63 protein-coding genes are annotated in these 53,873 nt (G+C 48.3%); 30 read left to right on the top strand and 33 right to left on the bottom strand.

Annotated features, from left to right (window positions below; all coding sequences use genetic code 11):
- Window positions 1-164: 164 nt before the first annotated feature.
- Window positions 165-545, bottom strand: coding sequence for a TraK family protein (locus KHS78_RS21125; RefSeq protein WP_211830978.1), 381 nt, complete (start codon window positions 543-545; stop codon window positions 165-167).
- A 369-nt stretch (window positions 546-914) separates the two neighbouring features.
- Here KHS78_RS21125 and KHS78_RS21130 point away from each other — a divergent pair, with 369 nt between their 5' ends.
- From KHS78_RS21130 to KHS78_RS21160, 7 genes are read left to right on the top strand one after another with little or no spacing between them, the layout of a single operon-like run.
- On the top strand, window positions 915-1,283 hold the full coding sequence (locus tag KHS78_RS21130; RefSeq protein WP_211830979.1) for a plasmid mobilization protein: 369 nt from the start codon (window positions 915-917) through the stop codon (window positions 1,281-1,283).
- On the top strand, window positions 1,280-3,148 hold the full coding sequence (gene traI, locus KHS78_RS21135; RefSeq protein WP_211830980.1) for a TraI/MobA(P) family conjugative relaxase: 1,869 nt from the start codon (window positions 1,280-1,282) through the stop codon (window positions 3,146-3,148). The genes KHS78_RS21130 and traI overlap by 4 nt, the downstream gene beginning before the upstream one ends.
- Window positions 3,149-3,150: 2 nt before the next feature.
- On the top strand, window positions 3,151-5,229 hold the full coding sequence (locus KHS78_RS21140) for a type IV secretory system conjugative DNA transfer family protein (protein ID WP_211830981.1): 2,079 nt from the start codon (window positions 3,151-3,153) through the stop codon (window positions 5,227-5,229).
- On the top strand, window positions 5,226-5,756 hold the full coding sequence (gene traF / locus KHS78_RS21145) for a conjugative transfer signal peptidase TraF (protein WP_211830982.1): 531 nt from the start codon (window positions 5,226-5,228) through the stop codon (window positions 5,754-5,756). Before KHS78_RS21140 ends, traF begins: the two co-directional genes overlap by 4 nt.
- A gap of 5 nt (window positions 5,757-5,761) precedes the next feature.
- Entirely contained in the window at window positions 5,762-7,954 is a 2,193-nt protein-coding gene (locus KHS78_RS21150; protein WP_211830984.1) for a DNA topoisomerase 3, read from the top strand.
- Between the two features lie 37 nt (window positions 7,955-7,991).
- Window positions 7,992-8,165 (top strand): conjugal transfer protein TraD, encoded by a 174-nt coding sequence (locus KHS78_RS21155; protein WP_211830986.1) that lies wholly within the window; start codon window positions 7,992-7,994, stop codon window positions 8,163-8,165.
- A gap of 19 nt (window positions 8,166-8,184) precedes the next feature.
- Entirely contained in the window at window positions 8,185-11,775 is a 3,591-nt protein-coding gene (locus tag KHS78_RS21160) for a zincin-like metallopeptidase domain-containing protein (RefSeq protein WP_211830987.1), read from the top strand.
- Window positions 11,776-11,822: 47 nt separating this feature from the next.
- On the opposite strand, the gene KHS78_RS21165 is transcribed toward KHS78_RS21160, so the two are convergent.
- The 4 genes from KHS78_RS21165 to KHS78_RS21180 all read right to left on the bottom strand — a co-directional run bounded on the left by KHS78_RS21165 (window position 11,823) and on the right by KHS78_RS21180 (window position 15,644).
- The gene (locus tag KHS78_RS21165; protein WP_211830989.1) at window positions 11,823-12,563 is read right to left on the bottom strand and encodes an N-6 DNA methylase; all 741 of its coding nucleotides are present in this window, start codon (window positions 12,561-12,563) and stop codon (window positions 11,823-11,825) included.
- A gap of 173 nt (window positions 12,564-12,736) precedes the next feature.
- Complete coding sequence (locus KHS78_RS21170) at window positions 12,737-13,462, bottom strand: vWA domain-containing protein (protein WP_211830992.1); 726 nt, start codon at window positions 13,460-13,462, stop codon at window positions 12,737-12,739.
- The gene (locus tag KHS78_RS22380) at window positions 13,455-14,687 is read right to left on the bottom strand and encodes a J domain-containing protein (RefSeq protein ID WP_246506755.1); all 1,233 of its coding nucleotides are present in this window, start codon (window positions 14,685-14,687) and stop codon (window positions 13,455-13,457) included. The genes KHS78_RS21170 and KHS78_RS22380 overlap by 8 nt, the downstream gene beginning before the upstream one ends.
- A 75-nt stretch (window positions 14,688-14,762) precedes the next feature.
- A complete protein-coding gene (locus KHS78_RS21180; RefSeq protein WP_246506756.1) occupies window positions 14,763-15,644 on the bottom strand; it encodes a DNA cytosine methyltransferase in 882 nt (293 codons plus the stop codon).
- Between the two features lie 126 nt (window positions 15,645-15,770).
- Between KHS78_RS21180 and KHS78_RS21185 the strand changes: the two genes are divergently transcribed.
- From KHS78_RS21185 to KHS78_RS21250, 14 genes are all read left to right on the top strand, one after another.
- Complete coding sequence (locus KHS78_RS21185; RefSeq protein ID WP_211830994.1) at window positions 15,771-16,178, top strand: antirestriction protein; 408 nt, start codon at window positions 15,771-15,773, stop codon at window positions 16,176-16,178.
- Between the two features lie 195 nt (window positions 16,179-16,373).
- Window positions 16,374-16,634, top strand: coding sequence for a hypothetical protein (locus KHS78_RS21190; RefSeq protein WP_211830996.1), 261 nt, complete (start codon window positions 16,374-16,376; stop codon window positions 16,632-16,634).
- A complete protein-coding gene (locus KHS78_RS21195; protein ID WP_211830998.1) occupies window positions 16,631-16,894 on the top strand; it encodes a hypothetical protein in 264 nt (87 codons plus the stop codon). The genes KHS78_RS21190 and KHS78_RS21195 overlap by 4 nt, the downstream gene beginning before the upstream one ends.
- Window positions 16,895-16,921: 27 nt before the next feature.
- On the top strand, window positions 16,922-17,428 hold the full coding sequence (locus tag KHS78_RS21200; protein WP_211831000.1) for a hypothetical protein: 507 nt from the start codon (window positions 16,922-16,924) through the stop codon (window positions 17,426-17,428).
- A 1-nt stretch (window position 17,429) separates the two neighbouring features.
- Window positions 17,430-18,263, top strand: a complete 834-nt coding sequence (locus KHS78_RS21205) for a hypothetical protein (RefSeq protein ID WP_211831001.1) — start codon at window positions 17,430-17,432, stop codon at window positions 18,261-18,263.
- A gap of 1 nt (window position 18,264) precedes the next feature.
- Window positions 18,265-18,705 (top strand): hypothetical protein, encoded by a 441-nt coding sequence (locus KHS78_RS21210; RefSeq protein ID WP_211831003.1) that lies wholly within the window; start codon window positions 18,265-18,267, stop codon window positions 18,703-18,705.
- Window positions 18,702-19,031, top strand: coding sequence for a hypothetical protein (locus KHS78_RS21215; protein WP_211831005.1), 330 nt, complete (start codon window positions 18,702-18,704; stop codon window positions 19,029-19,031). Before KHS78_RS21210 ends, KHS78_RS21215 begins: the two co-directional genes overlap by 4 nt.
- A gap of 58 nt (window positions 19,032-19,089) precedes the next feature.
- On the top strand, window positions 19,090-19,332 hold the full coding sequence (locus KHS78_RS21220) for a hypothetical protein (RefSeq protein WP_211831007.1): 243 nt from the start codon (window positions 19,090-19,092) through the stop codon (window positions 19,330-19,332).
- 47 nt (window positions 19,333-19,379) lie between these two features.
- The gene (locus KHS78_RS21225; RefSeq protein WP_211831009.1) at window positions 19,380-19,631 is read left to right on the top strand and encodes a hypothetical protein; all 252 of its coding nucleotides are present in this window, start codon (window positions 19,380-19,382) and stop codon (window positions 19,629-19,631) included.
- Between the two features lie 217 nt (window positions 19,632-19,848).
- A complete protein-coding gene (locus KHS78_RS21230; RefSeq protein ID WP_211831010.1) occupies window positions 19,849-20,475 on the top strand; it encodes a recombinase family protein in 627 nt (208 codons plus the stop codon).
- 60 nt (window positions 20,476-20,535) lie between these two features.
- Window positions 20,536-21,738 carry a DNA-binding protein gene (locus KHS78_RS21235; RefSeq protein WP_246506758.1) on the top strand — a complete coding sequence of 401 codons (1,203 nt, stop codon included), beginning with the start codon at window positions 20,536-20,538 and terminating at the stop codon, window positions 21,736-21,738.
- 152 nt (window positions 21,739-21,890) lie between these two features.
- Window positions 21,891-22,109, top strand: coding sequence for a hypothetical protein (locus KHS78_RS21240; RefSeq protein ID WP_211831014.1), 219 nt, complete (start codon window positions 21,891-21,893; stop codon window positions 22,107-22,109).
- A 74-nt stretch (window positions 22,110-22,183) separates the two neighbouring features.
- A complete protein-coding gene (locus KHS78_RS21245) occupies window positions 22,184-23,368 on the top strand; it encodes a DNA sulfur modification protein DndB (RefSeq protein ID WP_211831015.1) in 1,185 nt (394 codons plus the stop codon).
- 51 nt (window positions 23,369-23,419) lie between these two features.
- On the top strand, window positions 23,420-23,698 hold the full coding sequence (locus KHS78_RS21250) for a hypothetical protein (protein WP_211831017.1): 279 nt from the start codon (window positions 23,420-23,422) through the stop codon (window positions 23,696-23,698).
- A gap of 21 nt (window positions 23,699-23,719) precedes the next feature.
- Here KHS78_RS21250 and KHS78_RS21255 read toward each other — a convergent pair whose 3' ends face one another.
- Entirely contained in the window at window positions 23,720-24,055 is a 336-nt protein-coding gene (locus KHS78_RS21255) for a hypothetical protein (RefSeq protein ID WP_211831019.1), read from the bottom strand.
- Between the two features lie 4 nt (window positions 24,056-24,059).
- Window positions 24,060-24,311 carry a type II toxin-antitoxin system prevent-host-death family antitoxin gene (locus KHS78_RS22730; protein ID WP_211831021.1) on the bottom strand — a complete coding sequence of 84 codons (252 nt, stop codon included), beginning with the start codon at window positions 24,309-24,311 and terminating at the stop codon, window positions 24,060-24,062.
- 298 nt (window positions 24,312-24,609) lie between these two features.
- Here KHS78_RS22730 and KHS78_RS21265 point away from each other — a divergent pair, with 298 nt between their 5' ends.
- On the top strand, window positions 24,610-24,978 hold the full coding sequence (locus KHS78_RS21265) for a hypothetical protein (RefSeq protein WP_211831023.1): 369 nt from the start codon (window positions 24,610-24,612) through the stop codon (window positions 24,976-24,978).
- A 153-nt stretch (window positions 24,979-25,131) separates the two neighbouring features.
- Here the strand turns inward: KHS78_RS21265 and KHS78_RS21270 are convergent, their stop codons facing one another.
- A complete protein-coding gene (locus KHS78_RS21270) occupies window positions 25,132-25,353 on the bottom strand; it encodes a hypothetical protein (protein ID WP_211831025.1) in 222 nt (73 codons plus the stop codon).
- 155 nt (window positions 25,354-25,508) lie between these two features.
- Here KHS78_RS21270 and KHS78_RS21275 point away from each other — a divergent pair, with 155 nt between their 5' ends.
- From KHS78_RS21275 to KHS78_RS21285, 3 genes are all read left to right on the top strand, one after another.
- Complete coding sequence (locus KHS78_RS21275; protein ID WP_211831027.1) at window positions 25,509-25,901, top strand: hypothetical protein; 393 nt, start codon at window positions 25,509-25,511, stop codon at window positions 25,899-25,901.
- A 63-nt stretch (window positions 25,902-25,964) separates the two neighbouring features.
- Window positions 25,965-26,495, top strand: a complete 531-nt coding sequence (locus KHS78_RS21280) for a hypothetical protein (RefSeq protein ID WP_211831029.1) — start codon at window positions 25,965-25,967, stop codon at window positions 26,493-26,495.
- 205 nt (window positions 26,496-26,700) lie between these two features.
- Window positions 26,701-26,877, top strand: a complete 177-nt coding sequence (locus KHS78_RS21285) for a hypothetical protein (RefSeq protein ID WP_211831031.1) — start codon at window positions 26,701-26,703, stop codon at window positions 26,875-26,877.
- A gap of 206 nt (window positions 26,878-27,083) precedes the next feature.
- On the opposite strand, the gene KHS78_RS21290 is transcribed toward KHS78_RS21285, so the two are convergent.
- From KHS78_RS21290 to KHS78_RS21385, 20 genes are all read right to left on the bottom strand, one after another.
- Window positions 27,084-28,325 carry a TrbI/VirB10 family protein gene (locus tag KHS78_RS21290; RefSeq protein ID WP_246506757.1) on the bottom strand — a complete coding sequence of 414 codons (1,242 nt, stop codon included), beginning with the start codon at window positions 28,323-28,325 and terminating at the stop codon, window positions 27,084-27,086.
- 2 nt (window positions 28,326-28,327) lie between these two features.
- The gene (locus KHS78_RS21295) at window positions 28,328-28,675 is read right to left on the bottom strand and encodes a hypothetical protein (RefSeq protein WP_211831033.1); all 348 of its coding nucleotides are present in this window, start codon (window positions 28,673-28,675) and stop codon (window positions 28,328-28,330) included.
- Window positions 28,676-28,912: 237 nt separating this feature from the next.
- Window positions 28,913-30,001 carry a hypothetical protein gene (locus tag KHS78_RS21300; RefSeq protein ID WP_211831034.1) on the bottom strand — a complete coding sequence of 363 codons (1,089 nt, stop codon included), beginning with the start codon at window positions 29,999-30,001 and terminating at the stop codon, window positions 28,913-28,915.
- A 27-nt stretch (window positions 30,002-30,028) separates the two neighbouring features.
- Window positions 30,029-30,571 carry a type 4 pilus major pilin gene (locus KHS78_RS21305; RefSeq protein WP_211831035.1) on the bottom strand — a complete coding sequence of 181 codons (543 nt, stop codon included), beginning with the start codon at window positions 30,569-30,571 and terminating at the stop codon, window positions 30,029-30,031.
- A gap of 20 nt (window positions 30,572-30,591) precedes the next feature.
- Window positions 30,592-31,668, bottom strand: coding sequence for a type II secretion system F family protein (locus KHS78_RS21310; protein WP_211831036.1), 1,077 nt, complete (start codon window positions 31,666-31,668; stop codon window positions 30,592-30,594).
- Window positions 31,643-33,259 carry an ATPase, T2SS/T4P/T4SS family gene (locus KHS78_RS21315; RefSeq protein WP_211831037.1) on the bottom strand — a complete coding sequence of 539 codons (1,617 nt, stop codon included), beginning with the start codon at window positions 33,257-33,259 and terminating at the stop codon, window positions 31,643-31,645. The genes KHS78_RS21310 and KHS78_RS21315 overlap by 26 nt, the downstream gene beginning before the upstream one ends.
- The gene (locus tag KHS78_RS21320; protein WP_211831038.1) at window positions 33,259-33,783 is read right to left on the bottom strand and encodes a hypothetical protein; all 525 of its coding nucleotides are present in this window, start codon (window positions 33,781-33,783) and stop codon (window positions 33,259-33,261) included. The genes KHS78_RS21315 and KHS78_RS21320 overlap by 1 nt, the downstream gene beginning before the upstream one ends.
- Window positions 33,767-35,095, bottom strand: coding sequence for a type IV pilus inner membrane component PilO (locus tag KHS78_RS21325; protein ID WP_211831039.1), 1,329 nt, complete (start codon window positions 35,093-35,095; stop codon window positions 33,767-33,769). Before KHS78_RS21325 ends, KHS78_RS21320 begins: the two co-directional genes overlap by 17 nt.
- 11 nt (window positions 35,096-35,106) lie before the next feature.
- Window positions 35,107-36,690 (bottom strand): secretin N-terminal domain-containing protein, encoded by a 1,584-nt coding sequence (locus tag KHS78_RS21330; RefSeq protein WP_211831040.1) that lies wholly within the window; start codon window positions 36,688-36,690, stop codon window positions 35,107-35,109.
- A complete protein-coding gene (locus KHS78_RS21335) occupies window positions 36,690-37,652 on the bottom strand; it encodes a TcpQ domain-containing protein (RefSeq protein ID WP_211831041.1) in 963 nt (320 codons plus the stop codon). Before KHS78_RS21335 ends, KHS78_RS21330 begins: the two co-directional genes overlap by 1 nt.
- Window positions 37,649-38,536, bottom strand: a complete 888-nt coding sequence (gene trbG / locus KHS78_RS21340) for a P-type conjugative transfer protein TrbG (RefSeq protein WP_211831042.1) — start codon at window positions 38,534-38,536, stop codon at window positions 37,649-37,651. The genes KHS78_RS21335 and trbG overlap by 4 nt, the downstream gene beginning before the upstream one ends.
- 18 nt (window positions 38,537-38,554) lie before the next feature.
- Window positions 38,555-39,232 carry a VirB8/TrbF family protein gene (locus KHS78_RS21345; protein WP_211831043.1) on the bottom strand — a complete coding sequence of 226 codons (678 nt, stop codon included), beginning with the start codon at window positions 39,230-39,232 and terminating at the stop codon, window positions 38,555-38,557.
- A gap of 150 nt (window positions 39,233-39,382) precedes the next feature.
- A complete protein-coding gene (gene trbL, locus KHS78_RS21350) occupies window positions 39,383-40,633 on the bottom strand; it encodes a P-type conjugative transfer protein TrbL (RefSeq protein WP_211831044.1) in 1,251 nt (416 codons plus the stop codon).
- A gap of 3 nt (window positions 40,634-40,636) precedes the next feature.
- Window positions 40,637-40,867 (bottom strand): hypothetical protein, encoded by a 231-nt coding sequence (locus KHS78_RS21355; protein ID WP_211831045.1) that lies wholly within the window; start codon window positions 40,865-40,867, stop codon window positions 40,637-40,639.
- A gap of 8 nt (window positions 40,868-40,875) precedes the next feature.
- Window positions 40,876-41,568 carry a P-type conjugative transfer protein TrbJ gene (gene trbJ / locus KHS78_RS21360; protein WP_211831046.1) on the bottom strand — a complete coding sequence of 231 codons (693 nt, stop codon included), beginning with the start codon at window positions 41,566-41,568 and terminating at the stop codon, window positions 40,876-40,878.
- A complete protein-coding gene (locus tag KHS78_RS21365; RefSeq protein WP_211831047.1) occupies window positions 41,565-44,024 on the bottom strand; it encodes a VirB4 family type IV secretion/conjugal transfer ATPase in 2,460 nt (819 codons plus the stop codon). The genes trbJ and KHS78_RS21365 overlap by 4 nt, the downstream gene beginning before the upstream one ends.
- 6 nt (window positions 44,025-44,030) lie before the next feature.
- Window positions 44,031-44,342, bottom strand: a complete 312-nt coding sequence (gene trbD, locus KHS78_RS21370; RefSeq protein ID WP_211831048.1) for a conjugal transfer protein TrbD — start codon at window positions 44,340-44,342, stop codon at window positions 44,031-44,033.
- Window positions 44,342-44,662, bottom strand: a complete 321-nt coding sequence (locus KHS78_RS21375) for a TrbC/VirB2 family type IV secretion system protein (RefSeq protein ID WP_211831049.1) — start codon at window positions 44,660-44,662, stop codon at window positions 44,342-44,344. Before KHS78_RS21375 ends, trbD begins: the two co-directional genes overlap by 1 nt.
- A gap of 106 nt (window positions 44,663-44,768) precedes the next feature.
- Window positions 44,769-45,737 carry a P-type conjugative transfer ATPase TrbB gene (gene trbB, locus KHS78_RS21380; protein WP_211831050.1) on the bottom strand — a complete coding sequence of 323 codons (969 nt, stop codon included), beginning with the start codon at window positions 45,735-45,737 and terminating at the stop codon, window positions 44,769-44,771.
- Window positions 45,738-45,748: 11 nt separating this feature from the next.
- Entirely contained in the window at window positions 45,749-46,036 is a 288-nt protein-coding gene (locus KHS78_RS21385; protein WP_211831051.1) for a helix-turn-helix domain-containing protein, read from the bottom strand.
- A gap of 213 nt (window positions 46,037-46,249) precedes the next feature.
- Here KHS78_RS21385 and KHS78_RS21390 point away from each other — a divergent pair, with 213 nt between their 5' ends.
- The 5 genes from KHS78_RS21390 (at window position 46,250) to KHS78_RS21410 (ending at window position 51,346) form a co-directional block, all read left to right on the top strand.
- Entirely contained in the window at window positions 46,250-46,420 is a 171-nt protein-coding gene (locus tag KHS78_RS21390) for a hypothetical protein (RefSeq protein ID WP_211831052.1), read from the top strand.
- Window positions 46,421-46,441: 21 nt separating this feature from the next.
- A complete protein-coding gene (locus tag KHS78_RS21395; protein WP_211831053.1) occupies window positions 46,442-47,476 on the top strand; it encodes a plasmid replication protein in 1,035 nt (344 codons plus the stop codon).
- A 1,535-nt stretch (window positions 47,477-49,011) separates the two neighbouring features.
- Window positions 49,012-49,800 carry a ParA family protein gene (locus tag KHS78_RS21400; protein ID WP_211831054.1) on the top strand — a complete coding sequence of 263 codons (789 nt, stop codon included), beginning with the start codon at window positions 49,012-49,014 and terminating at the stop codon, window positions 49,798-49,800.
- Between the two features lies 1 nt (window position 49,801).
- Complete coding sequence (locus tag KHS78_RS21405; RefSeq protein ID WP_211831055.1) at window positions 49,802-51,064, top strand: ParB/RepB/Spo0J family partition protein; 1,263 nt, start codon at window positions 49,802-49,804, stop codon at window positions 51,062-51,064.
- Window positions 51,065-51,346 (top strand): helix-turn-helix domain-containing protein, encoded by a 282-nt coding sequence (locus KHS78_RS21410; protein ID WP_211831056.1) that lies wholly within the window; start codon window positions 51,065-51,067, stop codon window positions 51,344-51,346.
- Between the two features lie 21 nt (window positions 51,347-51,367).
- Here KHS78_RS21410 and KHS78_RS22735 read toward each other — a convergent pair whose 3' ends face one another.
- From KHS78_RS22735 to KHS78_RS21435, 5 genes are all read right to left on the bottom strand, one after another.
- Window positions 51,368-51,652, bottom strand: a complete 285-nt coding sequence (locus KHS78_RS22735) for a TrbM/KikA/MpfK family conjugal transfer protein (RefSeq protein ID WP_211831057.1) — start codon at window positions 51,650-51,652, stop codon at window positions 51,368-51,370.
- A 12-nt stretch (window positions 51,653-51,664) separates the two neighbouring features.
- Entirely contained in the window at window positions 51,665-52,102 is a 438-nt protein-coding gene (locus KHS78_RS21420) for a hypothetical protein (RefSeq protein ID WP_211831058.1), read from the bottom strand.
- A 10-nt stretch (window positions 52,103-52,112) separates the two neighbouring features.
- Complete coding sequence (locus tag KHS78_RS21425; RefSeq protein WP_211831059.1) at window positions 52,113-52,952, bottom strand: ATPase; 840 nt, start codon at window positions 52,950-52,952, stop codon at window positions 52,113-52,115.
- Window positions 52,945-53,130: a hypothetical protein gene (locus KHS78_RS21430; RefSeq protein WP_211831060.1), complete on the bottom strand. Its 186-nt coding sequence runs from the start codon at window positions 53,128-53,130 to the stop codon at window positions 52,945-52,947. The genes KHS78_RS21425 and KHS78_RS21430 overlap by 8 nt, the downstream gene beginning before the upstream one ends.
- 41 nt (window positions 53,131-53,171) lie before the next feature.
- Window positions 53,172-53,873 (bottom strand): P-loop NTPase family protein (locus KHS78_RS21435; RefSeq protein WP_211831061.1); only part of this gene is annotated, 702 nt, incomplete at its 5' end.

Genomic DNA, 53,873 nt, shown 5'->3' on the forward strand with positions numbered 1-53,873 from the left:
ACGCTTTTAAATGAGCAAGCGTTTTATTGCCCGGATCAATATCGAGGCATTTAACCGGAAGTTCTTTTTCAAGACCATATTGGGCAATCATTGCGTTGACAAAACTTTTACCGATCCCGCCTTTTGCGTTCAGGGCACAATGAATCGTTGCCATCTCTTATCTCCTAAATTAAATCGTCATCTTCAATTGAGCTGGTGTACGTAAAGGAACCCGTTTCAGCTGTCGCTTTTTTGGGTTCACTTTTCTCTGGCACGGGTTCTTCTTTTTTCGGACTTTCAACTACAGTTGATGTTTCTACAGGTTTTTGGGTGTCTTTCTGTTTGATGTATCTTTCGATATATCGTGCGAACTGGACGTATTGAATGTGAATGGCACCTTCAGAAGATAACTGCATCCAGATCTGACGGGCATTCCAGCCTTTGTCCATTGCCTCAGAAATTTCATCCATTAAAGCCAGGAAAGCGACCTTGCCATCACCTTTCGATGGTTTGTCAGATTGCCCCTTTCTGGCGGCCTGTTCCAATCGTTGGGTCAATTTCGCCATTTGTCATGCTCATCACTTGCCTTGGAAGGGGAGAGTGAGTCTCCGGTTACGGGTAGTACATTATAATACATTCTAGATACACGAACAGTATAGCATACTACATTTATAGTACATCATAGTATATCGAACCCGTTCCCCGCCTGGAGTAACCCAAAATACCGCTTTTTGGGTGCTAATAGACGTCTTTTTTCACATAATACAGTAAAGTAACTCAGAACTACAGGGCAGGATGTGTAATGTAGGCCTACATAGCGTAGCTATCTAGTCCACATTACCCACCTTATTCGCCGCTATGCGGCTCAACGTATCCTGCTCTGCGAGGCACAAGGCGACTACCGTCGCTAAAAACCAGAACCCGGAGAAATGGGAATGTCAGAGAAAGATCCGAAGCCAGACAGCCGTCGTGAGAACTCGCCACTCAGGGTGTACTGCACGGAAGAAGAGAAGGAGATGATCAAGGCCAAGGCCAAAGGGTGTGGCTTGACCGTTTCAACCTATCTTCGAAATATCGGAATTAACTACGAGGTCAAAGGCATCCTGGATCAACAGATGGGCCTTGAGATGTGCAAGGTCAACGGCGACCTGGGCAGGCTCGGCGGGTTGTTAAAAATGTGGCTCAGTAATGAAGAGCGGCTTGCCATGTTTGGCAAGGAAGATGTCAAAGGCACCTTATTAAAGCTGCTGTCTGACATTGACCAAACCCAAGACAAATTGAAAGAGATTGTGTTCAAGATATGATTGCCAAGCGTGCCCCCAGGCGAACAGATTCCAAAGACAGCTTTACGCAGCTGGTGTCATACATTGCTGATGAAAAGAATCAGGGCAACAAGGTTGCCGAAATCAGGATCACCAATTGCGCCAGCGATGATCTGGCTTTTGCAACGCGAGAGATTGAATTTACACAGGCCTCAAATCAGCGAGCTAAATCTGATAAAAGTTATCATTTAATTCTCAGTTTCAGGGCAGGCGAGAATCCTGCACCGGAAACGCTTGCAGCAATCGAAAATGAGGTTTGTGATTATATAGGACTCGGAGAGCATCAAAGGATCAGTGCTGTTCATACGGATACTGATAATCTTCACATTCACATTGCTATTAACAAAATTCACCCCAGGTCATTACGGCTGGTCGAGCCTTATTATGACAAGATGAAGCTATCTGATATCTGTCAGGCAATGGAGCACAAATATAACCTGGAGACAGACAACCATATTTCGGAAGAACGAAAATCGGAAATCACTGGTCGATCTGCCGATATGGAATCTCACTCCGGGTTGGAGAGCTTTCTCGGTTATGTCAAAGAAAAGGTTTCCCAGGAAGCGGTTTCATTGCTGGAAAATGGTGCAGACTGGCAATCCCTTCATTCTTTGATGGCGAAATACAACCTGGAGATCCGTGAGCGCGGAAATGGTTTGGTTATTGCCAGTAAAGAAAACAGTTTATCTATCAAGGCATCATCCGTTCATAAGCACCTGTCAAAAAGTGCCATCACCCAGGTAATGGGTGAATATCAGGCAGCGAATGAATCGGTTAAAGCGATCACTCCAGAGGAAAGCTATCAGGCCAAGCCACTTCATCAATTAAACGAAGACCGGCAGGCACTATATAGCCGTTACCTGAGTGAAAAGAATGAATCCATTGCGCTCCGCCGTGAGCAGCTGACCAAAGTCCGAGAAGCCCGCCAGAAGGAATTGAGCGGACTGAAGATCAAATACAAGCATAAACGGGCCGAACTGATCTCTCGCAGAACCGCCAAACGTGCCATGTATTCCATTCTGAAGATGGAGAGGATTCGGGAAGATGCAGAGATCCGCAGCCGGTACACCCAAATGATGCGCGACAACCAAACCGTTGAGCCTGTTAAAAGCTGGCAGGAATTCCTGTTATCTGAGGCCGGTCAGGGGAACGAAGTGGCCCTGTCCGCCTTGCGTCGAAACAAGCGCAGGAAGGCCCAGGAAGCAGACAGCGCTAACTCATTAGAGGCCGCCAAGGTTTCTAAAAAATCTGCTGAAGATTCGATATATACGAAATATACCTTTTTTGTTCATAAGGATGGCGCAGTCACCTATCGGTTCGATAATGGTGGGTCATTCCGGGATGAAGGAAAGCGTCTGGTACTGGGTGATAACTTCGATAAGAAGTCCATTGAAACCGCCCTGAAAATGGCCATGGTTAAGTATGGCAACAACCTGAAAATAAAGGGAAGTACAGAGTTTGTCGCACTGGCTGAAAAGCTGGCCAAAGCCAATCGGATCAAGGTTTCCAGCGCACAGATGGATATCCCGAAAAACATGGAAAATAGTGCCGAAAAGGTGACCGATCAGGTTGAAAAATACATGAAGTCACGGAATAATCTGATAGATAGGGTTTCCGATATATCGAAACACAGGCTATTTAAAGACACGGATAGCGGCAGTCTTGTTTATAAGGGACAACGCCAACTGGACGACGGAAGCCGCCTCGCACTATTTGACAATGACAATGAAACACTGTGCTTGCCGGTGACATCGGCGCAGGCCGCAAAGCTGGCCAAAAAATCGGTAGGCAGTGACGTGACCATTGACAGGCGAGGACGAATCATCAGCACCAGCAGAGGTTTATAGTCATGGCAGACAAGCAAGCAATCGGTATACCGAATACAGCCTCGCACAAAGGCCGAAAAAAACTCTTCATCGCTTTTGCCTCCCCCGTGCTCGTTTTATGGATCACCTTTCAGCTGGCCACGCAGCTGATAGCCAAATACCTGAACATCCCCGGCATCCACGCTCCCTGGAACTGGTATTACTGGTCAGAGGGCTACTACGACCAATACAAGCTAGCGTTTGATAAAGCTTTTGCTATCTCGTTTTCTGCAGGGCTTTGTTTCCTGTTTGTCTGCATCGGTTGCCTTATCTATCTGAGCCGTCAGGACAGGAAGCAATACCGCTATCTTCATGGTTCTGCACGATGGGCCAAGCTGGATGAGATCCAGGACGCCGGATTGCTGCCCCGGAGCAAGAAAGATACTCCCGTGGGTGTCTATGTCGGCGGTTTCGTTGATAAGGCTGGCCAACATCATTACCTGAGACACAATGGCAAAGAACATATCCTGGTCATTGCACCAACCCGATCCGGTAAAGGCGTTGGTCTGGTATTGCCGACTTTGCTGACCTGGGTCGATTCAGCAGTTGTTTATGACATCAAGGGAGAGAACTACGCGCTGACTGCCGGTTGGCGGCAATTACACGGCAATAACCGAGTTCTGAAGTTCGAGCCTGCCGCTATATCAGGATCAGCCGGGTTTAATCCGCTGGAAGAGGTTCGGTTAGATGATGCTCGTGCGGTTGCTGATGTTCAAAACCTTGTGACCATGATTGTCGATCCTGACGGTAAAGGTCTGCAAGATCACTGGCAGAAAACCGCGCACTCCCTTCTGACAGGAGCCTGCCTGCACTGTCTTTATAAAGGCCGGAACGAAGGCACACCCGCCTCACTGCCCGAAGTGGCGGCATTGCTGGCCGATCCCGACCTTCCGATAGAGCAGACTCTTATGGAGATGATGGAGTATGAGCACCGCGACGGAATGCCTCACCCTGTCGTTGCCGCTGCCGCCCGAGAGCAGTTAAACCGCCCGGAAAACGAAGCGGGATCTGTCCTGTCGTCCGCACTGTCCTACCTGACCCTTTATCGTGATGAAGTGGTTGCCCAGAACATTCGGAAGTCTGATTTCAAAATTCGTGACCTGATGAATGATGAGAAGCCGGTCAGCCTGTTCCTGGTTGTCCCACCCAGCGACAAAGAGCGTCTGAAGCCGCTGATCCGTCTGGTCATCAGCCAGATCCTCAGAACACTGACGGAAAAGATGGAGTTTGAAGGCGGCAGCTCCAAGGCCCACTACAAGCATCGTTTGTTGCTGTTGCTCGATGAGTTCCCGAGTCTTGGCAAGATTGAAATTGTTGAGGAAGCGCTTGGCTATATCGCCGGTTACGGCATCAAGGCGATGCTGATTGCCCAGGACATCTCCCAGATCCAGAAAGCCTATGGCCGTGAAGAGAGTATTTCCGGGGGCTGTCATATCAAGAGCGTCTTTGCGCCCAACAAGCAGGAAACCGCCGAGGTCATCTCCCGTCTGACCGGACAGACCACCATCGTCAAGGAGTCGGTGACTACATCCGGCAAGCGGACAGCCTTCTTTCAGTCCGGTATCTCGACCACTACGCAGGAAGTTCAACGGCCACTGTTGACGCCAGATGAATGTATGCGCCTGCCGGGGCCGCTCAAGGACAAGCAGGGCAACATCCTCAAGCCCGGTGACATGCTGGTGTTTGTCTCCGGTTATCCCGGCATATACGGCAAGCAGAACCTGTATTTCCAAGATCCTGTGCTCGATGCCCGCTCAAAAGTCCCACCGCCGACTACTGTCAGCCTGCCGGTTCAAACCGAAGTGGCTCCAGTAGATTTTGAGGCTGAAACCCCGGCACCGGAAGCACCCGCCACTGAGTCAACAGCCAGCGAGCCGACCGCGCCGGTAAGTACCGAGGAATCCGCGCCTGCAGAGCCTGAAATGCCGGAAGAACCTTCAGAGCCAGAGGCCCAGCCAGAAGAGCCGGAGGTCAAGCCAGAAGATAAGCCGGAAGAGAAACCGCAGGAAAAAGCTAAAACGGCTGCTGTCGCAGATCCCGACGTGGGAGAACTCGACTTTTGAAAAAGGCATTTAATATCACGGTGATTTTTTTGTTGTTCCTGGTTGTCGATCTGTTGGCGCTTGCCTTTTTAATCGGCTACCGGATCAACATGACGGATTCATACCCGCTGGGTATTTATCAGCTGACTGACGACGCCGTGAATAAAGGGGATCTGATTCTCTATTGCCCACCGGACACTGAATTATTTCACGAGGCCCAGGAACGCGGTTATTTCAGCTATGGGCTGTGCAGTGGCTTTTTATCGCCGCTGGCGAAAAAACTGGCGGCCTTACCCGGCGACCATGTTCGTTCATCCAATGAGGGGATCTATATCAATGGCGTATTACAAACCAACAGCCATGCCTTAACGCAGGATTCAGGGGGGCGAGTATTAGAGCCTGTTTCTATTAATGACGTTCTGACCAATAACACCATTTTTATTCTGTCTGATTTCAATCCCGGCAGCTTTGACAGCCGCTATTTTGGCGCAGTGCCCTATGACGGCATCCAGGGAGTGATCAGACCTGTATGGACGTGGAAGGAGTGATGACCATGCGATTATTTATTGCGGAAAAACCGGACTTGGCTAAGGCCATCGCAGAGGGGCTTGGAGGGGGGCGATCCGCCGACGGCTACATTGTCTGTGGTGACGATTACGTGACCTGGTGCTTCGGTCACATGCTGCAGTTGTTCGACCCTGAAGACTACGACGCGAAATATGAAAAGTGGGATATGGCCCACCTGCCCATTGTTCATGTTCCCTGGAAGAAGAAAGTCTCTCCCGACAAGAAGAAGCAAGTCAAAATCATTCTGGATCTGCTGAAAAAGGCCGACTCGGTTGTTAATGCTGGCGACCCTGATGAGGAAGGCCAGTTACTGGTTGATGAGCTGCTGCAGTATGCCAAGTGCCGCTTGCCGGTAAAGCGTGTACTGATCAACGATAACAACACGGCAGTTGTCAGGAAATCACTGGCCAATCTCCGCGACAACGCTGAATTTGCCGGTCTGTCAGCTGCAGCCGAGGCCCGCAGTGTGGCCGACCAGCTGTATGGCTACAACGGTACCCGACTCTATACGCTGGCAGGCCGTTCAAAGGGTTACTCCGGTGTGTTGAGTGTCGGACGGGTTCAGACGCCGATCCTGGGGTTGGTTGTCCGTCGTGACCGGCAGCATGAATCCCATCAGAAGAGCTATTTTCACACGATTACCGGCACGTTCGGACTGGCCGGTACTTCCGTCAATGCCCGTTACCAGATCAGCGACAACGATCCCGTTGACGATAAGGGCCGGATCATTGATGCCAGTTTTGCAGAGCGTGTAGCGGCAGAGTGCCAGGGCGCACCGGCTACTGTCGCTGAATGCAAGAGCGATATTAAGAAGGAACAGCCCCCGCTGCCTTATAACCTTCTCAAGTTGCAGGCCGACTGCAGCCGCAAGTTCGGATTGAAGCCTGACCAGGTATTGTCGATCACCCAGACGCTTCGTGAAAAACACCGACTGATCACCTATAACCGCTCTGACAGCGAATACCTGTCTGATGAGCAACATGCCGACGCACCGGATGTGCTGGCGGCGATTGCAGGCACCGCGCCGGTACTGGCCAAAGCTGCAGGCGGGGCGAATCCATCGGTTCGCAGCCGAGCGTTCAACTCCGCGAAGGTTTCCGCGCACCATGCCATTGTGCCTACCTCAGCCACGGCAGATTTCAATGCCCTGTCAGAGAGTGAGAAGAAGGTTTATCTGCTGATCGCCCGCGCCTATGTCGCGCAGTTCTTTCCCGTGCATGAATACCGGGAAACCACCCTGACGATTGACTGTAAGGGCCACAGTTTCAAAGTCACGAGCAAAACCACCCTGTCTCCCGGATGGCTGGCCCTGTACCGGAATGACAAGGATAACGACGAACTGCCGGAAGATGCCGAGTGTGATTCTGACCTGAGCCAGTTGTCCCAGGGAACATCCGGCACCTGTGAGCAGTGCCGTTCAGAGCGGAGGGAAACTAAGCCGCCCGCCCGGTACACCATGACTACATTGCTCAAGGATCTCACCCGCGTTGCAAAGTACGTCAATGATCCGAAGCTGAAAAAAATGCTCCAGGAGAAGGATGCGGACAAGGCCGGAGAGCATGGCGGTATCGGCACCCCGGCAACCCGTTCCAGCATCATCAAGAACCTGTTTGACCGTGGTTTTCTGGCAGAGAAAGGCAAATCCATTATTTCTACCGATGTCGGCAGGCAGCTATTCGATACGCTGCCAGAGAGGGCGACCGTGCCGGACATGACCGCGCTCTGGCATGAGCAGCAGACACAAATCAAACAGGGTGAACTCACTGTTGAGCAGTTCATTCATGACATTGTGGCGTATATCACCGAAGAGATTGATCGCGTCAAATCCGAAGGGCTGTCCTTAAAAGTTGATCTGCCCAAGTGCCCGACCTGCAAGGAAGGATTTCTGAGAAGTCGGAAAGGGAGTAAGGGTAACTTTTGGGGGTGTACCAACTACCCCGATTGCAAGGCGACGTTCCCCGATGCAAAGGGAAAACCGGATTTCTCCCCCAGGAAGCCCAAGCCCGCCGCCGTGGTGTCGGAACAGCACAAATGCCAGGACTGCGGCAAGGGATTGATCCGCCGCCCCGGTAAGAAAAAAGGCACGTTCTTTTGGGGCTGCAGTGGTTTCCCTGAGTGCCGCACATCGTATTTCGACAAAGGCGGGAAGCCTGTGTTGGAAACAGCCAAGGCCGGTTAATCCGGCCCCGTAAGAATCAGAAGAAAGGAGAGAAACCATGACAGATGAACAGATCCAAGCCGCCATCCACGAGAAGACACTGGCCGCTGTCGAGATCCCCGGCCATGAGGTTGAGTGTGATCCCGAGGAAGCGGAGCTGATGGGAGCCTTTGAGGAAGATGCCCTGAGCGCTGATGACGCTCTGGAATCCGGTATTGACCTAGAAGACTGACAAGGGGAGTTGAATAACAATGGCAAACAAAAAACCGTTTCATGAGCAGGTTGCTGAGAAATTTATCAAGCAGCTGCAGGAGGGGACTGCACCATGGCAGATCCCCTGGAAACCGGGCACGATGCGTCTGCCCCATAACCCGATTACCGGCAAGCGGTACAACGGTGTCAACGTCATCCACCTTGCCAGCCAGGGGTTTTCCGATCCCCGCTGGCTGACCTACAAACAAGCCCAGGCCAAGGGCTGGCAAGTCCAAAAGGGCGAGAAAGGTTCCCAGGTTCAATACTGGAAGTTTGAGGAAGAGAAAACGGTTCTGGATGAGCAGGGCAATCCTGTCCTGGATGAAGAGGGGAACATCCAGAAAGAGCGTGTACGACTGGAGCGCCCCCGCGTCTTCACCGCCGTTGTCTTCAACGGTCAGCAGATCGACGGCATTCCAGAGCTGGAGGTTAAGCCGGTTGAATGGGATGCGTCCGAACGCGCCGAGGCGATACTGGCGGCCAGTAAAGCCATCATCCGCCATGACCAAGTGAATAGCGCGTTTTACCGCCCGTCGACTGACAGTGTCCATCTGCCGGAGAAAAACCAGTTTGAAACCGCTGACAACTACTATGCGACCGCGCTTCACGAGCTGGGCCACTGGACAGGGCACCCATCACGGTTAGCCCGTGACATAAGCCACCCGTTCGGCAGTGAGATGTATGCCAAGGAAGAGCTACGGGCCGAGATTGCTTCTTATATGACCGGAGCCGAGCTGAATATTGGCCACGATCCGGGCCAACATGCCGCCTACGTGAAGAGCTGGATCAAGGCGCTGCAGGATGACCCGTTTGAAATCATGCGGGCCAGTGCGGACGCTGAAAAGATTCATCGTCTTGTGATGTCCTACGAGCAGCAGTTGGAGCAGGCAGTCTCCCAGGAACAGGAAGAGATCCTGACCGGCGACATCCGGGCTATGCTGTCTCATCCCAGCTACACATTCAGTCATTTCCAGTCGTTTGTCGGCGGGGAAACCCTGGAAGCCGCACTGCGAAGCCATGGACTGAATACCATTGCTGACGTGACCGGATCTGATCCGGACAGATTCACTGAGCAGGCATCCGCCAGTCTTGCCGCTGTCTTTGACAACCCCACACAGCAAACCGATTTTAATGCCTATCTGGAACATAAAGGGCTGTCACAGGCCTTTTATCTCTATGCGGAAGAGCTGATAGCGCAGAAGGAACAGGGCCAGGAATACATTGCCAGCCTGAGTGAACCCATGCGGGAGAAATACGACAAGTATCAGGAAATCATGCAGGTTCGGTTTGGCCAGCGAGACACCTACCTGCAGCATGGCCGCCCCTTCTTTGATGATGAGCCGCTGGCGTCCGCCATCGCTGACGAGGTAGCGGACAAGAACCATTGGGCGCATACGCCCGCAGGTTTTGTCGGACTGATGATCGAAGAGGCCGAGAACGACATCAATTACCGCACTGGCACACACAGCGTACAGATGCTGCCGCACAGTCAGGACGGTGAAGTCAGAAAAGATGTCTATCGTGCGGTTGTCGATGTCAAAGAGCTGACCGGCGAAGGCTCCAAAGTCGTGATGAAGGTTGAGTGCCTGTACAACCACGAGCTGGGCACCGCCGAGCCGATTGCCATTGCCCGTGAACCGGACATGAAGCGCCTGACCGTCGAAAAAGGCGAGATCACGACAGACGAGATCTCCCAGGCATTTCATGAATCCTGCAAAGGGGCATTTCTGGATCGTGCTGAACCGTTGTTCAGCGCCATCGAGCGCCGCGCTCTGGCCTGTGAAGCCAAGCTGCCCGACGGTTATCGCGTCCATGTGACCCCAGAGGGAGCCTTCCAGCTGGACAGTCCCGACAACCGGGAAATCAGCATAGGTGACGCCATCGCCACCTGTGACCTGAATGCGCTGATGAATGCCGCACAGCATGATCACAAGCTACTCCAGGAGGAAGAGCGGTTTTTGTCGTCTGTTGAGGCGTTGCTGACCAAGGCCTACGGCATCGGGATTAATGATACTGACGATGTGCAGGCCAGAGAGGTATTCAGGGAGCAGGGCATACCGGAGTCATTTGTTCATGCCTGGGCTGAAAAATATGAGCTGACGCCGGTCAATGAGCGAGAGGCCGGGAGGATTCGCACTGTGGCAGAAACCATTGAAAGCAAGGCAGCTGTCGCGCCGGAGGGACGCACTTACCTGACCGTTCCCTTCAAAGAGAAGGAAGAGGCCAAGGGGTTGGGTGCTCGCTGGGATCGACAGGCCCGATCCTGGTATGTCCCCGAAGGGCAGGACATCAAACCTTTTTCCCGCTGGATGGGCAACGAAACCAGCCAGGAGCAAGCCAAGGCCAAGGCGGAAACCGTCAGGGAGAGTAGTCAGGACAAGGTATTTCTGGCCGTACCTTTCAAGGAGAAGGGCAAGGCGAAGGAGCTGGGAGCGCGCTGGGATCGTGGCGCTAAATCCTGGTACGTACCGGCAGGGCAGGACATCAAGCCGTTTGCCCAATGGCTACCAGAACAGCAGGAAACACAACAGTTGCCCGCTAAAGATCCCCAGAGTGAGTTTTATGATGTGCTCACCGCCGCTGGTTTCAAGCTGAAGGGATTGCCGGAGATGGACGGCAAAATCCACCGTGTCTCGATGGAGGACGACCGCAAGGGCGAGCGATCCGGTGTCTACTGTGGCTACCTGGATGGCAGGCCCGCAGGCTGGTATGAGAACCACCGCGAAAAGGTTCGTCATAAGTGGGTATCCAACGGCCAGCAGTTGAGTGAAGAAGAACGCGCCGCGATGAAGGCCCAGGCTGCCCAGAAGAAAGTCGAGCGGGAAGCCGAGCGAGAGCGCAAGTATGCCCACCATGCCCACCGCTGCCGCCAGTTGGTTGCGTTGTTGCCGGATGCAAACAATGACCATCCGTACCTGCAGAAAAAAGGCATCGAAGCTTTCCCAGGCCTGAAGGTCGACAAGCACAATCGGCTGGTGTTGCCGCTGTATAACCAGGATGGAGAAATCTGTTCTGTGCAGCGTATCGCGGCCAACGGTCAAAAACGACTGAAGAAACTGGCGAGAAAGATGGGCCTGTTTGGTGTGGTCGACCCGGATAACCAGCTGAAAAACAGCAGTAACCCGCTGGCCATTGGTGAAGGCATTGCCACTGCCGCGACACTGCAGATGGCTACCAACAGTCCGGCCATCATTGCCATTGATTCCGGCAACCTGCCGTCAGTGGCGGAAACCCTCAGAGCATTGAACCCTGACCGTCAGCTCATCATCGGGGCCGATGACGATCATCCCCTGGAGTCCAAAGGAAAAGACAATATCGGTATGCAGAAAGCACGGGAGGCCGCCGAAGTCTCCAATGCTTTGTTGGCTGCGCCGTCGTTTACTCCAGAGGAAAAAGCCAAGGGATTAACGGATTTCAACGACATCCAGGTTAGCCGGGGCTTGAATGCTGTGGCTCGGCAGTTGAATACCGCTGTGATGCTCAACGAGGAACGGAAGCAGAAGGCGCTGAACAAGGAGCGGGAAAACAAGCAGCAACAGGCGCGAGAGATGCGAAATGAAAGGGAGGACAGAGGTATAGCCATTGCGTAATTGATGGGTGAACAGACCGGCGACAATGCCGGTCTATTCTTTTTAAATCAGGAAGCCAGCTCGAAGAACATATCCAGATTTTTTTCCAGCGTAACAAAGCGATCCGGCACTGGTGCTACTTTTTCAGTGACAGATTCATCTTGATAATTCTGAAAGCCAATAAACCATTCCAGTTCTGAACTCGATCCGAGTGCATTACCGCGATACACGCGCAATCCGGCCAGCAGATCGCCGTGAATCAGCAGATTAGTCAGGATCTGGATTGCTGCCATTCTGATGCAGGTACGGTCTATATCAATCAATGTGAAATCCAGCTTTTCAAGCAGGGCCGGGTTTTTTTCCTTGATGCAGTGCAGCATCCCCAGAACCATGGCGCCAGATCCGCAGGTTGGCTCGGCAACACGAATCACGTCTAGATCGGCAAAAGCATCACCGTGGATCATGTCGTAATTACTCATTTCTGCCATTATCCGGCAGACGCTATTTGGCGTAAAGAACTGTCCCAAGGCTTTTTTGTGGCCGCGTCCGGCGAGATCCATGTAAATCTGACCTAAGAGGTCTTCATATGGGCAGTCGATGACGGCACGGGCGTACATCTGACCCAGTTCAAACAACTGTTCACGTTCGGATGGTTCTAGGGGACGAGCGTGTTTGCCACCGTTCACACCAAAGCAGGTTAGTAGATCATCAAGAAAGAGCGAGAAAAAATTGTCAGTGCTGAGATGCCAGTAGCGATCCAGCTTGGCAGAGATTGCAGAAATATGATTCTGAGCAGTGGAACAAGTCATGATATGTCTCCTTTGAGAATGCCCTACGGCGTTAGCTATATCAATAGAGATATTATATCCGAGGCTGTTTTTCCCTTCAATAAAACAATAATAGATTATTATTTATATGAGGCAGCCACAAAGAAGACCAGATCCCGCGAGTGAATCTGGTCTGTGCAGGGGGGAGGGAGTATCTACTGAAGTTTTTCGAGCAGTTTTACCGCGCCTGGAAGCTGTCCTTTTTGCTGTTCAAGAAGTTTTCGACCACCGACCGCATAGAGCGCGATGGCACCTAAAAATTCTTCGGCCTGTTTGGGGGATTGATCGTTGAAGTCCATCAACGCCCCGCCACAAATATCGACCACTTTGGAAAAAACACGGGCCGCATGATCGGTATCGTAGATCTCGGATGATGATGTATCGTGAAAGATAAACATCTTGATCCCTTTTAACTTCAGCTGCCGGGCCAGGGCCAGTGCATCAGCTTCCCTCTCTTCAAAGCAGTCACCGATGTAAACGCAGCAAGCAACTCCCGGGAAATGAACAACACGATCAAGAATGTCATTAAATGCCGTCCGACCGCCAATGCAGGATATCTGCTGTAATTTGTCCAGGAACGTTTTGGCATTTGTTGAGAATGGGGTCAGTTCTTTAATGTGTCCGCCACCGTGATAGGCCAGCGATACCTCTATTTTGTCGGGGACTGACTCAAACATTGTCGAGGTGATTTCCGTTGCCACTTTCCACGCAGCCTCTCTGGATGCTGTTGCATCAATGGCAAATACCAGCCGGTTTCTCCCCGGACGTTCAGCAGCTTTTTTTAATTGGGACAGACGGCCAGATTCTGGTTTGGCAACCGCTTTTCCCTGTTTGATTTTTTCCAGGAACTTGTTTTTCTTAACAACCAGATCCTTACTCATGTTCAAATTTACCCTTCAATGATTTATAGGCTTTGACAACTTCCTGGGCAAAAAATCCCGGCAAACCGGAACGGTCAGGGTGTACCTTTTGCATTGCTTTCCTGTAAGCACGGGTAATTTCTTCAAGAGAAGCATTCTGATCAACGCCAAGAACAGAATAAGGATCATAGCGTGACGCTGAACCCGCATCGTCAGCCTCATCTTCAAGGATTTTATCGCGCCAGTCAGGATCGGCGGCCTCCAGGTAGGCTTCCAGCAACTCAACATCAGTGACCTGATCGGCGTCCTGCAGTTCGACCAAAAGATTTGCCAGTTCTTTCAGATCCAGGGTTTCCAGTGCAGTACCTGTGGTGTAACCGGCAAAATCGGCAATGAACGATCCGGTAACTTCCCCGTCTGCAGAGAGTCGAATGACCAGAACGTTTCCGGCATGGCTGTCATCGCCCAGATCCGCTTTTCCTTCACCGGCAGGCCTGCCACGCTTGCGCTGTATCTTAGTATCAGGATCAATACCCATCCATGTACAGGCCTCGCGCAGTATCAGGGTTTCCACATGCTGGGAAATAGTTGAAGCGGCCATTGTTGAGGCAGGGACGTTTCGGGCTTGTATGCCGTGCGATGATGACACCACCAAATCATAAAAATGCTTGGCCCTGATGAGATCCTTACTCCAGGCATCGGAGGCGATTTGACCAATCATGGCAGACGCCTTCAGGGATGAGCCATACATGCCAGAGGCCAGCAAAAATGACAGGCGGCTAATGCTAACCGTTGATTTCTTCCTGATTCGAATGAAATCGCCTTCCAGAGCACCTGTGACTGGTGCGCCAGCTGTCGAGAGAGACTTTTTAAAGGGATAAAGCAGGTAGTCTTTATTGTTACTGGGGCTTGATTTCTTTTTCTTCTTTTTGGGTTTATCAAAGAACTCTGACGCAGGCCTTAATACAAAGTAGTGACCCTCGTTATCCGTGACCGGAGGAATACCCAGTTCAACCAGATCTTTTTTGTCGCGTTCGACCTTATCTATCACGTCAAAAATATTAGGCCCGATCAATGCGCCGTGCTCATTGCGAAGAGGGATGTCCGTCTCGGTTTTGGTATAGGGATTCTGGACAGGTTCACCCCCAGGCGATGTCCATAATAGATCCTCACGCTCAAACAGGACTGTCACCCTCGGAGATTCTGACGTGTTGACCGGCGCAACGTGCCTTGTATGCCATGCCATGATCGTTTGCCTACGTGTAGCACTGCTAATAGATAAAATAATAATAGATTATTATTTATGATATTGCGACATCTTTTACGCTGCACAGTGATTGCGATATCGGGTGATTTCTCTACCAAACCATTCTCCGATGTATGTTGGTACACCATTACCAACTTGCTTGTATGCGTCTGTATCCGATACCGGAAAATAGAAGCTGTCTGGCACTCCCTGGAGACGCGCCCACTCACGGACTGAATAGGGTCTGACTCCAAGAGGGAAGCGCTTATCCCGAACCAACCTTGTACTTTTGTCCTTGCTATAGTGCGCGACGCATGTTGGAGCGATGTCATCATTGAGCGGATCGGAGATGATAGGCAGATCCCGGTATGCGCCACTCATGCGGGCTTTTATGGCTTTGGGCAGCGTGACCCTTGGGTTTTCTTCTAAGATTTCTGCCAGCTTTACAGGCCGTGTGTTCTCTGGCGGTCTGAAGTTAAAAGGCCGTTTGGTTCCAATGATGATCAGACGATGACGACGTTGGGGCAGCCATATTTCCGCTTTCACGGGGCAAAATATCTGTACGTAATAGTCTGGCATTTGTGACATTGCTTCCATCACGACGGGGAAGGCCCGCATTCCAGGCACATTCTCAACGGCATAAAACTCGGGCCGCGCAATGGCGAGGTGACGGAGAGCATGTAAAAACAGCTCATCACCGTGTCGTGTGTCGTGTATATCGGCAATTGGAGAATACTTAGTGCAAGGATACGTAAAAATCATTCCGTCACAGCTATCCTGTTCCATGACCAGTTCTTGAGCGATGTCACATTGCTTGATGTGATCCCCAATGTTGTGGCGATATGTTTTAACGGCACTGCTATCCAGTTCAAAAGCCTGATTGATGGTAAGCCCAGCTTTTAATAGACCAATATCAAAAAGACCCGCGCCACAGAAATAGCTATTTACAGTAATCATCAGTTTCTTCTTACCCTTTGGTTTTGTCCTTCGACGGTTTTTATCATATCGCTATTGATATTATATATCAACCCTGATATTATTAAATTGCACAAAGGCAATAGGCCATAACCAGAGGGTATGAAGATGATTGAATGGGCTGAATTTTACTGTAAGTTTTTCTTTGCTCACGGCAACAAAATGTTCAATTTGGAAAATATTATTTATTCCACAATGGAGCAGCTAATAACTGAAGACTCGCCAGAGCCTGTAACTTGGGGCGTTAAAAAAGTTGATGGGGCGGCAATGTATCTTTGCCCGGAAGTTGCCGGAAATATCACATTGAACAGTCCGGGGATGATGCAGTCATACACTCTGACTCCTGATGCGGCGGGTATTGCTGTGACGCTGTTTGCACTTTCGCATGTTGCAGGGGCTGTTTATGAGATTAGCGAAAACAGGGCTGAAATCTTTATAGAAAACTTTCATGGGCTGAGAGATTGGGCTTCGCATCATCATGAAGAGTTCAATAAGATTATGGCAGTAATTGATTAATCCATTGATGTCAGTGGCGGTTTTTTACCGCCACTGAGGGCATTTTATATTTGAGGTTTTTTGCGACTCCAGGGTGGATGGTTACTAAAAGGAAGAAGACTAAAAAAATAATAATATCGCTATTGATATATAATAATTCTCGTGATATATTGATTATTAACAAAAGGCGATAGGCCAAACCCAGAGGGTGAGTATATGAGAACCATGCGCGTAGATACCTTTTTTGTTGACCAGTTCGGCGTTCAGATCGGCCATCAGAGTTCAGTCCGTTTCCCTACAGATTGGGAAAGCGTGTCGGAGTTCCAGTCGTTCAAGGTGTTCCGTGCCCTGGAAGAGTCGGCCTCTGGAGCAGAGGCCAAGACTGAAGTCATCAGGAATGGTGTGCGAATTTCGGAGTTTCAACCCATTGAGGGCATAAAGCAGATTCAGGAAATTGTGTTGGAGAATGCAGCATGACATTCGACGACATGATTTATCTTTGCAGCCACTTTTGTACTGAAGATGCAGGAACCGTTGAAGATATGCGTACCACGGTCATCCCGCGCATTGAACAGGAGGTTGGAGAGCTTAAACGGCTGCAAGTGGTGATCAATGAAGCGTCCGCCAAATCAGAAGAGCCATTGCCTGATTGTTCTGACGTATTCGAGGATCGAATAGAATTTCTTGGCCAAGTGCTGGATGTAGCACATAGAAGGCTGGAAACAGTAACAGTGTAGCTGTGTGCTCCAGGGGGGAACATGGACATGAATAAATTATTACAGTTGCGGTGCAGGCTTTCAGCGTTTAATCCGGCGACCTTAGCATTGTCAGGCGCTCCTGGGGCTAATTACTACTCCGTTTACCGTTATCGCAGGATGTTCTTTTCTAAGGCGGCGGCGCTTTGTGCGTTTGGGGCCGGGTGGTACTTCTACGATTTCAACAAGGGCGTATTGGCAGCACTGGCAGCCATCGTTCTGGTCTGGTTGGTAATGCCAACCGTGCGGAGTGGCTATAAGAAACGGCAGGCGGCTTTGAAAGTTGCCAGGAAGCATGTTGCTGAAGTCGAGGGCGAAACCGGCGTTATTCATCACATGATAGCGTTACGAGATACAAGGCCCGACCTGAAGCGCAGGGAGTATGACCGCTTGATCAGCCTGTCCTTTGAAAAGAAATTCGATCAGCTGGGTGCTGTGGATCTGGAACACCTGATACTGTTCCAGCAAGATTATTTGGATGCAATAAATTTGAAGTTGGCGGAGGCCGGTAAGTGATATGGAAGGTTATCTTTTGACATGGCTGGATTGGTTACCAGCTGGAGTAACAACATCTGTATTGGTTGTTGTTCTGTTTTTTATGCGTAATTATTTTGCAGAATGGGTGAAAAAATCCGTCAGCGCTCATTATGACAAAGAGCTAACTGTTTTGTCTTCCGATTTGCGAAAAAGTGAAGCGCAGTTTCAAGCTGAAATTAATGCTCGGGATAAGCAAATTGCCGCTATCAGAGATGGTGCATTGTCTAGCCTGCATAGCCGTGAGATGGTCTTATACCAGGAAAAAGTGAGTGCTGTACGCCAGTTTTGGGAATGTGTAAATTCGCTCGGGCCAGCAAAGAACGTTTCATCATTAATGGCTGTAATAAAGTACGATGAATTCCTAAAGGCGACCCGTGACAATCCGTTGTATGTAGTCGTAGCGACTGCGCTTGATCATGTTGATGTATCAAGGTTAAGTACATCATTAGCCGATAGCGCTCGACCTTTTGTTACCCCTTTGTTATGGGCATACTTTTCTGCCTACAGAACAATTCTTTTAAATGCAGTTATGAGGGTGCAGTTTCTAAAAAGTGGCAGTGGTGAGGATTTTACTAATATAGAATCCATCAAGAATGTTGTTAAAGAGGTACTGCCGCATCAAAAAGAGTTTATTGATAACAATAACCTTGAAGTGCTTTTCTATTTGGTTGAAGAACTGGAAGAATGCATACTGGCCGAGATGAAAAACATCTTGGATGGCGAAGCCATAAGTACAAAAAACATTGAGCAAGCCAGTAAAATCAATAAGGCTGTCCAGACAGTGGTTCAGCAAACATCTAGTGCAGGTTGCTAATATGACACTCAGCGAGTTCCAAAATCAGGTAAAAAGACAGCGATCTTCGGTGATCTCTTCATGGTGTTTTGTTGCTGATGAAGTGCTTGGACTCACACAGGCTGATGCGGCCTATGAGTTGACTCAGGCGGCAGTCAAAGCAGGTTATGTTGAGTCTCGCCCTGCACCACCAGGAGAAACCCTGAAGCATTGGGCCGTACAGAACAAGGCTCCATTGTGGGCGTGTTTTGCTGCCCTGGATCTTCTTATCGAACAAGGGTGGTTGCCATCATCTGATACTGAATGGGCAGTATTAGCGCATCTCTGGATCAGGATGCAGGGGCCGTTCAATACCCTGGAGGATGTTATGAAATCTGTGCCGTCTTATCTTCACGAACAGCAGGCCGTGTTCGGTCTGGCGCTGGTAGATAATCAAGCATTTATGGCCAGGAAAAAAGCATGAAATTATTGCAGTTGCAGAATCTGATTGAGGAAACAAACAGGCCCACATTGGCCATCCGGGTTTTGTTTGCCATGGTTGAAACCGCCAACCAGGATGGTTTTGTTGAGTTGGATCGGGAAGAGATTTGTTCTGTTGCAGGCGTCGATCCTACGACCCAGATCAACAATTTCAGTCAGGTATGCAATGAGCTGTGCAAGCTGAATCTACTGGAGTTTTGTTACCAGGATGCAGCTGGAGAGCTGCATCAGAAACGTGGCAGGGGCAGGAAAGTTAAATATAAGGTTCCAGTATCTGTGTCGAGCCTGTTTTCATTAAATAGCAAATGAAAATGGGTATTCGAAAAATAGTGTGGGTTTTCAGTCGAAGACTGACAAGGTAAAAGCTATGTCTTGCAAGAAAATGTCAGATTCAGAAGTTCAGAGAAAACTAAATCAGCTTGCAAAAATTGCAAATGAGTTGGCAGAAGAAGCGGAACGGCGATACGGAGAGGAGGGCGAACTTTATTATGAGGCTGAGGGCCGCTTCAATTTTATGAAGCACAATAGAGTTGACTGTCGTTGCAGAAGGCAGGATGGCGTTGTAATGGTATCCGAAGTTCATGCACGAATGGAATGTGGTGCATGGTAATCTTTCATTATGTCATGCTGCACTATTAGAAAAAGAAGAGGCTTAGAATGCACCTTATTAAATTAACTGATCATTATGATGAGACTGTAACGGTTAATCTTTTAACTATTACATACATATCTAACCCATACAGACCGCACGGTGATAACCAAGAGCGCAAGGGGAGTGTTATTTATTTTTCTGATGGCAGTGATTTACCTGTCAATGAATCTGTTGCTGAAATAAATGTAATTATTAGCAACCATTCTTCTATGGCTGCTGGACAAACAGTTAATAGTGAAAAACTGTATACATCGTAACTTAACTGCTCGACAAGGCTGTTGCTACGTAACAGCCTGCGATTCCCTTTGCTAACTACACATGTCTCCGGCGCACTCTCCGCTCTCCCCCCTATCATGTATGGCCATTTAGGGTAGCTATTTAAATGCTAGCCATTTAGGGTATCTTTGCATTTATTTATAGCCATAAAATCAACAAGGCTATTTTAAGTATACCCATATTACCCAAAGGCAGCCTATGCAAGTCGCCAGAATTTACCTAAGAGTCTCGACCGACCAACAGAACCTTGATCGGCAGGAGCAAATTGAAGCTGAAGCTATTCGCGATGGTTTTTATATCGCTAACGTTTATCGAGAGAAAGCGTCGGGCGCTAGTGCGGATCGGCCAGAGTTACAGCGAATGATCAATGATCTTCGGGAAGGTGAGGTTGTTATTGCGGAGAAGCTGGATCGCCTGAGTCGATTGCCGCTCAACGATGCAGAACAACTAATTGCATCTATTCGCTCAAAGGGTGCTCGGCTTTGCATACCAGGCCTCATAGATCTCTCTCAATTCGCCCAGGAAGTGGATGGGATCGGGAAGATAGTTATCCAGGCTATGGAAGAATTGCTGTTGAAAATTGCATTGCAGAGCGCACGGGACGACTACGAGACCCGCCGAAGACGACAGCAGCAAGGCATAGCTATCGCTAAATCAAAAGGAAAGTACAAAGGCCGTAAAGCCAACTCAGCTGTTAATGACCGCATTGTACAGCTCAGGTTGTCCGGGGAGGGGATCAAAAACACTGCACGGATGGTCGGATGTAGTGAGTCGCAAGTTAAGAAAGTATGGTCAAAATATAAAGGTAAGTTTGTAAGTAAGTAAGTTTGTAAGTAAGTATAAATCAGAGTATACTCTATTTATATTTCCATAGGAGTAAGAGTGATGGGCAGGCGCGCAACCTTTACTGACGAGATGATCCTGGAGGCCGCCAGGAAGTTGAAGGGCGAGGGTAAGGAAGTTACAGGCTGGACGGTTCACAGCCACCTCAAGGGCGGGAAGATAAGTCGCATAGAGCGGATTCTTGCAGAAAATGAGGTCACTGTTCTTGATGCAGAACCAGTAACAGCAGATGTCGTTCTGACACTACCGAGCCAGTTTCAACCTCAGGTAGAAGAAATGCAGCAGGCCTTATACAACGCAGCCTGTGAGATGTGGCGGACATCCACTGAAATGGCTGATAACCGTGTACGTGACGAATTTGTTGCCGCAAAGAAGGCCAAAGATCGGGCTGAAAACGATCTGGTACAAGCAAAAGAAACTGTTGATCAGATGGAAGACGAAATTACTCAGATGGAGTCTGACGTTGAATCTCTACAGCAAAACAACGCAGCCCTCGATCAACAGCTCCAGCAGGAAAAACAAAAAAACGCGGCAGCAGAGGCAGAGATAAACTCTCAAGCGAAAACGATCACGGAGTTGCGTAAAACTACCCAGGATCTGGAGGCCGAGCTTGAAAGCGAAGCTAATGCGGCTTCAGAGATGCGGGGCCAATGTACAGCCCTGAAAAGCAGGGTTGCCGAGATGAAAGAAGAAATGTCTGTCCTGGAGTCCAAATGCCATGCTTCAGGGGCTGAAGCAGCGAACCTCAAACGAACTGTTGGAGAGCAGGCTGTCTCTATTGAAAAGGCTACAGAAACAATCGCTTCTCAACAAAAAGAAATTGATGTTCTGGAAACCGCAAAAAATAAGAAAGAGTCTGAAGCGGAGGATCTCAAGCGCACCGTTGCTGAACAGGCATCTACCATTGAAAAGGCCACTGAAACCATCAACACTCACCAAAAAGAAATCGAAAAGCTAACCGCCGCAAAAAACAAGAAAGACACTGAAATTTCTGGTTTGAACGCACGGATTGATGATAGATGTACTGCTGTTACTAAGCTGGAGAAAGAAAAAGAAAAGCTGCAGGCCTCTCTGAAAGCTGCCGAACAAAAGGCCAGTGAGTTGGCTTCCGCACAGAAACGAATTCGAGAATTGAGCACTGAGGCTGGCGAGCTAAAGCAGGAAGTTAAGGCACTCAACAAACAGCTTGGAGTGCTGGAAGGGCGTTTAGGATCTCAGACAGGGAATTCTGGCAATAAAAAATAGTTGGGGGGAATTGTTTTTTGTCTACTCCAGGATGGGTGTTTTGACTGAAATAAAATGCCCATCTTTACAATATCTCTATTGATATAATAAAAGGGCTGCTATATACTATTTATAACGAATGAGGCGAAAGGCCATCACCAAAGGGTAAAGCAATGACCATACAAGACATCAAACAGGCTCCACTTAACACCAAAGAATTCTCAAAGCGTGACGTTTTGGCGGTGCTGTCTGCAGCTGAGGAAGACCTGAATCGCCTGATACAACTCCAGGGTGATGCCAGCGAATCAAACCACAACAATATTTATGTGAGTGGTATGCGGCGGGCACAGTTCGCGCTTGAGCAATTCAAGAAAGACATCTCCTCCAAGTGAGTGGAGTTCATCTCGACTAAGCCGGTAAATACCGGCTTATCCAAGGCGAAAGGCCATAGCCAAAGGGCAAAAAAATGCAAAAACCAACATATATTTTCCGTCAGAACGACACTCACTACATTGTTCCGGCTATCCAGGGTATTCAAGGCGGTAAGCGGATGTTCTGTGCTAACCTCAAACATCGCCATGTTGCAGCTATGATCCCCCCGGTTGACCAGCTTGCCGAGGCCGCCGATCGTGCACAGCGCAAACTGAACAAAACCCGTGCCATGGGTATTGCGCGCTATGTTCGTGACAGTGAGGACTCTTATGTGCTGCCTGCACTGACTGTTTCTCTCTTGGAAACAGGTATGCGAGAAGTGACATTTCAGCCGATTGCCGAAGGCGAAGAATTCGGAGAGTTGTACATTCCCATCAACCACAAGGTACTGCTCAATGACGGCCAGCACCGCCATTGCGCGATTGGTGAAATCCTCAAAACTTGCGAACATGCAGTACATGACAACATAGTATTGACTGTCTATGCTGGCGTTAGCCATGCCTGCGCGGATCAGATGTTTGTGGACATTAATCTGAACGCAGTAAAGCCCAGTGGCAGCATCAACACGCTCTACAACCATCGTGATCCCTGGTCATCGCTCGCGGTTGCTGTCAGCAAGAAGGCCAAAATTCTCGGCACTCGCACCGAGGTTGAGGCTGGCAACTGTAGCGTAAATTCACACAAAACCTTCCCATTAAGGGGCATCGTGTCATTTGCGAAAAAACTGCTTCCCAATGATCCTAGACCAGAAAGTTTTGATGACAATGTTGCGTATCTCACTGAGATACTGGATGCGATCCACGACAATACAGTAGTGTGGCGTGAAATCACAAAAACTGACTATTGGACTGATGAAAAGACTGCGACAAAGGCTGATCCCAGCATGATCCAGCTGAACCGTAGGATGTCGCTAGCTTGCAGTGTACTCATGCTAGATGCAGTCGGGTTTTATATGCGTGAGCATATGAGCCAACAGTTTTTCAAAGATAAAAATATGTCTCAGCCTGAGCGTATCCACCTTGCCGCCGCGACACTCAGCGACATTAACTGGGATAAAGATCACCCCCAGTGGGAAGGGCGGGCAGTCAGAGCCGGTAAACTGATTAAGAACAAGGTCAGCGTATTACTGACCTCCAACATCCTAATCAAACATGCCGGTATCAGTATGCCGATGGAAAACGAATCGCTAGAGTCAAAATTCAGCGAAATCTATGGTTAGAATAGGGGGCATTGCCCCCTATTTTTTGGTCAATGGAACTAGAGCCTGATTATGAATGAAAACGCAAAACTCACTATTTCGCTCAACCCGGATGTACTGGCCGAGCTGGAATGGTTGGTAGAAACCCATCAGACACATGGCGCACCTACGCAGGTTGGAAGCGTTGAAGAGCTAATTACCCATGTCGTCAGCAGTATCGCTGATGGATCGCGCAGACCAGGAAGCTGGGAAAGATCCATGCTTGATATGATGGGTTTAATCAGCAACTCCCCCTGGTTAGAGTACTACAGAAGTAAATACGGTAAGCCGGAGGGAGCAGAAGAAGTCTGACACAGAAGACCAACTTAGCTGCTATGTGCGGAGTAGATACTGTTCCAAAAGTTGGCGGGTACTTTGGTCTTTTTCCATAAAGAGGATCGCATTTGCTGTTTCCTCGTTTTTATCTATCCTGTAGAGAATTCGATAGCCGTTCCAGCAATACTCGAAATATCTAACACCAAAGTACAAGAGAAGACTTTGGTTCAGGGCGTCGCAGTGCTTGTCTGGAGTCAAAGAAGCCTCGAAGTGACGAATTGCCTTGTCGATTTTATGGACTAACCTGACTCCCCCTTTAGGGTCGATTGCCAACTGCCTTTCTATCATTACCTCCGTGGACTGGTGATAGGAGTTGGTATATACAACTTTCAAGGCTTTACTCCTTCAGGTATTTTTGCCTGATGCTGGTCATAAGCTCTTCGCCTGACATAACCCGATCATCCCTACAATCTCTCTCTCCGAGTGACAGCAATTTCAGCAGCGCTATTGCCTCATCCCTGCGTATACGTTCTTCGTAAGACTCGATAACATAAACGGGCTTCCCGTTCTGTGTTACCACTATTGGTTCGTCATCTAGTTCAAGATTGGCTGCATTCTTCTTGACATAACTGATTGACTCGATTCGCATTACCTGTCCCACCAGACCTGCACCTGTTAGCCCGAACCAAATATAGACTATATTTAGACCCTTGATGCAAAATACGGTTGCGTGCCAGGGAGTTTTCAAATAGAGATTTTCATTCAGGAGGAAAATTCGTTACTTCGTTAAGGGCTGCCATAGAAAGTACATCTGTAGCCGTCTAAGGATGGTGCGTGAGTCGATAATTGCAAAAAATTTAAAGAATGACCCTTGAAAAACAAAAAGAAGACCCAAGATATTAAAGGTCACTTGACGTGTATAACACAAACAGTAAGGGAACTATATTTTGGAAACTTTTGATGCGTTTGGCTCTGAAGTAGTTAAAGATGAAGATGGATTAACAGTTAATCACCAATCTGGCGCAAAGATAAAAATGAATAATGATGGTAGCTGCAGTGTAAAAACTGACTCCATTAAATCATTTGGTATCAAGCATTTGCCAGATGTTAAAACCTATGAAAAAACTACTAGCGATGGTGTAATAACCCATCGGATAGAGTTTTATAAGGATGATTCATACTTTATTTTATCTTATAAAGAAGATGGGAAGTTAATTGAAGCTAGCGGTAATAATATTACTAGCTCAATTAGCCGTGACGGTGAGTTTTTGATAGGAATGGGCGAAAGCATAAAAGAAAGTGAAGAGGTAATTTAAGCATATCTATAAAGGTCGAGGATCACCAATTCTCGGCCTTTGACTGATTTCCATTTGGAGTAAAAAGAGCCGCCGGATGGCGGCTAAAGAGGGTGACTCCAGGGATGAAGCCTGGCGGCATGATGCACATTTAGTACACCATGCTTTATATTGCTATATAGTGAAATAGCCCGCCAAACGATAGCCGCATTGATCAAGTGGGTACCCTTCAGCATCGCAAGTGAAAATAAGATCGCCGTCAGTCCAGATGTCACCTTCTTTTCTGAAGGTGTAACCATCATCGGTTTTGTAAGTGTTGGTTATTTCACCGTTGTAGGTATCTGTCATTTCAGAGTTGAAATCAGCCACTACTTGATTTTTTAACGTATTAAACATTTCTATACCCTTTGGTTTCGGCCTTGCGCCCCATTCGATATAATTATACTCTAAATCTTTTAATATATCTATAAAGATATACTATATACATTACGAAATATTTCGCTTATAATACTTAGGAAGTCGGCGCAAGGCCATCACCAGAGGGTTTTAATATGAGCAACAAAAACTTTCAAGAAATCGCTACTACTCACTATTATCTGACTGACGCTGTGCTGGGCCATTTCCAGCAGGTTCGTGAAAACGCCACGATAGGCGACTGGTATGGTATTGGTGAAGACGAGTTTGTTTACACCCTGTTCCCATATTCCATGTCCATTGAAGACGCCTATAACGTCGTTTCACCGCAGGGCTGCCCCGGCGTTTGGCATTTTGAAATCAGCAACGATTTCGCCGCAAAGGTTTTCATTGAAATGTCAGTTTCTGATTCTGATGAAGCCGAATGGCCAGACGTTGAACAATACCAACGCAACATTGAAAAGCTAATTACTCTCTGGTGTAGCGACGGGATAAAAAAAGAAGAACCCATTCTTCCACAGTTGAGCTAAACCAATCAGCCCCTCTCTGGAGGGGCCACCACACGGCATCGGCCATCACCAAAGGGTATAAGTATGATCAACACTCTCCAAGGAACCGCCAGGGCTTTTGCGGAGCACTGTTTAGAGCAAAACAATGTTGAAGAGCTTTTGTTGGCACTTGAATACACTCGGCAGTGTGGCGCTGACATCATCCACTGGCATTGCGATATTACGTTGAGTGAGTGGGAGGCCGGTTTGAAGGCTGCTCTGCTTGAGAAGCTGAAAGAATTCGCAGTACCTCACGCTAACGAAAGTCATTTTGAAAAAGCATCTTTTGAATTGGATGATGTGTGTGATTGTTTCGATGGTTGGAACAGTTCATTAACGCAATGGAGCACACACGCCACGCCATTTTTTGAATTAAGTGCGGCGCTATCTGTCATGGCGGCTATCAATGATGCTGATGATAGTATGACCATGGTAATACAGCCTGATGCAACACTTATTGTAGATGATCCTGAGTATGATTTCCATGAAACCATAGCGCTACAAACGGTCAACACAGAACAGGGAGAAAAGCACGTTTACTGCCTTGCCCTTGATTGGTGCTGGCGCGTTGCATGATTATTAAGCCCCTTTTTGGGGCTTTTAATAATATCATTGTTGATATGTTTTTATTATAAGGTTATAATTATCAGGCAATAAGGCGAAAGGCCGAAACCAAAGGGTAAAAACATGAACAACCAAGAACCAATCATTATTAGCTTCCATAATAATAACGCCCTGGTTTCGGCCAGGGCTTTTGCTTACCCCGAGGCTCGCATCTCAAATGTTAAAAGCAACAGCAACGGGGGTTTTCACTATCACCCTGATAGTAACGCCTTCCCATAAAATAGAGATACCAACTGAAAAACTCATAACCGTTCAAGGGCTTTACAATGGATATGAGTTTGTTGTTGAAAAGAAACAGGATAATCTCGAATACCTTATTATCTCTGCAAAGTAATCGGTTTTTATCAAAAGAGGCAATCAACATGATCATAAAAGAAGAAGTAAAATGCAGCAGTTGCGGTACAAGAACAAGAAACCAGCCTGCCGGGGATGGCTGTCATGTTTGTTTAAAGGGAATAATGAAACCAACAGGGAAATAAAACGTCAGTCTTGAACGAACAAAGCCCTGGACGATGCCAGGGCTTTGTTTCTCATACTCCCCTACAAATACTGGTAGGGCCGCTCAAAAACCATATCTCGATTCACCATCACATTAAAACGATATCCGGGCCGGATCGTCAGTGTCGGCGCAATATCCAGATTCTTGCTGATCATCTTCTCTGAGACATTGGCGATCTGCTGGCCTGCAGCAGAGGACAACTCTGAACTGTAGCTCTTATCGTTGTTGTCATTGTTATTATTGTTGTTGTCCTGAGAGGTAGCCACACCTGCAGAGATCATCGACATCAGGAAGGCGCTGCCGAAGACCCTCATGTAATGGTTATCAACCTGATCGTTGAACCCACTGAAACCGGACTGATCCGCCCCTTCCATGCCCTGTAACGCGACTGAACTGCCGTCAGGGTAAATCAGCCTGTCCCATGCCAGCATCACACGACGCTGCCCATAATCGACCTGGGACGAATACCGGCCAACCAGACGAGAACCCTGGGGGATCAACAGCGAAGTCCCTGAAATGCTGTCCCAGACGTTCTGACTGACCTGTGCTGTCACCATCCCCGGTAAGTCGGAGTTGATACCGTTGATCATCATCGCCGGGATAATGGCACCGGCCTTGATCTCGTAGGGTGATTGCGGCATCACCCGGTCACTCTTCAAAACAAAATCATCCTGGGCACGAGCCGGGATCTCGGCTGGCGCTGCTGCGGGATTATTCATACCGGCCAGCATCATGGAGCCGTTATTCCCTGGAGTTGCCGGGGCACCATAACCATTCATACCCATGCCCGGAGCCATATTCGATGGCTGCTGGTGTTGCTGCGTTGCAAACTGGACAGATGTACCGCCATATAATGCGTCTTCCAACATTTGTCGTTTGCGTTGAATCAACTGCATTTCTGCTTGAGAAATAACAGGCACTGTCTGAGCCTGTGGCGGTTGATAGGAATACTGTGGGGCTGGTTTGGGGATTGCTGGCGCGGCAGCTGCAGGGGCCGGTTTGTCTTCAGTTACACCGACAAATCCCGATTTCGGCGCGGCTTCCAGGATCTCATTCAGAGCCAGATTGACGTTGTTTTTCCTGCCAGACTGCTGGGAGGTCTGTTCCTGTTCTCCATCAGCATTTGCTATCGCATTCTGCTGACTACGCCCGTAGGCGACATAAAAGAATATTGAAATAAAAATCAGTATGATTGCGCCAAAAATTACAATTGGCAGGTTATTAACACGGCGTCCGCCGTTCATGCCAGGAACAGTGTCCGGCGACATGAGATCTGCACTCATGTTCATTTTTCCTTTTGTTTTGTGTCCCGATGATCCTTGTCTGGTATCTGGACAGAATCAACAATCTGTTTGATCGTTTTTTTATCGTCAAGTCCGGCATCACTTAACAGGCGAGGCAGCACCATTTTCAGCATGTAATTGATCGTATTCGCAGCCGGGAGCTTGTTTCCACGCGACCAAACACCTAATCGACCATGTTGGTAATGCGTACCCAACTTGCGGTTCATGGTCGACAAAGCATCTGCGATATCACCTGTTTCACACACAAACTTTTTCCATGTGTTAATCAGGTTCTTCCTGTTGTCATGCAACACAGGCCTCCCCTTCTTCTTTGCCGCTGATTCCTTCAATGATCATCCACCATACTGAGTTTGTCCCATGGCCCAACGAAGTATATAAATTGTATTTTGTCGAGCCGCTATACATAATTCCTTCCGCCATGCGCTTCTCCAATATCGGTTGGATTGAGTGTGGTTGAGCATGACAGGTCGCCGCTCAAAGTGGCCTGTCATGCTTTAATAACCATAGGTTATTATTTTTCTAAATTATCCGTATTTATTGATTCACACAATTCAATATTTGTCAGATTATCGTAACTCCATAGTCAGCTCGCAGCAGTAGGCGTTGTGGTAGGCATAGCCGCTACCTACACCGTTATAGTTATGACCAACCTGGACATACGGAGATGGACAGATTTTAGGCCCCCAGATCCCGCCTTGTCCTTCTTTCCAGAAACAGTTTTTATAGCCGGTCACTACTGGCGTACCCCCATCATGACGCTTCCATAAACCCGCCACACAGGACATCAACCTGCCGTCTGAAGTCGTTCCCACCGCTTCCGTTGTACAGGCCGTGCCTTCCACAAAATCACCGCGAAGAACGATCATGTTGGCATCCAGGTTCTCTACCCGACTATCAGCCGATGGATCGACATAATAGTTTGAATCATCTCGATCTATGAACGAGCTGCCGGACATATAGCCGGTTGCTGTCACATTTCGCCCTGATGTGATGTCCGATCCCGCAGAGATGGTGTTGTTGACAGCCAGATCACTGATGTTATCAATGCGGTGATTGTTCCAGTCAAAATCCGCTGTTGGTAATACAGTGCCGTCTTTACGCAGGTACATATCCGTTGCCGGGTCATTGCTGGCCGTCAGCCGGACATTACCGTTGGCGTCATCGGCTACCGTGTAATAGGTATTGGATACCCCCGGAGCCAGAGACAGCACATCCGATCCCTTGGCACCTGTCACTACCTGACCTGACAGGTAGGGTAGGTTCTCCGTAGAGTCATTGGGGATGCCCAATGTCATGGTTGACAGGATTCGACCCGCCGTATTGGTCACTGTAATGCGGTAGGTCAATCCCAGATCCAGGGTTTCCGGAAAGTCGCAGGGCAGGAACGCCATGGTGCCCGTTGCGCCGCTACAGGTAGCGGCATCCTTTAGCCATCCCAGGCTGGTATAGGTGGCCGATGCAGGGGCACTGCTGCCCCGTTCAGCAATATAGGCACGAATGGCGTTATTCACCTGTCCGGCCATCTTGCCGGAGTGCTCCGCGATCTTATCCAGGTTCTCACCACGCGTGATGACGGTATAAAGCCCAAAGAGCAGACTGACAACCAGAACACCAATGGCGAGTTCCGTTGTGATCATGCCGTGTTGCTTCTTCATACCGCCGTTCTCCTGATTTTCCTGTTGTTATGCGCGAGTGTGAGTACTGGTGATATTGTTGCTGGCATTGTCACACGCCGTGCCCAACGTCGCCTGATTGATGGTATTGACACCAGACCCCTTGACCTCTGTGCTGCCTACAGAAATAGTGTCACTGACATCAAACACGCCATTCACGTAATCAACACAGGCGTCTTCAGGTAGGCGGGATTGAACAAACTGGATGCAATCGTTGCTACCTGAGCAGTTAGTTGGCGTTACCGCCAGCGTGCCGCCGTAGTTGTTGATCAGGGTAGAGTCACCGTTGACCATGGTGCGCGGCGCAGCATTCAGGGTAATTACCTGAGTGGATGTCAGGCCGGTGAAATCACCGCTGTGGCGGTACTTCGTGCGGATATTTTTCAGGGTGTCTACGGTATTTGTGACCAGGATGCTGGCATTACCATCTTTGACCAGGAACTGAGCCGAGAGGAATCCGCCCAGGCCCAGCAGACCGATGACAAATATAGCGATGCCGACCTCGGAAGATACGAAGCCTTTTTGCTTTTTGTTCATGTTGTTGAATTTCATGGTTTCGCTCCTTTAGCGCTTTAGCGCTTGATTTCGTTGATGTAAGACTTTTGGATCGTGTTGGTAGAGAGGGCGATATAGCCATTCCCGGCAGCCACACCGATAACGCCCAGCAATCCCAGGATGACAGCCAGTGTCTTGATGAATGTCACTGTTCCCGCCAGGGCTTTTTCCCCAATCTCAATAATCTTCTGGTTGAAGACCTTGAGATGTGAGAAATCTTTTATGAAACCTGTGGTAGTGCGATCAAACAGATCACAATCCAGGGCTTCAGAAACCGTACAGTTCTGACTCCGGCGCTCATTCATAACCGCCAGATACGACGCCAGATATGGCGGCGCATGTTGAGATAACCGTTGAATCGCTTTTGGGAAAGAATCACCGTTGGCAATTAGATCCCCCAAGGCAATCAGGAAAACACTACTCTGAACCCGTTTTTGAACGCTCCAGGGAGGCAGGACATCGAGCACCCGACGAACACGGCCCCGGCCCATCCGAAGTGTCAGGATGATGAATGCAACCAGCATCATCATCAGGGCCAAAACCAGTTCGTTGTACTCGACAATGATCAGGTACAGCGTATGCAGAAACTGTGTCCATCCCGGCCACCGCTCAACTGGCAACAGCTGCAGAATCCCAGGAACCGACTGCTTCAGAATGAAATAGAACAACATCACGGAAGAAATCATGATGTAGGACGGATAGGCCATGGCCATCATAATGCTGGACTTCGCTTCCGCCCGTTTCTCAGCAATGAATCTCGCTCGCGCAAAGCCCTTATGTACCTCGCCCCGCGTACTGGCCGCCTGAATCAGCGCCAATTCGTCTTGCGGGAACATCTTGGCCATGGCCATGATGGGCGACAGGTTTTCTTCTTTTATGCCCTGCAGGATCTCATCGTAGACATGCGCCTCACTGTCGTGATCCTCATGCTTACGGCGGCAGATCCGCGCCAGGACATCAACCAGTGACGGGATCGACCGAGAGTAGTTTTCCAGCAGGTCATACATGGCCGCCCGCCGCTTGTGATTGCTGCGGATGTCGGCAATATGCTGTTTGATTCTGAAGGATTTATACCAGCTTAATTCCAAAACCATTGCCCTCATCCCAAGTGTGAGTTTTTTCTGACAGGAGAATCTTATCCATCACGCCATACCGCTGTTCAACACGCTTCGGGCAAATATCCCCGGCCACCATGTTTCGGATGGCATGGAACAGTGACGTTTCCGCTGCATCGCCAAAGCCCGCAGTCTTCGCCAGATCAACCCAGCTCTGGTAAAACCCCTCTTCATTCTTTTCACGGATATGCGCCCGAACATCACGGTTAGGCGTTACAATCTCCATACAGACAATCGAGCCAGTATTGCCCCGCTTTTTGCAGTGTTCGCAGCCTTCCGGGTTCTGGAAGAAAAACGGACGGTCGACCTTGATCAACCCCTGGATTTTCTCCTGGAGTAAACGCTCTTCATCGTTTTCTGCAGGCCGCTTGCAGTGCTCGCACAGCTTGGGCAGACGCTTTTGATAAATCAGCACATTGATAAAAGTGCCGCTGGACAGTACATCACGGGACAATCCTTCCCCTTCGAGTCGGGTGGTGATTTCATAGGGTGAATCAGTATGAATAGTGGTGAACACCCCATGGCCGGACAAGACAGCACGGCAGAACAGTTCTGCCGTCTGACGGCTACGAATCTCACCGATATAGATCCGGTCAGGCCGCATCCGCATCAGTTCTTTGATGTTCTCCGCATAAACGTCCGTTTCACCACTGATGTCTTCACCGACATGGTGCTGGCGGGCACCACGAATGATGTACTCAGGCGGTGATTCTGCCGTTCTGACCTGTGCCCCAGGTTGAGACTGCAGAAACTCTTCAACCATGACCTTGATACTGGTGGTTTTGCCGGAGCTGGTGATCCCTGAAACGATAGTGGCGCCATCTCCAGACTGGTTTGTGCGCCGCAGCAATTTCACCTGATCATCAGAAACCCCCAGGTTCTCATAGCGGCTGAAACCGCCCGCATCGGACAGGTTCAGCAGTCGCAGCGCGAAATCGCAGCCTTCCGGGAAACTGGGCTTGCTCTGGTAACGAATCCTGATTTTCTGGTCATTCCAGATCCCGTCCCCGGCGGCAAACTGCGCCTTGGAAAACGAGAACAGGGGGTCTTCAACCACGTCCTGGTCAGCGATGTTCTGATAGAAATGGCGCATCATGGACTCAGCTTCATCACGGGTGATTCCCCGGACAGGCTGAACAATGGTGTCCACATCAAACTTGACGTTGTAACGTCCGTTGTCATTGTCGATAAGGATGTCTGACACGCCCTGACTGACCGCTTCTTTCATCAGCGTGTCAAACAGGATCTGGTCATCCGCTGTCGGTGCCCGATAGTCACCGGCAGTCTGAGTTTCATGCTTCACCATCTTCAGGATGGAGCGCTCAACCTCAATCACCTGGGCAATATTGATCTTCTTTTTCTGGCACTCGCTAAAGGCCGCAAAGAAGCTCTGGCCCTGACGGGCATCTGGCGCACAGACGACATAGACGCTTTTAGTCTTTGGTGGCCCTACCAGAATCACATTGTCAGTGATCCAATCCTGGAGAGGCACCAAGCCATCCACCGCAGACTGCACAATGGATTCCCGGCCAACGAGGGAAAACAGATTTTCAATCTGCTTGATAACCATCAGTACGCCCTCACCTGACCGGCTTGCTGGGAGATCTGATAATCCTTCTTCTCCTGGAGCACGGACGCGATAGAGCGCAGATAAAGTGTCTGTGTCGCCTTGCTGCCCAGATGACGAACACGAATGAACGACTCGGTGATCTCTACCAGCTGGAAACTCTTGGGCAGCTTGTCACCGGCCCGGTAATACTGTGCAGACCCCTTGTAGAAAACCTGAGCCTCTTTTCTATCACCGGCATTGAGATAGCCGACGAAGTTCAACCGATCTACCCAGGGCTTAATGTTTTCCATATCCGGGTGATACAGGTTGGTGTCCCCGAACACCGGGCGACGGGGCTGTTCTGCCGCAGGGTTGCCCAGCCGATCCTGAGCCGCCTGTTTGATTTTGGCCTGTTCTTTCTGAAACTCGATCTGGCCCTGACGCACCAGGGCATCGACCGTGCCGGTATCTTTCAGTGCTTCCGCCCCTACCTGAGTACTGAGCACCATTCCCAGCAGCAGCGCGACATTAGATTTTGCTGACATAATCCCCCCCAATCTCCCAGACAGCGTTTATTTCATCTTCGCTGTAAATGATGCTCATCTTCAGTGACTGCCCATGAAAAACCCGGTTATCCAGCTTGAGTACCGCATCACTCAATACCTGGAGTCCCTTACCATTCAAAGACCACTTGCCCCGTGCGAATGACGGAAACTCAATGGTTGGCTCAATCCCGACTGGCGGCAGACTGAGGCCCGGTATGACTTCCGGTGATTTGATGTCGAAATTGACATAGGGCACCGTGCCCAGCAGCTGAAACACGCTCACATGATCCAGCTTGAATTGCTCTACCGTTGGCAGCGCCACGATCTTCTGCCGCATCTCTTCTTCAGAAAAAACGGTCTTGTCAAACTCCATGATGTGAATGGTCTGGCTGACGTGAGCAGGCTCTTTTAACTCCAGGGGGCCGAGGTTGCTGACGCTGTAATCCAGGGATTTGAATGTGCCGTAACCACTGTTTTCCCACTGGACGACGCAATAGGGCAGGCCTGCAGAGCAATCCAGCTTACTGAAATACCACCCACCCGCTTCCAGAGGGATCTTGTTCAGTGTTTTCAGCAGCCTAGCCAACCAGTTATCAATCGGATGGTTGGCCGTGACATCCTGAAACGCCCGGACGATCCGATCCTTTTCAAAGGCTTCCTGAGCTTCCCACTGGGACTGCACTTTTTCCTGCTGGATGCGCTCAATGGGTTTGGTAAACCCCGCCGCCGCCAGGATTGCATACCCAACGATGCAGACCGCGATACCGACGATGACAAACGGCAAGTAATCCAGGTATTTCCGGGCTTGCCGGGACAGGCGGTAGTTATCCTGCAGGCGGTCTTTCTGAAACAGATCCTCAAAGGTGGTCGCAACAAACTCAGCATCCGGCAGATGGGTCTTATAAAATTCCGCATCACCGTGCAGGCTCAAGTCCGTGTAAATCTCCTGCAGCTGCAGGATGCAAGTTGTCGCTTCTTCCGCCGTGATAACCTGATCGAATCCGGCAATCGGCTGTCCGTCAGAGATCAGCAACAGCCAGTATTTGTCCTCAACCGGCAGCACAAACAATGTGCCATCAAAGATGTCGCTGAGAATCGCGGCACCGGCATACATCTTCCGGTTGCCCTTGCCCTGATAGAAACCGGTCAGGACGCGATTACCGCTGGCCATCCGATAGCCAAAGCTGTTCCCTGCAGACGCCCCGGCCAGCGCCTTCCGGTCATCCTTACGATGGACAACCCAGTTCAGCCCCAGGGCAATCGGATGGCCCGCTACGCTGACTGTGGTTGATGTGGCCGCTGATTCCTTCATCCTGTGCATCCTCAAATGATCCGTGGAGTGCCAACCAGAAGAACCAATTCTCTTTTCCCTTCCGCGACTTTACTGCCACCCAGTAGCATGTTGTCTGGCGTCAGGGTTCCCTTGTTGTCGGTTGAGTCGCGTTTCTTCTCAAAGGCAACCAGAACGCGGGTTTCACCGGAACGCATGTGGAAATTGTTGGTGATGTCCTGGTTGCTGGTTTCCGGCAGCTTGATCTTGGTATTGGTCAGCTCAACGGTATCCATGACAGCCAGATCCTGTTGACTGATCACCAGATCCATATTGACGTTTTCCTTGTCATAGATGTTTGGCTGGAAAATGATGCCGATGCCGGTAAACAGCTCCTGAATTTCAACGGATTCTGTAACGCCAACATCAGATGTCACTGTGCTACTGACATTGCCGACATAGCGCATAGTGCCGCCATTGCGGTAGTGGTACGGACGGTAGTTGGACACCAAAATATCGGATGTGGTCACTGTGCTGATGTTGGCGCGAGTAGATAGAGCATCCAGAAACAACTTGGAGTCCTTCCAACGGCTATCAGGGTTGGTCACACCACCGCCGATCCCTGACAGACCGGGTTCGCCCAGACGCGCACTGGTCAGCTTGATAAAGCCGTCAGCGTTGTTGTACACCAGGTCATAAGAGAGACTGGTCATATCCCCCGCATTCACTTCCACTGTGACGATCATCAAACGCATGTGAACCTGCATTTTGAGCAGACGGTTCATATCCGTGATGTAACCCTTAATCTTGCGGATAGACAGATCGTTGTCAGTCACCGTCACTGCGCCGGTTGAGGCATTGATCACCACCTCGCCGTGTTCAGTGACCATCTTTTCCAGGGATTCCTCCAGGGCATCCCAGAACTTGGGTTCTACATTGACCTCAATGGTCTGGTCAGACTCACCGCCAGATCCTGTATTTGATGTGTTGCTGGTGTTTTTCAGCAGAGACTTGGCCACCACATCTGAGATCGTGGTATGCACATAGAAGGTTTGGGTGTCGTAGTAATAAAACAGGATTCCAGTTTCTTCAGAGTACTTCCAGCTGATCCCCAGGGACGCCGCAATATGATCCAGGAAATCGACGATTGTCCCGTTTCTCATGCTGGCGGTGTATTTACCGAGCACGATGTAGCTCTTGGAAATGCTGTCAGCATCCTTTTCCGCTGTCTGGCCCATGGACGGTGGCAAATTGATTTGTTCAGCTTCCGTGGTTGCCTTCTCCGCAGGCGGCAACAACTCATAGGAGCGTTCAGCCTTGATGCCGGTTTTCTGCGTGATAAAAGCCGCAATGTCCGCCAGATTCATCGGGTCAGGCTTGATGAACGAAAACCGCTTGCTGGTCATGATTTTAGGGAGCATATCGTTGCTCTTGATGGTGGAGGTATTCACCCAGATTCCATCGTTATCTACGGTAATGCCGTAGTTCTCACGCAGCGTCAGACCATTTTCATTCACACGGGCATAGATGGCATCTGCATCACCGACAGACTGATCCAGCCGTTGTTTGATATCCGGCGTATTGGTGGCACAGCCTGTCAGCATTAACCCCAGAGCCACCCAATTCATGATTTTCATTACTGATTCACCCCTGTATTCGTAACAATCAGCGTCCCGTTACCGCCCTTGATGATGAAATTCAGAGGCAAAGGATTGATTTCAGCCGTGGCATAGGCCCGCTTGACGGTGGTCAGCACCTGTTCAAGTGATTCCTGTGGGAAGGTGTAATCCGAGGCAATGGGGATCTCGATGACATCACCATCCCGATCCTTCACAAACCAGACGACTTTGTTCATCCCGGCGTCAGCTACCCAACGCTGAAGCGCTTCACGAAGCGTCTCCCCTTCAAACCACTGGTAATGAACTACCTGGACAGGTTCAGCTTCCGGTTCCTCTGTTGCGGTTTCCTCAACCTGATCCGGGTCAATGGCAGTGATTTCAACAGCCCCGGCATCCTCAGAGGCTGCACTGTCAGCATCAGTATCAGCATCAGCCTCATCCGCCGCTGCAGGCGCGGTTTCCGCTTCCGGTTCAGAGACTGCCGCCAGCATCTGGCCCTGGGGTTCAGCGTCCGGCGTATAAGAGGCCGCTTTCATGTTGGTTTCCAGCTGGCCAGGGATGTTGCCCACGAAGGTATAGGAGCCGATAGGCGACACCTGTTCTTTGAGGCTATACAGGCGGTTGAACTGGTAATCATCCCCCACACTCACCTGCACAAAGGCCTGATCCGTGCCGGTCTGGTCTGCCCGGTAAATCAGGTAGTCACCCTGAGTACTGTCATCCGTGGTCAGCACGGCATAGCCCGCCTGTCGTAGCGATTCTTCCAGGGCGCGTCCCAGGGGCTTTTCAGGGTGAAGCAGGATGAATCCGGTTAATCCTGGGCCATAGTGATCCTGCAGGAACGCCAGGATGTCACTGCTGATTGCATGAGCCTGTCCGGTATCGAACCCATCCCCTTCCAGAGAGGCATACGGACTCGGGGTAGTGGATGCACAACCCATCAGTAATGAAACACCCAGCATCATCAGCGCCTGTTTCATATTGCGCCCTCCCTGATAATTTCAATGCGTTGCTGGGAATCCCCGACACCGGCAATTAACACGGCACGGTCAAACAATTGATCTACAATGTAGCGATCCCCATTCAGCCGATAATTCACCAGATGCTGATCATCATTTGCACCCAGAACCATCAGGGCCGGGGCTTCGTTACTGGCCATGGATTCAGGCATTTGAATAATGGTTTTAACGCCATTGTTATAAACCCGAATCGGTTTCCAGCGAGCTTTTCCTTTAATGGCATATTCGAAATTCAATTCAGGGATATATTCTTTGGTTTCTGGAATAACTTTTTTCTGTTCCTCAACCTTTTTATTTTCTGCCGCCTGATAATATGCCTGCCATTGTTTCAGTGCATCTTCAGGGTATTCAAAGGCAATGCGCGGCATAAAATTTTCTTTACGGGAAATCAATTTCAGGTAATAAGCCCGCCGATCCGTTGCAATAAATAATGAAGTTTTTAATGCGGTATCCGTTGGCTTAATAATGATGAAGGTTGTTCCCCCACCGCTGGCCGGTGTGACTGACCATCGGACGCTATCACCCACCTGGAGTGAAGACACTGTTTCCCCTTTTTGTAACTCCAGGGTACAAATCTGCATAGGCGCACAGACGACGGAGGGCACCGATGCACCGTAGGTGAATACAATCCGGCCTGTCGCCCCTTCGGTAGGTTGTTCAAACCGATCCATGATGCTGTACGCCATTTTTGCAGAAGCCCACTCCTGTTTGTTCAACGGAAGATCTTCTTTATTCAGGTAGTCATCCATATCAGGCAGTTGTGGCTGACCTACCGGCATTGTGCCTTGTGCCGATACCTGCACACTCAGCAACCCCATGATTAATAACAGTGCAAATCGAATCATTATCCCGCACCCATTGAGTTATATTTGTTCTGACCAGCTCAGATCTCTTATTTTTAAGCCCGTTGGATTTTTCAGAATGCCTTCAAGCGTTTCCGGCGTTTCTGTATAAACCGTGAACAAGCCCTTCATTCTTATTGGAGCGCCAGTCTGAACCCCCTTTCTATCTCGAATAATTTCCAGCCATTCCATTTGCCAAGTGACATCCGTTTGTGGAAGCAATGAGGTTATTTTCACTTCCACAGTTTCTTTCTTAGCTCGGTTGAATGGATTCGTGTCACATTCTCCATTGCAATAAAAATCATTGAGATACATAGAAGCGGGATCACCGTTATTAATCAGTGAATAGGACTTAACAATCATTTTCCGCTGGAGTTGAATGTCCGGTGTAACCGCCCTTGTATTATTAACAAACTCTGCGAGTTGAGCACTGGTAATCAGATCTTTGCTGCGAACATCGCCCGCCTGATCTGCCACGCGTACATTGACCGCGTTCCCGATCCGGTCGATTTCAACCAAGTAAGGGTCGATTTTGCTCTGAGATCCAATGTAGACAACCCCCCCTACAGAACACAGGGCAATCAATAGCGCCAGCACAGCAATAAGCGCGGCGATATTTCGCTGCTTTATATAGCTGCCGTATCTTTCTGCCCATTCTTTGCGGGCTTCAGTGTAGGGAGATTCAACTGTTTTGTTCATTGTCAGGAACTCATTCGCTTATGTGTTTATAGTAACCTATGGGAACTAAATAAAAAAGACTTTTACCCGCAGAAATATTGATTCCAATCAGTATTTTTACTGTTGTGGTGTTACTGCTTTAGAAAACTACCGAAGCAACACTGCGGGGGATTACTCCCCCGGCTGTATGGTGTTGACTGTATCGCTATTACCAGACATCGCCTCACGCAGACGTTCACGCTGTTCATTCATATCCTGGCCCATACGAAAGCCTCTCTGTCCATGGGTTTTGCTGATGTCACCCGCCATCTTGCCTTTCACATCACTGGCTCCACTCTGGAACAGGTTTTTCGCCGTCTGACCCGCCATACCCATGGCTCCCTTCATACCCCCTTCAGCACCGGCCCCTTGATCACCGGCCAGACCTACAGCTGCTTTTAGAGCAGATCCGGCACCTACACCGGAGGTGCCAGCAGAAATCGCACCGGCCACCATGCCGCCAATGGCACCCGAGGCCATAGTTACCATGCCCTGACCCGCGCCAGCACCAACCATGCTCTCACCACCACTACTGAGCGCACCGGCCAGAAGTCGTTGCATAGTTTCAGGTACATGCTGAACCAGCATCAACAGGACAATGGCAGCACCTACCATTGCAAAGGCTGAATCGGCACTGGCAACCTCCATAACATCTAACCAATTGGTAATAATCGCCTGTCCTGTTGTCATGATCAGTTTCAACGTGAACACCTTCAAACCAATAGTGAAAGCGTATTTGTAGTAATTCAGCGCTATTTCATGACTCCAGCGAGAACCACAAAAACCAAGGATCAACACACCGGCACTCAGAACGATGTACATTTCACACAGAGCCAGTACCAGTGTTGCTGACATTATGGCAAACACAATCATGATAATGGCGGCAGCCACTACCAACGCAATGGAAGCTGCTAATTGGGATAATGACATTGCCTCCAGAATGGTTTGAACTATGTCCAACCCAATGTTAAAAACAGATCCCGCTCCATATACTGGCGTTACTCCGGATTCTCCTGCAGCCTTAATCGCCGCAAGATCAAAAGATTCCAGGATCGCTCCTGTCCATCTACTAGCAAAAATAATCAAGGCATAGAAGAATCCATAGAAAATGGATCTGCTAATCAGTTCTCCTACACATTCCTGGAAACCTGCCTGTTGTTTGACCAGATTGATACCTGACCAAGCCAAGTCAATAACAATAATTATCCCAAAAACACTAAGAGCCAAGCTTTGAAAAGAGTTTCGCCAGCTGCTGGATACTTCTTCAAACCTGCTGATAATGTCCTCAGAAACATTAATACTCTGAGTCGCAAAAAGCTCAGTCGATACCAGTAATACAACCAACAGCAATGGTAACTGAGTACAAATCACTCTGGATTTCATAGCCTATTTCCATTCAGTATCTACTTTTAGACTTCTTTTAAGGGTGCGTTCGGTCATCACTTTGAGTGCAGCCTTACACTCTGCATCAGGATCTTGTGCTTTCGCCCAATCCGCATTGCACTCCAGAGCCTTCGTTTTGGCAGCATCCAGGTTTTCTCGGTAATAATTCTCATCTTTCTGGCAACCGGTCAGCGCTACAACAGCCATTGCAACTACAGCGAAATACTTGATCATAGCGATCCTCATTTCCATTCAGTGTTTACGTGAAGAGTTCTTTTTAAAACTTGCTCAGTGGCGGCTTTACGCATTGCATCTTCTTCAGCCTCCTGCAGCTTAACCGCAGCATCCATCTGGATCTGCGACATCACCAATTGCCGAAGTTTCTGAAGATGCTCAACCTGATTTGTTGCCAGCCGGTTCCCTGCCTGCAGTGCCTGTGTTTGACCAATGGCCGTGTCAGAATTAACCGTCAATTGCTGCAGATAGGCCAACTCATTAGACATTTGTTCATGCTGAAGACCCGTCGCGCTCATGGCCCCCTTGACGCTATCAATGGTTGTGTTGGACATGTTCCGATAGCGGTTATACGTCTGTGCCGTTCCATAGGGGTTGTTCTGGTAATACTCGTAGTTCTGATACAAACCCAGCTTTTCACCCAACTGCTTTGACGAGTAACTTAATGAATTGCTGGTATTGATCAGCGAGGCCAGCTGATTCAACGCGACATTAATATCACTGTTGTAATTGCCCCCCAGGTTCTTCAGGGACTTGGCCTGCATCTCCAGGGACTGAATCTGGTTCTGGATCTGAGTGGCAGCATGTAGTGTTTGCTGAATACTCTGAACCAGACTTGCAGCATCCACAACAGGAATACCAGAAGCCATCCCCTTCATTGGTAACAACAGCATCAGAAACAGGTATTTATATTTGTTCATATTATTTTCACCCCTTTGGACTGCATCCACTCAAGCGTCCATGCTGGATACTCGTAACTCTCATCATTAGCCGTCTGAGCCATCAGTTTTTTGATCTTTTCAATGGACTCCCTATCACTGACAGCACAAAACGCCAGGGCCACCGATCCTAACGCCAACTCAAACATCCGGGCACCTTCCGGTGACACCAGATAATATTGACGTTTCTGAATTGCAGATGCGATCAACCCAATCTGACGGTTATTCAGGCCCATCATGCGATAGATTTTGGCGGTATCTTCATCGCGGGCCACCGGGTTTGGCAGATAAATCTTGGTCGGACAAGACTCTTTAATAACATCAAGAATGCCGGAGTCCACCGCATCTTTAATATTCTGAGTCGCCATCACGACCAAACAGTTAGCCTTACGGAGCACCTTCAGCCATTCACGGATTTTCTCTCTGAACGCAGGATGTCCCAACATTAACCACGCTTCATCCAGGACAATCATGCTGGGCTGCCCGTTCAGGCGATGCTCGATGCGCTTGAACAGGTAGGTCAGAACGGGGATCAAATACTTATCCCCCATTTGCATCAATTGCTCAACTTCAAAAACTGTGAAACTGCTGGCAGACAGACCATCCTCTTCAGCATCCAGCAATGTCCCCATCGGGCCAGCGATGGTATAGGCATAAATTGCTTCTCTCAGTTCTTCATTCTGAATAGAACTTTGAAAATCAGAGAGCGTTTTATGCCCGTTATCTCTCATGATCTCCAGGGCTTCCATGATCTGGCGACCGTGAGCAGGGCCAACCGCTACTCCCTGGAGTTTAAAAACCGTTTCCAGCCACTCAACCGCACCCGCTAAGTTATTGTTCTCCAGGAAGAAACCCAGCGGACAGAAATTTAAGCGACTTTCATCGCTGGCAATTTCGTAATGCTGCCCCCCAGAAGCCTCACATAGCGCAAACATCGACATATTCTTGTCAAAGGCAAAGATATTGGCATTGGGATAGCGCCGAAACTGCGCCTCAATGAATGTCAGCAATGTTGATTTACCCGCGCCCGTCGGCCCGAGTATCAATGTATGCCCCACGTCCCCTACGTGGAGATTCAGACGGAAAGGAGTGTTCCCCGCTGTGGCACACTGGGCCAACGCCGGAGATTTTGGCGGATAGAAGTCACAAGGCGCATATTGTTTGCCTGACCACACCGTTGATAGCGGCATCAGGTGAGACAGGTTCATGGTATTGATCATTGGGCGCCGAACATTCTGGAACCCGTGACCCGGCAATGATCCCAAGTAGGCCTCGATGGTGTTCAGTCCTTCAATCCGTGAGGTGAAACCCAGGTCATTGATACGCTTGGCAATGGCCTTACAGTTGCGATCCAGCAACTCACGATCCTCATCCATCAGAATCACTACCGATGTATAGTATCCATAGGAAACCAAATTAGAGCTGGCCTCAGACATTGCCTGATCCGCTTCACCCACCATTTCCACGGCATCACGATCCACACGACGGGGCTGCCCCTTACGAAAAACCTGATCCCAGAGCGAGTGCACTTTTTGCTCCCACTTGGAACGATACCGCTTTATTTGTGCTTCAGCCTGATAGGAATCCAGAAAAATAAACCGAGTGCTCCAACGGTATTCACACTCCAGCTGGGTTAAAGCATTCAGTACACCGGGGCTGGATTCCATTGGGAATCCCTCGATGCCTACAGCAGCAATGTATTTGTTGCCTACGGCTGGATTGACTCCAGGATAAAAGTCTTTTGATCCCAACACTGCATCCAGATACATAGGGACAGGCGGCAGCCTAACGGGATGTCGCTGGCCGGTAACGCAATGGTTCAGATGTTCAAGAAAACCATCCATAACGGCAGCACTGCCATCCTCAGACGGCTGTTCCCAAGCATTCAGGCGCTCCAGACTTTGGACAACAGAGGTCAGGTTGCTTTCAATCAGGCTAATTTTTTCCTGAAACTCACTGATGATCTTCTCACTATGACTCTTCAGGCCTTTTTTTGGCTGGTGATCATCAAACATCATATCGACCACCCGTTTCTGTTCTATCCGAGGGGGCAGATAACTCAATACCAGGACAAATTCTGTTTCATAGGTGTTGCCGCGCCCTTGAAAGTAAGAACGGCGCTCCCTGTCAATCAATCGTGTAATCTCATCGGGAAAGTAACTGGCTGACTCGGCAGGATATTCATTGGCATCCCCCCGGATGGCATCACAGTGCATCATCCACCCAGAACCTAATGAGGTCAGGATCTGGTTCAGGCGAGCCATCAGTGCATTCACTTCAGGGAATGTCGTGCTGGCCATGTCAACGGCACGATAACGCCATCCAGCCATCAGCAGGCCGGACTTGGACATGATAACGCCATCATCAACTACCGCCGCATAATCCAGTAGATCCGCGAACCCAGGGTTGGTATCTCGATATTGCTTGAGAGCTAACATTTTTTATTATCTCCAGGTCGCCTTTGGATTTAACCGCCATGGCCGGGATCTTGCTGGGTAATAGGCTCTGTAACGGATATGACGCAAATAGACGTGACGCATCTGCGGGTCAGACTTGGCCATCACCCGCAGCAACCATGCCAGCAAAATGCACATGATCAACGACAGGGCAACAGCTACAGGATCAAGACTGGTAAACGCCAGAATCCCCCAGACCATCAGGTTTGAGAGCATTAATTCTCGATCACCGCCAGCGAACAACATCGCCCGGTTCATTACCCGATGAATCGGGACTGTAGCTAATTGCCCGTCGCTCATTAGATGACCGCTCCTGAAATACCAAACAGCAGAGAAATGATGTTATTGGCCATGACCGCAATGGAAATCACCATAACAACACCGATGATCCCTTTGGCAACACCACCAATCTCTCCCCCGCCAAAAATCAAACTCAGGGCACAGACAACCAGACCAATGACAGAAATTGAAAACGCTACCGGGCCGGTAAACGACTGCTGAATAGTTTTTAACGGGTTTTCCCAGGGCATTCCTGTAGACGACGATGCAAACACATCTGGGGAGATGATAAAAACAGCCAGTGCCAGTACGCAGAACACGCTTAAAGAACGGTACGACATGATTCAATTCCTCTTTAGCTTTTTAAAGTTTATAGTAACCTATGGTTACTATAATAAACCGCAATTTGACGTTGATCAATCACCTGTTTGTGATATAGATCAACCGTTAGATTAAAATTTCTGTTTCGTACTCTCCCCCCGAATACCCTGTGACCTGGAGGACGGATTGAACGCGCCGCCCTACCCTTCCGCCATCCAATTGCTGCTTGCCAATATGAATGACGACATCAACAGCATCCGCAATCAGTTTCGGCTGTGGAGGAACATTGCTCTCGCTGATCAATGACTCCAGACGAGTAAGGCCTTCCTGGGAACTATTGGCGTGGAGGGTCGATACACCGCCAGGATGCCCAGTGTTCCATGCTTTTAAGAGCGACAGCGCTTCTTCACCGCGAACCTCACCCACCAGAATCCGGTCAGGCCGGAGGCGCATGGTGGCTTTCAGCAGGCGCAACATTGAAACATGCTCTGTTGCTCGCAGGATCGCGGCATTCTCGGACTGGCACTGGATCTCATTAGTATCTTCAATGATAACCAGCCGGTGATCAGGATTGATTTCAGCAATGTGATGGATCAGCGCATTGGTCAGTGTCGTTTTACCACTGCCCGTACCACCAACAACCAGGATATTTTTTCTGGCAGAAACCGCCGCCTTGATGACTTCACACTGGGCCTCAGACATGACGCCTGACGAGACATATTCCTGGAGTGTAAAAACCTTAACGGCCTTTTTACGAATGGAGAATGTTGGGTTCGCCACGACTGGCGGGATCAACCCCTCAAAACGGCAACCATAATGCGGCAGCTCACATTCAAGGATTGGATTTTCGCGGGTGATGGTAGTGCTGTGATAAGAGGCTATTGTCGTTAGTAAACCCATGGCCTGTTGCCGCCCCATCTCGCCCATCAGCAACATGGGTTCCCCCAGGCGTTCAACCCACAACTTGCCGTCAGGGTTCAAGATGATTTCGATAACTTGATCATCTAACAGCGCTTCCGCTGTCTTATCACCCATTTCACGATGAAGTTTAGCGAGCGTCCTTTCCTCTATGATACGGTCTTTATCAGTGATCATGGCCTATCACTTTACTTCAATTTTGTCGTTTGGTTTTTATCCCGATATACGATATATCGAAGCCATTCATTTTTCAACAACAGTACATGCAGTGGAACATTCAGCGCCTGTGCTATCTGTTCCATCGTTTCCAGGGACGGGTTTGCACGTCGGTTGACTATATCGCTCATAAAGCTGGGGCTAACCCCTGATTTACGGCATATTGCCTGTGCTGTCAGACCCTGGACTTCCATAAATTTTGTGACGTTTTCAGAGAAAATAGTTTTGATCTGAGATGAGTCACCGCTAGGTTTGCTCATACACGACATCCGGTATATTTATGTTCGATTTATTGAATTTAACCACATTACTTAAACTCTGTCATTTGCAAGGCTTACGCCCCATGTCGTTCTTGCTAAACGACACTGATTGAGAAATTGCACATGTGCAATTATTTTTTCTTGCGCGTCTGTACGCACCGTATTATAGTATCTCTATACGATGCTTTAATGATGCTATATAAGGTGCGTATCATGGCTGATAAAAATAGAAATTCACACCGAAAAGAAAAGAAATGTTTTCAGGCTTATTTGCAGAAAGATGAGCAAAAATTAGTCGAGCAGGTGAAACGGAAAAAGCAAGTCGCAACAGATCGGGAACTTCTTCTTTTGCTATGTACAGAAGAAAACTTGAAGGCTAAATAATATAAACGACGGTCTAACACTATGTCGAAAAGCACTGCCGCACAAAAAGCGCAAGATAAGACATTGAACGATTCACTTGTGAGTACGAATCAGCAGATGCAATTATTTTTACTACCCGAGATCATAGATAAGAATCATTCCCACCTAATCGACATCTATGATGCCATAGATAAATATAGCTATGGCCATAAGAAAAAAGTAAAGGACATAGCGCTTTCAGCTCGCACTACCGAAACCCAGATTCAAAAGCGGGTTATAAAATCAACTATTCGTGCAGCGAATATTACAGATAAAAATGGGAAGACTGTTTTAGTATTCCCAGGAGAGAGAGAGGAACGTGTAGAAGAAGCGCTTAGGAAGATGGCCGTTGAAGGTAACGGTGTTTATATAGATGGATCTGCTGGCGTGACATTTACATTGTATGGACTGCAAAAGGAACTAAAAAGTCGAGGTCACACCTACTCCATAAGTGAGCTGAAAGAATCCATTTTAATTAACAGAAGATCAACGCTTGAAGTGTCTACTGCTGATGGATCTGTGCTTGTTGATTCTGGTTTTTTTGAGGCTGTCGGCTTGGTTTCAAGAAAAGATTTTGACCTGGATAGAAGCGCACTGTGCTACGTGCGATTCAACCCACTCGTTTCTGAATCAATACTGAAAGTAAGTTACAGACGCTACAACTACCAACGCAGCATGAAAATAGCATCGCCATTGGCGTTGTATATTTACAAACGCATGTCTCTATATTTCACTCAAGCAGCGGAAAATATTCCTTACACCCGCAGTCTAGTTTCGCTTTTTTCTCAAAGCCCAAGAGGGCTATCACAGCGAATGGGCGACAACATAAGAGCTATGAACAATGCTTTAGACGCGCTCATTAACTGCAAAGTTGTTGCACGATATGAGCTTGAAAAGATAAAGGAAGGACGAAAGGTTATTGATGTCCGGTATAAGATCTATACCCACGAAGAGTTTATTCAGCAGCAAAAGTCTGGAAATAAAGTAAAAAGAGACATCCTGAACAAGATGGAGGAAACTGACGACCAAATATTTTAAATACTTACCGCCATTGGGATATGTAGGTTGGATGCATAGTTAAGAGCCTCAAAGCCTACATTACTCCACCTGTAGTACACCACGGGACGTGCTTCATATATAGGTTGGCTGCATAGTTCATAGTGTTTTCGCTCTGACCGGCCAAAAAAGCCGTTTTTCACTACAGGCCTTGATCAAATTGCACATGTGCAATTCTGGCTATGACCTATAGGTTGGTTGCATAGTTCACCCCTACTTCCCCCATCTCCACACAGCCATAACTTCTTATGATCCGCATATTTACCGGAAATTTCTTTTCGGTAGCGAGGCTAAACAGCAATATATAGGTTGGTTGCATAGTTAATGATCACACGCCCTACCCATACCCACCTGGAGCACACCACGGGACGTGCTTCATATATAGGTTGGCTGCATAGTTCATTGCGTTTCCACTCTGACCGGCCCAAAAAAGCCGTTTTTCACTACAGGCCTTGATCAAATTGCACATGTGCAATTCTGGCTATGACCTATAGGTTGTTTGCATAGTTCAACCCTACTTCCCTCACCTCCACACAGCCATAATTCTTATGATCCGCATATTTACCGGAAAATTCTTTTCGGCAGCGAGTCTAAACAGAAATATATAGGTTGGTTGCATAGTTAATGATCACACGCCCTATCTATGCCCACCTGAAGTACACCAGGGTACGTGCTTCATATATAGGTTGGCTGCATAGTTCATAGTGTTTCTGCTCTGACCGGCCAAAAAAGCAGTCTTTCACTACAGGCCTTGATCAAATTGCACATGTGCAATTCTGGCTATGACCTATAGGTTGTTTGCATAGTTCAGCAGATCCCCTTCGCTTATCTCCACTGACGACCTGCACCAGACAGTAATATGTAGGTTGGCTGCATAGTTCAGTAATTGCTTATCTAAGATCAACTCTACGTTTTTCTTATTTTTGTTCATTTTTTGTTCAGATTAGGACGTGTTATATGTAGGTTCGCTGCACGTTAATATATAGGTTCGCTGCATTTTAAGTGCTTTTCTGGAAAAAGAAGCTATATTTCAATCTATATGTATGTAGGTTCGCTGCATTTTAACGCTATTATCCACAAATAATGTGAATAAATCTGTGGATATGCTGGTATTAACTTGTTTATTCCTGTTTAGCAAATCCCCTGTATAGAGGTTCGCTGCATTTTAATATATAGGTTGGCTGCACCGTAATATGTAGGTTGGCTGCACCGTTAAATGATCAAGATCCCTTCTATCTAAAGGCCTAGCGAGCGATTTCCCCATCTCCAACCAGCTTTTATCCGGTCTTTTATCCTTTAACCAGTATTCAAGGATATTTACTACGTAAATAATCCATGAATAGTTAGGTAAAAACCAAAAGTTAATAATAGATAATGTCACCCACCACTTCACACTTTGCCTTACCGAACTGAGATGTTCATCAAAAGCAAAAATATGCCCATAGCTTATTGACTGTATCATCTGGTGATACCATAATAGACACATACCTTCAGTACATTGGGCAGGAGATGGCAGAGTGACAAAGATAATTGCTAACACAAATCAAAAAGGAGGCGTTGGCAAAACTACGTCCTCATTCAATCTTGCAAAAGGTTTAGCCGCCCGAGGATATAAAGTACTGTTTGTAGATAATGATCCCCAGGGCCATGGAACTAAAGCATTTTTCGGGGACGACATACCAAGCGAAATCTATACAGTATCTGGAAAGAAAATCATTAATGGTGCGGCTAATACTCTTCAAATTTATATAAATAGCGAAAAAGCAAAGCCTCTCACGGTCAACGAAAATATTGATATATTTGGGGCTACAGAAAGTCTCGCTGAAGTATCAACCAAGGAGATCGTTGATGTTGGGTTTGAGTTCAAGGAATACTTAGAATCACTTAACTACGATTTCATCATAATTGATTGCTTACCCTCATTTGGAACCATGCAAACATCAGCGCTGATGGCTGCAGACTACCTTTTCATACCAACGACACTTGACGGATATTCGGTAGACGGGATTGAAAAACTGATTGAAAAGTCAATGAATATAAAAAAGAGAATTAATAGCAAACTTTCTCTTTTAGGCATCATGTGCAATATGGTTGACGGTAGAGATGTTGTTGTCGAACGACACTTCTTCGATAAATTGGTTCGAGACTATAACGAGCACATGTTTAGCTCGCGGATCACTCAGTCAAAAAAGGTTGTTGAGGCAAACACACTGCAACAGTCAATTTCCGAATATAGCCCAAGTAGTATTCAGGCTAAACAGTACCAAAGTCTGGTTTCAGAAGTGTTAGACAGGGTAGGTAGCTAACATGAGCAAGTTTAAGCAAGCCATAGCCAGTAAAGAAGCTACTGCCAAAAAGACCCACAGACCCAACATAAACCTGAAAGAGTTGATAGATGGGACTGAGGACAATATTGTCCTGGTGCTAGACACTGATCAAGTCATCAATAAAGATCAGGTGCGAACTGAATTTGATGATCAGTCCATAGATGAACTTGGGGATTCAATGGTAGCGAATGGGCAAATACAGCCCATTGTCGTATATCCAAAAAATGAGGAAGGCGTATATGTCATCCAAAAAGGGGAACGACGCTGGAGAGCTGCCACGAGAAAAGGACTCAAAATAAAAGCAATTATTGAGTCCCAGGAATTAGATGCTGAAAAACTGATTATTGGAGAGTTGGTTGAAAACCTTCAGCGTGACGATTTGAAACCCATAGAGATTGCCAATGCTTTAAAAAAGTTAAAAGACAGTGGCATGATGCAAAAGGATATTGCAAAAGGCATAAGTAAAGACACTTCTTTCGTTTCAAGGCATCTAAGACTACTTGATATGCCTGAGTGTGTTCTGAAACTCTATGAAGAGGGTATAACTAAAGACGTAGTTACACTCAATAATCTCAGAAAACTCCATGACCTCAATTCTGTACGAGCTGAAGGGATCTGCCAGTCAGCCATAGAAATTGGAATAACTCGCCTGCAAAGTGAGCAATATTTAAGGGAAGAAAACAGTAAAGATACCGTTGATTCAGCACCAAGTGAGCCGGAAGACAGTCAAACATCTGTAGATAGCGATAAAATTGCACATGTGCAATTTTCTGAAACCAATCCAGCGGATGATGGCTTTATTGGTGAATCTGACTCCCAGGGCCAGATGCTGGCGGCAGTCTCTGAATCGGAACCGGAAACCGAGCCTGCAGCTGCAGATGAGGTTGATGCTGACAGTGCAGTCTCTGAGGATTCTGAGTCTGTTGAAGACATTGCGGTTGACCCGAATCAGGTTGATGAAAACGCTGAAATTGAAAATTTTGATGAAAGCGAAGATTCCGGGGATTTATGGGAATCCGATGGTGAAATATCCCTTGACCAAGATGTTATGCTGTTTGCAGATTGCAAGCCTGGGATGTTCAGCATATCGGTTAAAGTGAAAGATTCTGAGTATGAGGGTACCATTTGCTTGGACAGAAAAGATTCTGACCCTAGCTTTATTTGGGTGAAAATTAAGGGCGATAAGGTCAGAATGCCAATTGAAAAATTGCTTATTACCGGTACGTTGGAGTTAGGTAAGTAGATGGAGATTAGCCAAGATGCAGAAAAGAAATATGCCATTATCAATGCCATATTCTGTAAGAAGCCATCTTTGGATGACCTTCATGGGTTGACTGGAATCCCAAAAATCACCCTTAAACGCCAAATAGCGTTACTTCGTAACGATTATAAAATGGATATTCAGTTTGTCAGGAATACTGGGGTGAGAGGTAAGACAGGATACTATCTGATAGTAGACTGGGGCATCATAAATAAGGCTAGATTTCTGGCCAACTTTTCAGGTGTTGTATTCAACAGGAATTAAGGCAACTAGGTTGCCTTAATTTTATTGCCGATTAGCTTCAGAACTGTAATTAGCTGATGATGAGACAGTAGGGCACATATTTAGAAAATCTTGTCTGGCCCGAGCCTGTTTCCACGGTTTCTTATGTCGAATCCCAAAGTATCTCTCTAGAGCAGGCTTACATTCAGATGGGGGCTGACCTGTTGAGAGGCAAAGGATCGCTTCACAGGCAAGCCGTTGATCACCCTGTAGTAGATTTGCAGAGTTATCAGCATTGGCCCCTGCAGTAACCAACAGTAGAGCAAAAGCACCGTAACTGATCTTCATCACATTTCCCCCTTATGTGAGCAGTACAAGCCCAGCAGTGACCAACGCACCTATCACGGATAAAGCTGCACAAATTGCGCTGATCGTCTTCAGTTTCTGATTGTTATCACTGATCACCTCATAGTCCCTGAGAAACGACTGTTGTTGGGTGTTCAGCTGTTCAACTAACGTGTCTGAAACCTTCTTAATTTCACTCACGCTATGCGATATGGATTTATTGATAATGTTTTTTGCCAGTTCCCGGTTTTCCAGGCTATGACGCTCAGTAACCGCTTCAATGTCCTCACGTAATTTATCCGTGGCACCATTCACCTGGGCCAAGTGGTGGTTTAACAGAAGGTCATTGAGTGTAACGATTGCCAGCACCGGATCGTCATCACTCAAGATGAATTTGTGTTTTCTGGCAATTGCGATTTTGATCTCTTCAACAAAGTCTGCTGTTGATGACATTGCGTTATTCTCAAATATTCATGGTGTTCTTATGGCTGTTGTCAGCTTTCACAACAGCTGCTTTTTTGCCGTGGCATATCATGTAGCTCTGGCCCACCTCAACAGAAGCAGGGAGCCTTGAAGCAGGGTGAACTACCTGTACACCGTTGCTTGTCTCCTGGACAACTTGATCCTTTGAAACCGACAGAATTTTTCCCCGGTAGCGGATACCTTGTTTAGCATCCACCTGTGCAGCTGATTTCTGTGTCGGTCCGACCTCTGTTGATTGCGTCAGCTTATCCATCAGATGATTCTTGACCCAGTGAGGCACCTTGTCGCTTAACTGAACAATATTGCCGTTGCGGATCTGCGCGATGACTTCCGATTCTCGACCGCGATAGCTATTGTCGATTACGAAGGCGTTATCTACGCTTCTCACAGCGTCTGTGAGCTGATTTAGAGAACGGAAGTATCTGGAGATGATTTTATCTGTGGGAACGTCGTGTCCGCCTTTTCTGACGCGATCAGCGACACGATTCACATTCAGCAGAGGATGATCAAGGCAAACATAGAACAGCGTCGTGTTAAATCCGGCAGATCGGGCCTGTCGCAGTGTCTCTACTTTTGACGGATGAGACATAACCGTTTCAAAACAAAATGAGCGCTTTTCAGCGATACACTGCTGTCGTTTTTCTTCAGCAATGGTTTGTGCCTGTCTGACGCGCTGAGGGTAGGGGCCGGACAGTCCTGCAGCAATGATGTCAGGATTGATGTACTCGCCCAGATCGTAATTGTCCCGCAGCTTTTCAGTAATCGAACTCTTACCGGAGCCATTTGGCCCAGCGAACATAACCAGCTGTGGTTTAGTCATTGTCGTTGTCTTCTATTATCTCAATACGGCCATCCGGGTATTCTTTTACGAGCTGTCCAGCATCATTTTTGTAAGTAACAGGCAGGCCTTTTTCCTTGCTGTCAGATATGGCATTTTCAGCAGAGTCTTTAACCGCGTTGTTTAATTCACCAATGGTTATTTCTGAAATATGTTTCATAGCAATCACCTCTACAGGTAATGTGGCGCATAGCGCCACACTTAGAATACGACCGCCCCAATGCTTTCAAAGAATGACTGTTTCATCATCTTCAGGCGCTGTTTTTGCATCAGTTTGAAATCTTCAGACTCAATGGCCTGAGAGAAGGTCAAACCGGCCTTCATCATTTGTTCAATATCCAGACCGAAGGTTTCCGCTTTGCGCTTTGGCAGAACAATAATGCCCTGGATACGATCTTTGAATGTCTTATAAACATTCATTTGCTCGAAACCCTTGCCATCAGCCTTAATGTCACCGTGGTATTCATTCAGCCAGACATAGAAATTAACCGTTTCCGGAAACTGGGCTGCCATTTGCTTAAAGCCCTGCAGAGTGGTCATCATATCCGCGCCGCCAGCAATCACGACATGAATAAATACCTGGTGTCCCATTTCATCCAGCATCTGGAATACCTGGTTTTCAACCATATAGGCAGTAAATTCAATAAACGCCGAGGCGCCTGGATCAAGAATTACATGACCATTTTCTGGTGTATCAAAAACAATCTCCATCATTTCATCGAATTTGCCCTGGTTGATGGAATTATTTTCCATAATATCCAGTTCAACGGCATTCAACGCTTTTAAATGAGCAAGCGTTTTATTGCCCGGATCAATATCGAGGCATTTAACCGGAAGTTCTTTTTCAAGACCATATTGGGCAATCATTGCGTTGACAAAACTTTTACCGATCCCGCCTTTTGC

The sequence above is a fragment of the Kistimonas asteriae genome (assembly GCF_018263925.1).
GTDB lineage: Bacteria > Pseudomonadota > Gammaproteobacteria > Pseudomonadales > Endozoicomonadaceae > Kistimonas > Kistimonas asteriae.

Excerpts from the sequence above, each read along its gene's own strand:
- KHS78_RS21125 (WP_211830978.1), bottom strand. The coding sequence starts at position 545 with ATGGCGAAATTGACCCAACGATTGGAACAGGCCGCCAGAAAGGGGCAA.
- KHS78_RS21205 (WP_211831001.1), top strand. The coding sequence starts at position 17,430 with ATGGAAGGTTATCTTTTGACATGGCTGGATTGGTTACCAGCTGGAGTA.
- KHS78_RS21280 (WP_211831029.1), top strand. The coding sequence starts at position 25,965 with ATGATCAACACTCTCCAAGGAACCGCCAGGGCTTTTGCGGAGCACTGT.
- KHS78_RS21335 (WP_211831041.1), bottom strand. The coding sequence starts at position 37,652 with ATGAAACAGGCGCTGATGATGCTGGGTGTTTCATTACTGATGGGTTGT.
- KHS78_RS21235 (WP_246506758.1), top strand. The coding sequence starts at position 20,536 with ATGGGCAGGCGCGCAACCTTTACTGACGAGATGATCCTGGAGGCCGCC.
- KHS78_RS21160 (WP_211830987.1), top strand. The coding sequence starts at position 8,185 with ATGGCAAACAAAAAACCGTTTCATGAGCAGGTTGCTGAGAAATTTATC.
- KHS78_RS21270 (WP_211831025.1), bottom strand. The coding sequence starts at position 25,353 with ATGTTTAATACGTTAAAAAATCAAGTAGTGGCTGATTTCAACTCTGAA.
- KHS78_RS21305 (WP_211831035.1), bottom strand. The coding sequence starts at position 30,571 with ATGAAATTCAACAACATGAACAAAAAGCAAAAAGGCTTCGTATCTTCC.
- KHS78_RS21285 (WP_211831031.1), top strand. The coding sequence starts at position 26,701 with ATGTTAAAAGCAACAGCAACGGGGGTTTTCACTATCACCCTGATAGTA.
- traI (WP_211830980.1), top strand. The coding sequence starts at position 1,280 with ATGATTGCCAAGCGTGCCCCCAGGCGAACAGATTCCAAAGACAGCTTT.
- KHS78_RS21290 (WP_246506757.1), bottom strand. The coding sequence starts at position 28,325 with ATGAGTGCAGATCTCATGTCGCCGGACACTGTTCCTGGCATGAACGGC.
- KHS78_RS22380 (WP_246506755.1), bottom strand. The coding sequence starts at position 14,687 with ATGGCATGGCATACAAGGCACGTTGCGCCGGTCAACACGTCAGAATCT.
- KHS78_RS22735 (WP_211831057.1), bottom strand. The coding sequence starts at position 51,652 with ATGAAGATCAGTTACGGTGCTTTTGCTCTACTGTTGGTTACTGCAGGG.
- KHS78_RS21385 (WP_211831051.1), bottom strand. The coding sequence starts at position 46,036 with ATGAGCAAACCTAGCGGTGACTCATCTCAGATCAAAACTATTTTCTCT.
- KHS78_RS21150 (WP_211830984.1), top strand. The coding sequence starts at position 5,762 with ATGCGATTATTTATTGCGGAAAAACCGGACTTGGCTAAGGCCATCGCA.
- KHS78_RS21225 (WP_211831009.1), top strand. The coding sequence starts at position 19,380 with ATGCACCTTATTAAATTAACTGATCATTATGATGAGACTGTAACGGTT.
- KHS78_RS21355 (WP_211831045.1), bottom strand. The coding sequence starts at position 40,867 with ATGATCAAGTATTTCGCTGTAGTTGCAATGGCTGTTGTAGCGCTGACC.
- KHS78_RS22730 (WP_211831021.1), bottom strand. The coding sequence starts at position 24,311 with ATGCGAATCGAGTCAATCAGTTATGTCAAGAAGAATGCAGCCAATCTT.
- KHS78_RS21430 (WP_211831060.1), bottom strand. The coding sequence starts at position 53,130 with ATGAAACATATTTCAGAAATAACCATTGGTGAATTAAACAACGCGGTT.
- KHS78_RS21180 (WP_246506756.1), bottom strand. The coding sequence starts at position 15,644 with ATGATTACTGTAAATAGCTATTTCTGTGGCGCGGGTCTTTTTGATATT.
- KHS78_RS21390 (WP_211831052.1), top strand. The coding sequence starts at position 46,250 with ATGGCTGATAAAAATAGAAATTCACACCGAAAAGAAAAGAAATGTTTT.
- KHS78_RS21345 (WP_211831043.1), bottom strand. The coding sequence starts at position 39,232 with ATGAACAAAACAGTTGAATCTCCCTACACTGAAGCCCGCAAAGAATGG.
- KHS78_RS21155 (WP_211830986.1), top strand. The coding sequence starts at position 7,992 with ATGACAGATGAACAGATCCAAGCCGCCATCCACGAGAAGACACTGGCC.
- KHS78_RS21185 (WP_211830994.1), top strand. The coding sequence starts at position 15,771 with ATGATTGAATGGGCTGAATTTTACTGTAAGTTTTTCTTTGCTCACGGC.
- KHS78_RS21310 (WP_211831036.1), bottom strand. The coding sequence starts at position 31,668 with ATGGTTTTGGAATTAAGCTGGTATAAATCCTTCAGAATCAAACAGCAT.
- KHS78_RS21165 (WP_211830989.1), bottom strand. The coding sequence starts at position 12,563 with ATGACTTGTTCCACTGCTCAGAATCATATTTCTGCAATCTCTGCCAAG.
- KHS78_RS21405 (WP_211831055.1), top strand. The coding sequence starts at position 49,802 with ATGAGCAAGTTTAAGCAAGCCATAGCCAGTAAAGAAGCTACTGCCAAA.
- KHS78_RS21330 (WP_211831040.1), bottom strand. The coding sequence starts at position 36,690 with ATGAAAATCATGAATTGGGTGGCTCTGGGGTTAATGCTGACAGGCTGT.
- KHS78_RS21240 (WP_211831014.1), top strand. The coding sequence starts at position 21,891 with ATGACCATACAAGACATCAAACAGGCTCCACTTAACACCAAAGAATTC.
- trbJ (WP_211831046.1), bottom strand. The coding sequence starts at position 41,568 with ATGAACAAATATAAATACCTGTTTCTGATGCTGTTGTTACCAATGAAG.
- KHS78_RS21195 (WP_211830998.1), top strand. The coding sequence starts at position 16,631 with ATGACATTCGACGACATGATTTATCTTTGCAGCCACTTTTGTACTGAA.
- KHS78_RS21325 (WP_211831039.1), bottom strand. The coding sequence starts at position 35,095 with ATGAAGGAATCAGCGGCCACATCAACCACAGTCAGCGTAGCGGGCCAT.
- trbD (WP_211831048.1), bottom strand. The coding sequence starts at position 44,342 with ATGAGCGACGGGCAATTAGCTACAGTCCCGATTCATCGGGTAATGAAC.
- KHS78_RS21365 (WP_211831047.1), bottom strand. The coding sequence starts at position 44,024 with ATGTTAGCTCTCAAGCAATATCGAGATACCAACCCTGGGTTCGCGGAT.
- trbL (WP_211831044.1), bottom strand. The coding sequence starts at position 40,633 with ATGAAATCCAGAGTGATTTGTACTCAGTTACCATTGCTGTTGGTTGTA.
- KHS78_RS21210 (WP_211831003.1), top strand. The coding sequence starts at position 18,265 with ATGACACTCAGCGAGTTCCAAAATCAGGTAAAAAGACAGCGATCTTCG.
- KHS78_RS21410 (WP_211831056.1), top strand. The coding sequence starts at position 51,065 with ATGGAGATTAGCCAAGATGCAGAAAAGAAATATGCCATTATCAATGCC.
- trbB (WP_211831050.1), bottom strand. The coding sequence starts at position 45,737 with ATGATCACTGATAAAGACCGTATCATAGAGGAAAGGACGCTCGCTAAA.
- KHS78_RS21425 (WP_211831059.1), bottom strand. The coding sequence starts at position 52,952 with ATGACTAAACCACAGCTGGTTATGTTCGCTGGGCCAAATGGCTCCGGT.
- KHS78_RS21200 (WP_211831000.1), top strand. The coding sequence starts at position 16,922 with ATGAATAAATTATTACAGTTGCGGTGCAGGCTTTCAGCGTTTAATCCG.
- KHS78_RS21130 (WP_211830979.1), top strand. The coding sequence starts at position 915 with ATGTCAGAGAAAGATCCGAAGCCAGACAGCCGTCGTGAGAACTCGCCA.
- KHS78_RS21300 (WP_211831034.1), bottom strand. The coding sequence starts at position 30,001 with ATGAAGAAGCAACACGGCATGATCACAACGGAACTCGCCATTGGTGTT.
- KHS78_RS21250 (WP_211831017.1), top strand. The coding sequence starts at position 23,420 with ATGAATGAAAACGCAAAACTCACTATTTCGCTCAACCCGGATGTACTG.
- KHS78_RS21395 (WP_211831053.1), top strand. The coding sequence starts at position 46,442 with ATGTCGAAAAGCACTGCCGCACAAAAAGCGCAAGATAAGACATTGAAC.
- KHS78_RS21140 (WP_211830981.1), top strand. The coding sequence starts at position 3,151 with ATGGCAGACAAGCAAGCAATCGGTATACCGAATACAGCCTCGCACAAA.
- KHS78_RS21245 (WP_211831015.1), top strand. The coding sequence starts at position 22,184 with ATGCAAAAACCAACATATATTTTCCGTCAGAACGACACTCACTACATT.
- KHS78_RS21315 (WP_211831037.1), bottom strand. The coding sequence starts at position 33,259 with ATGGTTATCAAGCAGATTGAAAATCTGTTTTCCCTCGTTGGCCGGGAA.
- KHS78_RS21275 (WP_211831027.1), top strand. The coding sequence starts at position 25,509 with ATGAGCAACAAAAACTTTCAAGAAATCGCTACTACTCACTATTATCTG.
- KHS78_RS21375 (WP_211831049.1), bottom strand. The coding sequence starts at position 44,662 with ATGTCGTACCGTTCTTTAAGCGTGTTCTGCGTACTGGCACTGGCTGTT.
- KHS78_RS21220 (WP_211831007.1), top strand. The coding sequence starts at position 19,090 with ATGTCTTGCAAGAAAATGTCAGATTCAGAAGTTCAGAGAAAACTAAAT.
- KHS78_RS21420 (WP_211831058.1), bottom strand. The coding sequence starts at position 52,102 with ATGTCATCAACAGCAGACTTTGTTGAAGAGATCAAAATCGCAATTGCC.
- KHS78_RS21190 (WP_211830996.1), top strand. The coding sequence starts at position 16,374 with ATGAGAACCATGCGCGTAGATACCTTTTTTGTTGACCAGTTCGGCGTT.
- KHS78_RS21215 (WP_211831005.1), top strand. The coding sequence starts at position 18,702 with ATGAAATTATTGCAGTTGCAGAATCTGATTGAGGAAACAAACAGGCCC.
- KHS78_RS21170 (WP_211830992.1), bottom strand. The coding sequence starts at position 13,462 with ATGAGTAAGGATCTGGTTGTTAAGAAAAACAAGTTCCTGGAAAAAATC.
- KHS78_RS21320 (WP_211831038.1), bottom strand. The coding sequence starts at position 33,783 with ATGTCAGCAAAATCTAATGTCGCGCTGCTGCTGGGAATGGTGCTCAGT.
- trbG (WP_211831042.1), bottom strand. The coding sequence starts at position 38,536 with ATGATTCGATTTGCACTGTTATTAATCATGGGGTTGCTGAGTGTGCAG.
- KHS78_RS21230 (WP_211831010.1), top strand. The coding sequence starts at position 19,849 with ATGCAAGTCGCCAGAATTTACCTAAGAGTCTCGACCGACCAACAGAAC.